Origin of the sequence: Bacillus sp. LBG-1-113, from assembly GCF_020708615.1 — a bacterium.
GTDB classification, from domain to species: Bacteria; Bacillota; Bacilli; order Bacillales; family Bacillaceae; genus Bacillus; species Bacillus mojavensis.
The window spans coordinates 172,889-228,840 of record NZ_JAJFDG010000005.1; the positions used below are offsets into that span (position 1 = coordinate 172,889).

62 protein-coding genes, 1 pseudogene and 2 riboswitches (2 of these 65 running past the window's edge) are annotated in these 55,952 nt (G+C 44.8%); of the genes and pseudogenes, 17 read left to right on the forward strand and 46 right to left on the reverse strand.

The window, feature by feature from the left end:
• The 3 genes from frlB to LJF29_RS14135 form a co-directional block, all read right to left on the reverse strand.
• On the reverse strand, positions 1 to 777 hold the 5' portion of the coding sequence (gene frlB / locus LJF29_RS14125) for a fructosamine deglycase FrlB (RefSeq protein ID WP_229149145.1). 210 nt of this gene lie to the left of the window's left edge; 777 of the gene's 987 nt are visible here — the first part of the coding sequence; it begins with the start codon at positions 775 to 777; its stop codon lies beyond the left edge, outside the window.
• Between the two features lie 214 nt (positions 778 to 991).
• Positions 992 to 1,366: a nucleotide excision repair endonuclease gene (locus LJF29_RS14130; protein ID WP_041521064.1), complete on the reverse strand. Its 375-nt coding sequence runs from the start codon at positions 1,364 to 1,366 to the stop codon at positions 992 to 994.
• 102 nt (positions 1,367 to 1,468) lie between these two features.
• Positions 1,469 to 2,587 (reverse strand): NAD(P)/FAD-dependent oxidoreductase, encoded by a 1,119-nt coding sequence (locus LJF29_RS14135; protein WP_229149146.1) that lies wholly within the window; start codon positions 2,585 to 2,587, stop codon positions 1,469 to 1,471.
• A gap of 158 nt (positions 2,588 to 2,745) precedes the next feature.
• Between LJF29_RS14135 and LJF29_RS14140 the strand changes: the two genes are divergently transcribed.
• Both LJF29_RS14140 and LJF29_RS14145 read left to right on the forward strand, forming a co-directional pair.
• The gene (locus LJF29_RS14140) at positions 2,746 to 2,895 is read left to right on the forward strand and encodes a spore protein (RefSeq protein ID WP_168748691.1); all 150 of its coding nucleotides are present in this window, start codon (positions 2,746 to 2,748) and stop codon (positions 2,893 to 2,895) included.
• Complete coding sequence (locus LJF29_RS14145; protein WP_168748692.1) at positions 2,895 to 3,170, forward strand: hypothetical protein; 276 nt, start codon at positions 2,895 to 2,897, stop codon at positions 3,168 to 3,170. The genes LJF29_RS14140 and LJF29_RS14145 overlap by 1 nt, the downstream gene beginning before the upstream one ends.
• A gap of 97 nt (positions 3,171 to 3,267) precedes the next feature.
• Here the strand turns inward: LJF29_RS14145 and sufB are convergent, their stop codons facing one another.
• The 19 genes from sufB to LJF29_RS14240 form a co-directional block, all read right to left on the reverse strand.
• Positions 3,268 to 4,665 (reverse strand): Fe-S cluster assembly protein SufB, encoded by a 1,398-nt coding sequence (sufB, locus tag LJF29_RS14150; RefSeq protein WP_003228608.1) that lies wholly within the window; start codon positions 4,663 to 4,665, stop codon positions 3,268 to 3,270.
• 20 nt (positions 4,666 to 4,685) lie between these two features.
• Positions 4,686 to 5,129, reverse strand: a complete 444-nt coding sequence (gene sufU / locus LJF29_RS14155) for a Fe-S cluster assembly sulfur transfer protein SufU (protein ID WP_003222809.1) — start codon at positions 5,127 to 5,129, stop codon at positions 4,686 to 4,688.
• Positions 5,119 to 6,339 carry a cysteine desulfurase SufS gene (gene sufS, locus LJF29_RS14160; protein WP_010331786.1) on the reverse strand — a complete coding sequence of 407 codons (1,221 nt, stop codon included), beginning with the start codon at positions 6,337 to 6,339 and terminating at the stop codon, positions 5,119 to 5,121. The genes sufU and sufS overlap by 11 nt, the downstream gene beginning before the upstream one ends.
• A complete protein-coding gene (sufD, locus tag LJF29_RS14165) occupies positions 6,339 to 7,652 on the reverse strand; it encodes a Fe-S cluster assembly protein SufD (RefSeq protein ID WP_229149147.1) in 1,314 nt (437 codons plus the stop codon). The genes sufS and sufD overlap by 1 nt, the downstream gene beginning before the upstream one ends.
• A gap of 17 nt (positions 7,653 to 7,669) precedes the next feature.
• Entirely contained in the window at positions 7,670 to 8,455 is a 786-nt protein-coding gene (sufC, locus tag LJF29_RS14170) for a Fe-S cluster assembly ATPase SufC (RefSeq protein ID WP_010331788.1), read from the reverse strand.
• Between the two features lie 177 nt (positions 8,456 to 8,632).
• Positions 8,633 to 8,785 carry a hypothetical protein gene (locus tag LJF29_RS14175; protein WP_010331789.1) on the reverse strand — a complete coding sequence of 51 codons (153 nt, stop codon included), beginning with the start codon at positions 8,783 to 8,785 and terminating at the stop codon, positions 8,633 to 8,635.
• A 192-nt stretch (positions 8,786 to 8,977) separates the two neighbouring features.
• A complete protein-coding gene (locus LJF29_RS14180; protein WP_019715649.1) occupies positions 8,978 to 9,355 on the reverse strand; it encodes a carboxymuconolactone decarboxylase family protein in 378 nt (125 codons plus the stop codon).
• Between the two features lie 84 nt (positions 9,356 to 9,439).
• A complete protein-coding gene (gene metQ, locus LJF29_RS14185) occupies positions 9,440 to 10,261 on the reverse strand; it encodes a methionine ABC transporter substrate-binding lipoprotein MetQ (protein ID WP_010331791.1) in 822 nt (273 codons plus the stop codon).
• A gap of 13 nt (positions 10,262 to 10,274) precedes the next feature.
• Positions 10,275 to 10,943 (reverse strand): methionine ABC transporter permease MetP, encoded by a 669-nt coding sequence (metP, locus tag LJF29_RS14190; RefSeq protein ID WP_010331792.1) that lies wholly within the window; start codon positions 10,941 to 10,943, stop codon positions 10,275 to 10,277.
• Positions 10,936 to 11,961, reverse strand: coding sequence for a methionine ABC transporter ATP-binding protein MetN (metN, locus tag LJF29_RS14195; RefSeq protein WP_010331793.1), 1,026 nt, complete (start codon positions 11,959 to 11,961; stop codon positions 10,936 to 10,938). Before metN ends, metP begins: the two co-directional genes overlap by 8 nt.
• Before the next feature lie 105 nt (positions 11,962 to 12,066).
• Positions 12,067 to 12,173: riboswitch (SAM riboswitch) on the reverse strand.
• A 114-nt stretch (positions 12,174 to 12,287) separates the two neighbouring features.
• The gene (locus LJF29_RS14200) at positions 12,288 to 12,632 is read right to left on the reverse strand and encodes an SCP2 sterol-binding domain-containing protein (RefSeq protein WP_229149148.1); all 345 of its coding nucleotides are present in this window, start codon (positions 12,630 to 12,632) and stop codon (positions 12,288 to 12,290) included.
• Positions 12,633 to 12,739: 107 nt separating this feature from the next.
• The gene (locus LJF29_RS14205) at positions 12,740 to 13,060 is read right to left on the reverse strand and encodes a thioredoxin family protein (RefSeq protein WP_168748696.1); all 321 of its coding nucleotides are present in this window, start codon (positions 13,058 to 13,060) and stop codon (positions 12,740 to 12,742) included.
• 11 nt (positions 13,061 to 13,071) lie between these two features.
• Complete coding sequence (locus tag LJF29_RS14210) at positions 13,072 to 13,425, reverse strand: toprim domain-containing protein (protein WP_010331797.1); 354 nt, start codon at positions 13,423 to 13,425, stop codon at positions 13,072 to 13,074.
• Between the two features lie 77 nt (positions 13,426 to 13,502).
• Positions 13,503 to 13,739, reverse strand: coding sequence for a YusG family protein (locus tag LJF29_RS14215; protein ID WP_010331799.1), 237 nt, complete (start codon positions 13,737 to 13,739; stop codon positions 13,503 to 13,505).
• A gap of 55 nt (positions 13,740 to 13,794) precedes the next feature.
• Positions 13,795 to 14,178, reverse strand: coding sequence for a glycine cleavage system protein GcvH (gene gcvH, locus LJF29_RS14220; RefSeq protein ID WP_010331800.1), 384 nt, complete (start codon positions 14,176 to 14,178; stop codon positions 13,795 to 13,797).
• A gap of 66 nt (positions 14,179 to 14,244) precedes the next feature.
• On the reverse strand, positions 14,245 to 14,601 hold the full coding sequence (locus LJF29_RS14225; protein WP_101864083.1) for an arsenate reductase family protein: 357 nt from the start codon (positions 14,599 to 14,601) through the stop codon (positions 14,245 to 14,247).
• A gap of 111 nt (positions 14,602 to 14,712) precedes the next feature.
• Entirely contained in the window at positions 14,713 to 16,497 is a 1,785-nt protein-coding gene (fadE, locus tag LJF29_RS14230; RefSeq protein WP_229149149.1) for an acyl-CoA dehydrogenase FadE, read from the reverse strand.
• 14 nt (positions 16,498 to 16,511) lie between these two features.
• A complete protein-coding gene (locus tag LJF29_RS14235; protein ID WP_229149151.1) occupies positions 16,512 to 17,687 on the reverse strand; it encodes an acetyl-CoA C-acetyltransferase in 1,176 nt (391 codons plus the stop codon).
• Positions 17,688 to 17,697: 10 nt separating this feature from the next.
• Positions 17,698 to 20,067, reverse strand: a complete 2,370-nt coding sequence (locus tag LJF29_RS14240; RefSeq protein ID WP_229149152.1) for a 3-hydroxyacyl-CoA dehydrogenase/enoyl-CoA hydratase family protein — start codon at positions 20,065 to 20,067, stop codon at positions 17,698 to 17,700.
• Positions 20,068 to 20,242: 175 nt separating this feature from the next.
• Between LJF29_RS14240 and LJF29_RS14245 the strand changes: the two genes are divergently transcribed.
• The gene (locus LJF29_RS14245) at positions 20,243 to 20,386 is read left to right on the forward strand and encodes a YuzL family protein (protein ID WP_010331806.1); all 144 of its coding nucleotides are present in this window, start codon (positions 20,243 to 20,245) and stop codon (positions 20,384 to 20,386) included.
• Positions 20,387 to 20,414: 28 nt separating this feature from the next.
• On the opposite strand, the gene LJF29_RS14250 is transcribed toward LJF29_RS14245, so the two are convergent.
• Positions 20,415 to 21,323, reverse strand: a complete 909-nt coding sequence (locus tag LJF29_RS14250) for a proline dehydrogenase family protein (protein WP_229149154.1) — start codon at positions 21,321 to 21,323, stop codon at positions 20,415 to 20,417.
• A gap of 98 nt (positions 21,324 to 21,421) precedes the next feature.
• Here LJF29_RS14250 and LJF29_RS14255 point away from each other — a divergent pair, with 98 nt between their 5' ends.
• The 4 genes from LJF29_RS14255 to mdtP all read left to right on the forward strand — a co-directional run bounded on the left by LJF29_RS14255 (position 21,422) and on the right by mdtP (position 24,269).
• Positions 21,422 to 21,667 carry a hypothetical protein gene (locus tag LJF29_RS14255; protein WP_010331808.1) on the forward strand — a complete coding sequence of 82 codons (246 nt, stop codon included), beginning with the start codon at positions 21,422 to 21,424 and terminating at the stop codon, positions 21,665 to 21,667.
• Positions 21,668 to 21,679: 12 nt separating this feature from the next.
• On the forward strand, positions 21,680 to 22,012 hold the full coding sequence (locus LJF29_RS14260; protein ID WP_010331809.1) for a spore coat protein: 333 nt from the start codon (positions 21,680 to 21,682) through the stop codon (positions 22,010 to 22,012).
• A gap of 171 nt (positions 22,013 to 22,183) precedes the next feature.
• Positions 22,184 to 22,630, forward strand: coding sequence for a MarR family transcriptional regulator (locus LJF29_RS14265; RefSeq protein ID WP_010331810.1), 447 nt, complete (start codon positions 22,184 to 22,186; stop codon positions 22,628 to 22,630).
• Positions 22,631 to 22,646: 16 nt separating this feature from the next.
• On the forward strand, positions 22,647 to 24,269 hold the full coding sequence (gene mdtP / locus LJF29_RS14270; protein WP_229149155.1) for a multidrug efflux MFS transporter MdtP: 1,623 nt from the start codon (positions 22,647 to 22,649) through the stop codon (positions 24,267 to 24,269).
• A 34-nt stretch (positions 24,270 to 24,303) separates the two neighbouring features.
• Here mdtP and LJF29_RS14275 read toward each other — a convergent pair whose 3' ends face one another.
• On the reverse strand, positions 24,304 to 24,687 hold the full coding sequence (locus LJF29_RS14275) for a tautomerase family protein (RefSeq protein ID WP_229149156.1): 384 nt from the start codon (positions 24,685 to 24,687) through the stop codon (positions 24,304 to 24,306).
• Between the two features lie 20 nt (positions 24,688 to 24,707).
• Entirely contained in the window at positions 24,708 to 25,448 is a 741-nt protein-coding gene (locus tag LJF29_RS14280) for an SDR family NAD(P)-dependent oxidoreductase (RefSeq protein ID WP_229149157.1), read from the reverse strand.
• Between the two features lie 141 nt (positions 25,449 to 25,589).
• Between LJF29_RS14280 and LJF29_RS14285 the strand changes: the two genes are divergently transcribed.
• Entirely contained in the window at positions 25,590 to 26,456 is an 867-nt protein-coding gene (locus LJF29_RS14285) for a LysR family transcriptional regulator (RefSeq protein WP_229149158.1), read from the forward strand.
• A 45-nt stretch (positions 26,457 to 26,501) separates the two neighbouring features.
• Here the strand turns inward: LJF29_RS14285 and LJF29_RS14290 are convergent.
• The 4 genes and pseudogenes from LJF29_RS14290 to LJF29_RS14305 form a co-directional block, all read right to left on the reverse strand.
• A pseudogene (locus LJF29_RS14290) lies at positions 26,502 to 26,790 on the reverse strand (YusU family protein).
• 27 nt (positions 26,791 to 26,817) lie between these two features.
• A complete protein-coding gene (locus tag LJF29_RS14295) occupies positions 26,818 to 27,645 on the reverse strand; it encodes an ABC transporter ATP-binding protein (protein ID WP_081638363.1) in 828 nt (275 codons plus the stop codon).
• Between the two features lie 215 nt (positions 27,646 to 27,860).
• On the reverse strand, positions 27,861 to 28,298 hold the full coding sequence (locus LJF29_RS14300) for a YusW family protein (RefSeq protein WP_010331818.1): 438 nt from the start codon (positions 28,296 to 28,298) through the stop codon (positions 27,861 to 27,863).
• A 109-nt stretch (positions 28,299 to 28,407) separates the two neighbouring features.
• The gene (locus LJF29_RS14305; RefSeq protein ID WP_229149159.1) at positions 28,408 to 30,192 is read right to left on the reverse strand and encodes a M3 family oligoendopeptidase; all 1,785 of its coding nucleotides are present in this window, start codon (positions 30,190 to 30,192) and stop codon (positions 28,408 to 28,410) included.
• A 135-nt stretch (positions 30,193 to 30,327) separates the two neighbouring features.
• Here LJF29_RS14305 and LJF29_RS14310 point away from each other — a divergent pair, with 135 nt between their 5' ends.
• Both LJF29_RS14310 and mrgA read left to right on the forward strand, forming a co-directional pair.
• Positions 30,328 to 31,182 (forward strand): oxidoreductase, encoded by an 855-nt coding sequence (locus tag LJF29_RS14310; protein ID WP_229149160.1) that lies wholly within the window; start codon positions 30,328 to 30,330, stop codon positions 31,180 to 31,182.
• A gap of 77 nt (positions 31,183 to 31,259) precedes the next feature.
• Positions 31,260 to 31,721 carry a Dps family protein gene (gene mrgA, locus LJF29_RS14315; protein WP_229149162.1) on the forward strand — a complete coding sequence of 154 codons (462 nt, stop codon included), beginning with the start codon at positions 31,260 to 31,262 and terminating at the stop codon, positions 31,719 to 31,721.
• Positions 31,722 to 31,762: 41 nt separating this feature from the next.
• Here the strand turns inward: mrgA and LJF29_RS14320 are convergent, their stop codons facing one another.
• On the reverse strand, positions 31,763 to 33,139 hold the full coding sequence (locus LJF29_RS14320; RefSeq protein ID WP_229149163.1) for a S1C family serine protease: 1,377 nt from the start codon (positions 33,137 to 33,139) through the stop codon (positions 31,763 to 31,765).
• A 274-nt stretch (positions 33,140 to 33,413) separates the two neighbouring features.
• Here LJF29_RS14320 and cssR point away from each other — a divergent pair, with 274 nt between their 5' ends.
• Positions 33,414 to 34,091, forward strand: coding sequence for a secretion stress-responsive two-component system response regulator CssR (cssR, locus tag LJF29_RS14325; RefSeq protein ID WP_168748709.1), 678 nt, complete (start codon positions 33,414 to 33,416; stop codon positions 34,089 to 34,091).
• A complete protein-coding gene (cssS, locus tag LJF29_RS14330) occupies positions 34,088 to 35,443 on the forward strand; it encodes a secretion stress-responsive two-component system sensor histidine kinase CssS (protein WP_229149164.1) in 1,356 nt (451 codons plus the stop codon). The genes cssR and cssS overlap by 4 nt, the downstream gene beginning before the upstream one ends.
• 27 nt (positions 35,444 to 35,470) lie before the next feature.
• Here cssS and spxO read toward each other — a convergent pair whose 3' ends face one another.
• Positions 35,471 to 35,635, reverse strand: coding sequence for an anti-adapter protein SpxO (spxO, locus tag LJF29_RS14335; protein ID WP_003221681.1), 165 nt, complete (start codon positions 35,633 to 35,635; stop codon positions 35,471 to 35,473).
• Between the two features lie 168 nt (positions 35,636 to 35,803).
• Between spxO and LJF29_RS14340 the strand changes: the two genes are divergently transcribed.
• The gene (locus LJF29_RS14340; RefSeq protein WP_168748710.1) at positions 35,804 to 36,679 is read left to right on the forward strand and encodes a TetR/AcrR family transcriptional regulator; all 876 of its coding nucleotides are present in this window, start codon (positions 35,804 to 35,806) and stop codon (positions 36,677 to 36,679) included.
• 37 nt (positions 36,680 to 36,716) lie between these two features.
• On the opposite strand, the gene fumC is transcribed toward LJF29_RS14340, so the two are convergent.
• Positions 36,717 to 38,105, reverse strand: coding sequence for a class II fumarate hydratase (gene fumC, locus LJF29_RS14345; protein WP_010331827.1), 1,389 nt, complete (start codon positions 38,103 to 38,105; stop codon positions 36,717 to 36,719).
• Positions 38,106 to 38,171: 66 nt separating this feature from the next.
• Positions 38,172 to 38,357: a YvzF family protein gene (locus LJF29_RS14350; RefSeq protein ID WP_010331829.1), complete on the reverse strand. Its 186-nt coding sequence runs from the start codon at positions 38,355 to 38,357 to the stop codon at positions 38,172 to 38,174.
• Positions 38,358 to 38,474: 117 nt separating this feature from the next.
• On the opposite strand from LJF29_RS14350, the gene LJF29_RS14355 reads away from it, so the two are divergent.
• The 3 genes from LJF29_RS14355 to LJF29_RS14365 are packed head-to-tail and all read left to right on the forward strand — an operon-like array spanning position 38,475 to position 42,101.
• Complete coding sequence (locus tag LJF29_RS14355; protein ID WP_229149166.1) at positions 38,475 to 39,923, forward strand: spore germination protein; 1,449 nt, start codon at positions 38,475 to 38,477, stop codon at positions 39,921 to 39,923.
• A complete protein-coding gene (locus LJF29_RS14360; RefSeq protein WP_010331831.1) occupies positions 39,892 to 40,989 on the forward strand; it encodes a spore germination protein in 1,098 nt (365 codons plus the stop codon). Before LJF29_RS14355 ends, LJF29_RS14360 begins: the two co-directional genes overlap by 32 nt.
• Complete coding sequence (locus LJF29_RS14365; RefSeq protein WP_229149167.1) at positions 40,986 to 42,101, forward strand: Ger(x)C family spore germination protein; 1,116 nt, start codon at positions 40,986 to 40,988, stop codon at positions 42,099 to 42,101. Before LJF29_RS14360 ends, LJF29_RS14365 begins: the two co-directional genes overlap by 4 nt.
• Before the next feature lie 7 nt (positions 42,102 to 42,108).
• Here LJF29_RS14365 and liaR read toward each other — a convergent pair whose 3' ends face one another.
• The 11 genes from liaR to LJF29_RS14420 form a co-directional block, all read right to left on the reverse strand.
• Positions 42,109 to 42,744 (reverse strand): two-component system response regulator LiaR, encoded by a 636-nt coding sequence (gene liaR / locus LJF29_RS14370; RefSeq protein ID WP_168748715.1) that lies wholly within the window; start codon positions 42,742 to 42,744, stop codon positions 42,109 to 42,111.
• Complete coding sequence (gene liaS / locus LJF29_RS14375; protein ID WP_168748716.1) at positions 42,722 to 43,804, reverse strand: two-component system sensor histidine kinase LiaS; 1,083 nt, start codon at positions 43,802 to 43,804, stop codon at positions 42,722 to 42,724. Before liaS ends, liaR begins: the two co-directional genes overlap by 23 nt.
• On the reverse strand, positions 43,801 to 44,529 hold the full coding sequence (gene liaF, locus LJF29_RS14380; RefSeq protein ID WP_229149168.1) for a cell wall-active antibiotics response protein LiaF: 729 nt from the start codon (positions 44,527 to 44,529) through the stop codon (positions 43,801 to 43,803). The genes liaS and liaF overlap by 4 nt, the downstream gene beginning before the upstream one ends.
• Before the next feature lie 34 nt (positions 44,530 to 44,563).
• Positions 44,564 to 45,436 (reverse strand): DUF4097 domain-containing protein, encoded by an 873-nt coding sequence (locus LJF29_RS14385; RefSeq protein WP_229149170.1) that lies wholly within the window; start codon positions 45,434 to 45,436, stop codon positions 44,564 to 44,566.
• Positions 45,437 to 45,535: 99 nt separating this feature from the next.
• On the reverse strand, positions 45,536 to 46,216 hold the full coding sequence (gene liaH / locus LJF29_RS14390; RefSeq protein ID WP_229149171.1) for a stress responsive protein LiaH: 681 nt from the start codon (positions 46,214 to 46,216) through the stop codon (positions 45,536 to 45,538).
• Positions 46,217 to 46,242: 26 nt separating this feature from the next.
• Positions 46,243 to 46,623 (reverse strand): cell envelope stress-induced membrane anchor protein LiaI, encoded by a 381-nt coding sequence (liaI, locus tag LJF29_RS14395; protein WP_010331839.1) that lies wholly within the window; start codon positions 46,621 to 46,623, stop codon positions 46,243 to 46,245.
• Positions 46,624 to 46,785: 162 nt separating this feature from the next.
• The gene (locus LJF29_RS14400) at positions 46,786 to 48,054 is read right to left on the reverse strand and encodes an MFS transporter (RefSeq protein WP_010331840.1); all 1,269 of its coding nucleotides are present in this window, start codon (positions 48,052 to 48,054) and stop codon (positions 46,786 to 46,788) included.
• A 175-nt stretch (positions 48,055 to 48,229) separates the two neighbouring features.
• Positions 48,230 to 48,811 (reverse strand): cob(I)yrinic acid a,c-diamide adenosyltransferase, encoded by a 582-nt coding sequence (locus LJF29_RS14405; protein WP_217827975.1) that lies wholly within the window; start codon positions 48,809 to 48,811, stop codon positions 48,230 to 48,232.
• 22 nt (positions 48,812 to 48,833) lie between these two features.
• The gene (locus LJF29_RS14410) at positions 48,834 to 50,174 is read right to left on the reverse strand and encodes an ATP-binding cassette domain-containing protein (RefSeq protein WP_229149210.1); all 1,341 of its coding nucleotides are present in this window, start codon (positions 50,172 to 50,174) and stop codon (positions 48,834 to 48,836) included.
• Positions 50,174 to 51,235: a FecCD family ABC transporter permease gene (locus LJF29_RS14415; RefSeq protein WP_229149173.1), complete on the reverse strand. Its 1,062-nt coding sequence runs from the start codon at positions 51,233 to 51,235 to the stop codon at positions 50,174 to 50,176. Before LJF29_RS14415 ends, LJF29_RS14410 begins: the two co-directional genes overlap by 1 nt.
• Entirely contained in the window at positions 51,198 to 52,151 is a 954-nt protein-coding gene (locus LJF29_RS14420) for an ABC transporter substrate-binding protein (protein WP_229149176.1), read from the reverse strand. The genes LJF29_RS14415 and LJF29_RS14420 overlap by 38 nt, the downstream gene beginning before the upstream one ends.
• 101 nt (positions 52,152 to 52,252) lie before the next feature.
• Positions 52,253 to 52,392: riboswitch (cobalamin riboswitch) on the reverse strand.
• A gap of 154 nt (positions 52,393 to 52,546) precedes the next feature.
• Here LJF29_RS14420 and LJF29_RS14425 point away from each other — a divergent pair.
• Complete coding sequence (locus LJF29_RS14425; RefSeq protein ID WP_229149178.1) at positions 52,547 to 53,338, forward strand: SDR family NAD(P)-dependent oxidoreductase; 792 nt, start codon at positions 52,547 to 52,549, stop codon at positions 53,336 to 53,338.
• A gap of 34 nt (positions 53,339 to 53,372) precedes the next feature.
• Here LJF29_RS14425 and LJF29_RS14430 read toward each other — a convergent pair whose 3' ends face one another.
• Together LJF29_RS14430 and LJF29_RS14435 are read right to left on the reverse strand one after the other, a co-directional pair.
• Positions 53,373 to 54,251, reverse strand: a complete 879-nt coding sequence (locus LJF29_RS14430) for an SMP-30/gluconolactonase/LRE family protein (RefSeq protein ID WP_010331847.1) — start codon at positions 54,249 to 54,251, stop codon at positions 53,373 to 53,375.
• 69 nt (positions 54,252 to 54,320) lie between these two features.
• On the reverse strand, positions 54,321 to 55,952 hold the 3' portion of the coding sequence (locus LJF29_RS14435) for a sensor histidine kinase (protein ID WP_010331848.1). It continues 111 nt past the right edge of the window; the window shows 1,632 of its 1,743 coding nt (coding positions 112–1,743); the start codon falls outside the window, past its right edge — the gene reads right to left on this strand; its stop codon occupies positions 54,321 to 54,323.

A 55,952-nucleotide genomic window follows, 5' to 3' on the forward strand; every position in this document is an offset into this window, starting at 1 on the left:
CTCTTCAAGAGGCCTTGTTTCATCTAAACCGAGCAGGATGATAAACGGCACGGATTCATCAATAATTTCGAACGGTCCGTGAAAATATTCTCCGGCATGAATGGCGTGGGAATGAATCCATTGCATTTCCATGAGAATGCAGATGCTGTAGGAGTAAGCGACACCGTAGTTTGCACCGCTTGCCATTGTATAAATGATGCTTTCTTTTTCATGTGTTTTTGCAAATTGCTGTGCGTTGTCAGCTTCCTGCTTAAGGGCTTCATCATACACAGCCTGCAATTGATCTAAACCTTCAATTGCTTGTTCAAATGTCGTATTGTTTTCTAATGCCTGCAAAGTGCCGAAAACGATTTGATATAGAACGCCATAGTTCGTATTGATCGCCTGCGCCTCATCACCCCAGTCATACTGGGCGACATATTGCGCTTCCTGTGCTAAAGGAGACTCCGGCTTATACGTCATTGCAATCGTAAGCGCGCCTTTGCTTCTCGCAAATGCAGCGGCTTTTACCGTTTCCGGGGTATTTCCCGAGTGCGAGCACAAAATGACAAGAGACTTTTCACCAAGCTGCACAGGGTTTCGCTGAATAAATTCATTAGAGCTGTAAAGGTCAGAGCTGATTGATTTTGACTCCCTGTCAAACACATATTTACTCGGATACATAATGGCCGAAGACCCTCCGCATGCGACAAAGAATACATGGTCGATGGTTTTTCCTTTCAAATCCTGCAAGAAAGCTTGAACCTTACGATTAACTTTTGCTGTGACCTGACTCAAATCCTTCACTCCTCGTTTTTATTATATAACGTTATATAACATTATATATTGTTATATTAAAGTCCGGAGATAAGAATGTCAATATTATTTTCTGAAATTTCTCATTAATTTACTCGAATAATAGACGAATATCTATCTGCGGAAAAATGCCCAAATGAAAAGCCAGAACTTAATATAAGCTCTGGCCTCGCTGTTCAATCCGCAGACTGACTTCTTATTTAAAAAATACCTTGTCTATATTATACTTCGAGTGCTGTGTATTGATGATATAGGTTTCATAAATTTCTCTTTCCATTGGATCTTCGACTACACATACTTCAATTTTATAAACTTCGTCCCTGTGATGTTTAATCGGTGAGACAGTGTCTTCAAAATGTTTCTTAATTCTCTGTCTTAACTTTCTGGCTTTACCGACAAATAGCAGTTCGTCATGAATGTTATAAAACATGAAGATGCCGCCTTTATCCCTTGGTATCTGGTGAAAGTCGATGAATCCGTAAATCGCCTTTATTTTCGGCTCGTTATCATTAGCTGACTGCTGTCGTTCAGTGATGGTGACATTCGGTGCGGGTATATCAATTTTTATCAAAATCAGTTCACGTCCTCTTTTTCATTAAAGATAAATGCTAACACAGACAGGAAAGAAAAGCTAGAACAGCTTTACTATATTTGTTTGTCATGCCTTTCATTATTATGCAAGCGCACAGGCAAGATCATAAGGGCTAAGGTCTATTTCTGTCTGCTTTCCGAGAACTAGCTTTGCGAGCTCTGAACCGAGAAACGGTCCCATCGTTAACCCCGACGCGCCTAAACCGTTAGCGGCGTAAAGTCCTTGAACATTCGGCACGGCACCCACCACTGGCAGAAACCCCGGTGTAAACGGTCTGAAGCCCACTCTTGTTTCAATGGCAGCGGCGTCAGCAAGTCCCGGAGCCGCGGCTAGCGCTTTGCTCAATACTTCGTGCTGGCCTCCGGCCGTCACACGCAGATCATCAAGTCCGGCATCGTTTTCGTGCGTGGCGCCAGCTACAATTCTGCCGTTATCAAACGAAAGAATGTACTGATCGTTCGGCGGCATCACAACCGGCCAAGATCCTGTATCCGTTTCCGTCATTTCAAAATGCATAATCTGCGCTTTCTGAAAGGACACTTGAAAATGAATGCCAAGAGGCTTCATGACTTCATTGGCCCATGCCCCCGCCGTCACAATCACCGCGTCAGCCGCAAACTGCTGTGTGTCTGTTTGCACGCCGGTAACCGTGCTGTTTTCAAAAAGCAAGGACGCATTTCCTTTGATGATCTTTGCGCCTCGTTTCTCTGCAGCGCTTAAAAGCGACCGGCACAGCGCTCTTCCATTCACCCGGGCGGCACCGCTGATATGAACCGATTCATAACCATTAGCTAAAATCGGAAACAGTTTTTTCGTTTCACTTGCAGACAAGCGGGTAATGTCTCCGATTTCCGGCGCATCCTCCCGTCTCTTATATGCCCTTTCCTCCATCTTATCGAGCTTTGACGGATCAGTATGAATGCTGATCGCACCGACACGTTTATATCCTGTATCCGTTTCTCCGTCCTCTTCCAACTGATTGATTAAATCCGCATAGTATCGCGCACCGCCCTTAGCAAGCTGATACCAATCCTGATTGCGTCGCTGCGAAAGCCAAGGGCAGACGATCCCTGCCGCCGCGTCTGTCGCTTGTCCCGGCTCATTCCGGTCAATCACCGTAACCCGGGCTCCTGATTTTGCGAGATGATAAGCCGTCGATGCACCTAGTATGCCTGCGCCGACGATGATGTAAGACTTCATATGGAAACACCTTTTCTTTTATAATATCTATTCATTTTACCAAATAGAGTGCTTTCCTTCGACCTTTAGCCCCAATATGGAAAAACCGCGAAGTTCGTCCAATCTCTTCACTCTCCTATCGAATATCCTGTCACTATCAATAGAGAAAGGATGATACCATGAGCGAAAATCGTCATGAAAATGAAGAAAACACAGACCGCAATACAGCAGTTGCAAAAGTCCAAAACAGCGGCAATTCAAATGTTGTGGTCAACGTGAATACTGATCAGGACCAGGCACAGGCGCAGTCACAAGACGGGGAAGAGTAATGAACGAAAATATCATTCCTATCAACAGACATGCTGCGGAAATGCCCAAAAATGGCTCTGTTATTGAAAACAGCGGCAATTCGGAAGTCCATATTGATATTCACATTGACACAATGCCGATTGCCTTTGCCGTTTTATGCTCTGCATTAGCCGCAAAGCAGATGACAAAAGATGAATTCGACACAGCCTATGCTCAATTATTAGAGATGAACAGCAATTATACCAACAGAACATCTGTGATGAAAGTTGTTAACCCCGAGACAACAGAAAGCTGAGAAAGAACAATACCGTGCGAGCCCCCTCGGCCCACGGTTTTCTTCTGCATATAAAAAGGACGCGTCTGAAAACCAGTCGCGTCCTTTTTTATTAACATTAACCGATTGAACCTTCCATTTCGAACTTAATCAAACGGTTCATTTCAACTGCGTATTCCATTGGAAGCTCTTTTGTGAATGGCTCGATGAAGCCCATTACGATCATTTCAGTCGCTTCTTCTTCGGAAATACCGCGGCTCATCAAGTAGAAGAGCTGCTCTTCAGATACTTTAGACACTTTCGCTTCGTGCTCTAATGAAATGTTATCATTTAAGATTTCATTGTAAGGAATTGTGTCTGAAGTAGATTTGTTATCCATAATGAGCGTATCGCACTCGATGTTGGAACGGGCGCCTTCCGCTTTGCGTCCGAAGTGGACGATTCCGCGGTACGTTACTTTTCCGCCTTGTTTTGAAATCGATTTTGATACGATTGTGGATGATGTGTTTGGTGCAAGGTGAATCATTTTCGCACCCGCATCCTGATGCTGGCCTTTACCCGCAAGAGCGATAGAAAGCGTCATACCGCGCGCGCCTTCGCCTTTTAGGATACAAGCAGGATATTTCATTGTCAGTTTAGAACCGATGTTGCCGTCGATCCATTCCATCGTTGCGTTTTCTTCACATACTGTACGCTTCGTTACTAGGTTGTAAACGTTGTTCGCCCAGTTTTGGATCGTTGTATAACGGCAGTAGCCGCCTTTTTTAACGATAATCTCAACAACCGCACTGTGAAGTGAGTTTGTTGTGTAAACAGGCGCAGTACATCCCTCAACGTAATGCACGCTTGCTTCTTCGTCAACGATGATCAGCGTACGTTCGAACTGACCCATGTTTTCAGAGTTGATACGGAAGTAAGCTTGAAGCGGTGTTTCAACCTTTACGCCTTTTGGCACGTAGATGAAAGATCCGCCGGACCAAACAGCTGAGTTCAGGGCCGCAAACTTGTTATCAGTCGGCGGAATCACTTTTGCCCAGTGCTCACGGAAAATGTCTTCATTTTCTTTCAGCGCGCTGTCTGTGTCTTTAAAGACGATGCCTTGCGCTTCAAGATCTTCCTTCATGTTGTGGTATACAACCTCAGATTCGTACTGAGCAGAAACACCCGCAAGGTATTTTTGTTCAGCTTCAGGAATCCCGAGCTTGTCGAATGTTTGCTTAATTTCTTCAGGAACTTCATCCCAAGAACGCTCTGACCGCTCAGACGGTTTTACGTAGTACGTAATTTCGTCAAAGTTCAGTGAGTTTAGATCTCCGCCCCATTGTGGCATTGGCATGTTGTAGAAATGTTCAAGTGATTTCAAGCGGAAATCAAGCATCCATTGAGGCTCTTCTTTCATGCGAGAAATTTCTTCTACGATTTCTTTTGTCAATCCGCGCTCTGAACGGAAAATGGAAACGTCCTTGTCGTGAAAACCATATTTGTATTCACCAATATCAGGCATTTTTTTAGCCATCCATTTTCACTCCAATCCTTTTAATTGCCGCCCTCTTCTTTAGCGACTCCTTTTTCAAGTGCCTTCCATGACAGGGTTGCACATTTAATACGGGCCGGGAATTTTGAAACGCCTTGAAGGGCTTCAATATCACCCAAATCTATAGAATCATCGTATTCTTTCCCTTGCATCATATCTGAGAAAATCTTAGACATGGAAAGGGCTGTTTCAATATCTTTCCCTTTAATCGCCTGAGTCATCATCGAAGCGGATGCCATTGAAATGGAACAGCCTTCCCCTTCAAATTTCGCATCTTCCACGATGTCTCCGTCAAGCTTCATTGTCAGTCTGATACGGTCGCCGCATGTCGGATTGTTCATATCTACGACGATGCTGTCATTCAAAACCCCTTTGTTGCGCGGGTTTTTGTAATGATCCATAATCACTTGTCTGTACAATGTATCTAAGTTTGCATTAAAAGACATTTGTAAAATACTCCTTTGTCTTTTGAAGAGCTTCCACAAGCTTATCAATCTCTTCCTCTGTATTATACAGATAAAAGCTTGCTCTCGCAGTAGCAGTTACATCCAGCCATTTCATCAGCGGCTGGGCGCAATGGTGACCGGCTCTGACAGCGATCCCTTCCGCATCAAGTACGGTTGCCACATCGTGCGGATGAACATCATCAAGGTTAAATGTGATCAGCCCGGCACGCTCTTCCGGTCCGTAAACCGTCACGCCGTCAAGCTGACGGAAGCGTTCAAGCGCATAAGCTGCAAGCTTGTGCTCGTGGCGGGAAATCTCATCAAGGCCGATTTCTTCAAGAAAATCAATGGCGGCACCAAGACCGATTGCTCCAGCAATAATCGGAGTACCCGCTTCGAATTTCCACGGAAGCTCTTTCCAAGTTGATTCATAAAGCCCGACAAAGTCGATCATTTCACCGCCGAATTCGGCAGGCTCCATGTTTTCCAGCAGGGCTCTCTTTCCGTACAGCACACCTACTCCGGTAGGGCCGCACATTTTGTGGGAAGAAAGTGCAAAGAAGTCGCAATCGAGATCCTGCACGTCAATTTTCATGTGAGGCGCGCTTTGTGCACCGTCCACCACAATGACTGCCCCATTGTCATGAGCGATTTTCGCCATTTCTTTTATCGGGTTGACCGTGCCGAGAACGTTAGACACATGAGATACCGCAACAATCTTTGTATTGCTTGTGACCGTTGCTCTGACATCATCTAATGAAATCGTGCCGTCTTCCTGCAGCGGAATATATTTTAATGTGGCGCCAGTCGCTTTGACAGCCTGCTGCCACGGAATGATATTCGCATGATGCTCCATATAGGTGATGACCACTTCATCACCCGGTTTGAGGTTGGCGCGTGCATAGCTTAGCGCCACCATGTTCAGTGATGTGGTCGTGCCTTTTGTGAAAATAATCTCAGCCATTGACTTCGCGTTAATAAACTTGCGGACTTTTTCACGCGCTCCTTCATAACCGTCTGTCGCTCTGGTTCCAAGTGTATGGACGCCCCGGTGAACATTGGAATTGTATTGGTTATAATACTTATCCAGTGTTTCAATGACAGCACGCGGCTTCTGGGAAGTCGCCGCGCTGTCGAGATAAACGAGATCATGTCCGTTCACTTGCTGATGAAGGATCGGGAACTGTTCACGAATATCTGTGATATTCATTACTTCACTTTCCTTTCGATAACAGAAACCAATTGTTTCTTAACGCCTTCAATCGGAAGTTCGTTAACTACCGGCGCAAGGAATCCGTAGATGACTAAGCGTTCTGCTTCTTCTTTCGAAATACCGCGGCTCATCAGGTAGTAAAGCTGAATAGGGTCCACACGGCCGACAGATGCCGCATGTCCTGCCGTTACATCGTCTTCGTCAATTAAAAGAATAGGGTTTGCGTCTCCGCGCGCTTTTTCGCTGAGCATCAGCACACGGGATTCCTGTTCCGCATTCGCTTTAGAAGCGCCATGTTCGATTTTGCCGATTCCGTTAAAGATAGAAGAAGCGGAATCCTTCATCACACCGTGCTTCAAGATATATCCTTCAGAAGCTTTACCGAAATGAATGATTTGTGTCGTAAAGTTTTCTGTTTGCTCTCCTCTTCCGACAACAACCGTTTTCGTGTCGCCGTAAGTGCCGTCACCGTAAAGATTTGTTGTGTTTTCGGAAATGGTGTCGCCATCGTTCATGAGGCCGAGAGCCCACTCGATTTTGCTGTCGCGTCCGCGCGCAGCACCGCGGCGGTTGACATAAGTTGTCACGCCGGAAGACAGAGTATCCACCGCACCGTATGTCACACTGGCATTATCACCTGTGATAACCTCACTGATAATATTGAATACAGCATCTTTCGGGTTGACCGTGCTGATGTAGTTTTCTACATACGTTACTGAGCTATGGTCTTCCGCCACAATCAATATGTGGTTGAATAGAGCTGTATCGTTGCTCTCGTGGACATAAACAGCCTGAACCGGCGTCTCCACCTGAACATTTTTCGGAACATATAGGAATGCCCCTCCGTTCACAAGAGCTGCGTGAAGTGCGGTTAATTTATGCTCATCAACCTTCACGCCGTCTTTCATAAAATATTTCTCCACTAAGTCGCTGTGCTCGCGTGCAGCAGTCAAAATATCAGTAAAGATGACGCCTTTGTCTTTCAATTCCTGAGAAAGAGAAAGGAATGCAGGCGTCTGATCACGCTGAACATATAACGTTTTATCTTCGTTTTCAACATCGATCAGCGCTTTTGCTTCATCAGTCAAATCCTCTAATGAAGAAAGCGGCTCATTATCAACTGTATGCTTCGCGAAGTTCGTGAAGTTCCAGTTTGTGATTTTTGTTTTGTCAGGCTTCGGCATCGGCAGATCCTCAGCTTGTTCAAGAGCCTGTAAGCGCAGGTTTTTCAGCCAGGCAGGTTCTTGATGCTTTTCGGAAAAGCTTTTGAGATACTCCTGATCTACGGATAGTTTTGTATCTAGTGTCATATTAATCCCCCTAACGCTTACGCTTCTTGGCCTACAGTTTCGTCTTCAATGCCAAGTTCTTTTTTGATCCAGTCATAACCTTCTGCTTCAAGACGCTGTGCAAGCTCTGCACCGCCGGATTTTACAACGCGGCCTTGCATCATAACGTGAACCACATCAGGAGTGATGTAGTTTAACAGACGCTGATAGTGAGTGATCATCAGGCAGCCAAAGCTTTCGCTGCGCATTTTGTTGATCCCTTTTGATACAACTTTCAGAGCGTCAATATCAAGACCTGAGTCGATTTCATCAAGGATGGCGATTTTCGGTTCAATCATCATCAGCTGAAGGATTTCGTTGCGTTTTTTCTCCCCGCCTGAGAAGCCTTCGTTGAGGTAGCGCTGAGCCATTTCAGGGTCCATTTCTAAGAATTCCATGTTTTCGTCCATTTTGCGGATGAATTTCATAAGAGAAATTTCATCGCCTTCTTCTCTGCGCGCGTTGATCGCAGAACGAAGGAAGTCGGCATTTGTCACACCGCTGATTTCACTTGGGTACTGCATTGCAAGGAACAAACCTGCCTGCGCACGCTCGTCCACTTCCATCTCCAGTACATCTTTGCCGTCAAGCGTGATGCTGCCTTTTGTTACTTCATATTTAGGATGCCCCATAATGGCAGCTGACAGAGTTGATTTACCAGTACCGTTCGGTCCCATTACCGCGTGGAACTCTCCGCCTTTTATTTCAAGGTTTACACCTTTTAAGATCTCTTTCCCTTCGATTTCAACGTGAAGATCTTTGATCGTTAATGTTGAAGCAGCCATATCTATACCTCCAAAAATATATAATCATTATTCTCATTTTATTCTCATTCTAATTTTATAACAAATGAAAAGTAAATACAACTTTTTATCGTGCCTTGCACATTTCTCAAGTTTAACAAAGTTCAGCACTTTATTAAAGCAATTGAAAAAGAAAAAGAGTGGATTCCCACCCTTTTTTTAAAGACCGATTTTCTCATTAAGCTCAGCAGAATACCGCTTGCATTTTTTATATTCAAGCTCTCTCTGCCGCTCAACTTCCATTCTTGTATCCAGCCGGCGTCCGTATTCCTCGTATCCGATTCCATGAGACAGCTGCATCGCTTTTTCCATTTCTGACGTATAATCGAGGTCCAGTCTGTCCTGGCTGCTGCAAATAATGAATCAATCCCTTCATTTATTTACTGCTATTGTATCAGCTCCAAGACCGATGCTGCAAAATGGATATGGCTTGATATAACATCGGATGAGACGAAAGGACCCTTTGAGTTAAAATGAGAATCGTTTTTCGGAATATTCCTTCTTCTAATGCGTAGTGCTTCCAAATTCCTCTATGCACTGCTGGACAACTGTCACACCTTGGCTTAGAGCAGCTCCGCCTCCGAACGCCGCTGCCACACTGACTGCTTCGAGAATGTTTTCTTCTGTCGCTCCCTCATCAAGACAGCCTTTTGTGTGATAGATCATGCAATATTCATCCTGAGCATTGATGGCGATTCCGAGGGCGATCAGCTGTTTTTCTCTTTCAGTCAGAGAATTGCCGGCAAAGCATTGTTCAGTAAACTCGTTAAACTTTCTTCCCATTAGCGGCATCTTTTGTTCAAATGTGCCTAAACCTAATTTATACTGTTTTAGCGCGTCCTGCATGCTTCCTCTGTCTTGATTCAAAGAAAATCCCTCCATCTGTTTAACATTCCTTTTTATTATGAACAGCTTTTAGGAAAATACCCGAAAAAAACCCCGGATTTCTCATCCGGGGTTTCAATCTTATTCAGAGACTGGGAGAACAGCTCCGTCATATTTCTTCTCGATGAAGTCTTTAATCTTTTTAGAGTGAAGAACTTCCATCAGCGCTTTGATTTTTGCAGAATCCTCTTCGCCATCTCTCACTGCAATGATATTGGCGTAAGGGTTATCTTTTGTTGATTCCACTTCAATCGCGTCTTTTTTAGGATTTAATTTATTTTGGATCGCGTAGTTCACATTGATGAAGGCCGCGTCTCCTTCTTTGTTTTCATATGCTTTTGCCGTTAATTCAGGCGCTACTTTTTTAAACTGAAGGTGTTTCGGGTTTTTCTTAATGTCTTTCAGTGTTGCATCGACTGTCTCCACTTTGGAGTCAAGTGTAATTAATCCTGCATTCTCAAGCATTGCAAGCATACGGCCTTGTTCAGCAACGTTATTTGTCAGGATAATTGTCGCACCGTCGGGAAGCTCTTTTAATGATTTATATTTTTTAGAATAAATACCGAATGGCTCTAAGTGAATCGCACCGGCATTCACAAGTTTATAATCTTTGTTTTCTTTCATTTCTTGCTCAAGGTAAGGAATGTGCTGGAAGAAGTTTGCATCCACTTCTTTATCAGCTAAGGCTTTGTTGTACATTTTGTAATCACTTAGCACTTTCACTTTCAGTGTGTAGCCTTTTTCTTTTAACAATGGTTCAGCTTCTTTTAAAATTTCTGCATGCGGTGTTTTTGTAGCTGCAACAACAATTTCTTTCTTGCCGGATTCAGCGTTATTAGAACCGCAGGCAGCCATAACTCCTGCAAATACAAGTAGTAATGCACCCAAAAATAGCTTTTTCAATGTAAATCCTCCCTTATCGTTTGTCTATTATATTTGTTATGACATCACCGATCATTTGAATAATGAAAACGATGATTAAAATAAATACAGTAGCAACGAAGGTAACATCAGTATTATTAGACTGATATCCTTCTACATATGCAAGGTTTCCAAGTCCTCCTGAACCGATGGCGCCCGCAATGGCCGTTGAGCCGATCAAAGCAATGGCCGTAACCGTGATCCCAGAAATAAGGGCCGGCATGGATTCCGGGAGCAGCACTTTGAAAATAATGGTTGATGTTTTGGCTCCCATTGATTTCGCAGCTTCGATGACGCCCTTATCCACCTCACGCAGCGCAATTTCAGCGAGCCGCGCGTAAAACGGGGCTGAGCCGATGACTAACGCCGGCAGTGCCGCGTTCGGCCCTAAGATGGTGCCGACTAAAAACTTCGTAAAACCTAGTAATAAAATAATTAAAATGAGGAACGGAATAGACCTGAATACATTGACAATAGCCGCAATTACAGTGTTGACCGCTTTGTTCTGCCAGAGGCTCCCTTTGCTTGTAAGAAAGAGCAGCAGGCCGAGGATCACCCCGATGACAAAGGCAAAAACCAAGGAGATCAGCGTCATATAAAGCGTTTCGTATGTCGCGTTCCATAATTCAGTTACATCAACGTTCGGGAAGTATTTTTCAAACATTCGTGATCACCTCTGCTTTCACCTGTTTGTCATTAATAAACCGGATCACGTTTTGCACTTCTTCCTCGTCACCGTCAATATGGATAAACAATGAACCGTATGCCCCGTCCTTCGTCTGCGAGATTTTCCCCTGCAGAATATTTACGCTGACATTGAAGTTTCTGATCATCTCTGTAATCAGAGGCTGTTCAGCTGAATCACCGACAAATGTGAGCTGAACCGTTGTTCCTGACGCTTTTTCGTCAAGAAGATGCTGAAGTGTTTCTTTTGTTTCTTCAGGCTCAGTCACCTGCTGAACAAACCGTTTTGTCATGTCTTCCTTTGGATTCTTGAAGACATCGAGAACTTCTCCTTCTTCAACAACCTTTCCGTTTTCCATAACAGCGACTCTGTTGCAGATTTTGCGGATGACGTGCATTTCGTGTGTGATCAGCACAATCGTCAATCCGAGTCTTTCATTAATATCGGACAAAAGATCCAAGATTGAATCGGTTGTTTGCGGATCTAAAGCTGATGTCGCTTCATCACAAAGGAGAACCTTCGGATTGTTTGCGAGCGCTCTGGCGATTCCGACCCTCTGCTTTTGTCCGCCGCTCAGCTGAGACGGGTAAGATTTCTCTTTTCCTTCTAAACCTACCAGTTTAATCAGTTCATTGGCACGCTTGATCCTCTCGCTTTTTTTCACCCCGGCAATTTCTAAAGGAAACATGATGTTATCTCTGACAGTTCGCGACCAGAGCAAATTGAAGTGCTGGAAAATCATACTGATGTCATGGCGCGCTTTTCTTAAATCGCGTCCGTTTACTTCATTAATCTTCGTTCCCGCCACTTCCACGATTCCTGAGCTTGGTTTCTCAAGTCCGTTCAGCAGACGGATTAAGGAACTTTTACCAGCTCCGCTATATCCTATAATTCCAAAAATCTCACCTTTTTTAATGGAAAGCGAGACATTTTGGACAGCATTGACATCTCCATGTTTCGACTTATACACTTTTGAAACATCCTGAAGATTGATCAAAGCAATCACCTGCCTTAACACTATTCTAAGAAATCTTCCGGTTTTTTCTGCAAAAGAAAAGCCTTTCTGCACACTTGAGCAGAAAGGCTTATATAAAACGCCTTTCTCTCATCTTTCAAAGCTTAACGCTTCGTGTGAATTGGCACCATTTCAACAATGTTGATGGTTGCCGGGCTTCATAGGGCACTTCCCTCCACCTCTCTTGATAAGAGAAATATATAGTCTTTTTCGTCCGGAAATTCTTAATGTAGAATAGCATGGCGAATCATAAAATGTCAATAAAATAAATGATGTAAACTTTTACTATTATAATAATTTGCTATTTTTTAATTCTTTAGAATCCTCTGAAAAAAACCGTTTGTCAGCCAAAGAATGGCTTCCAGCTTTAACAGCGCTCTGAATGAACCCTTTACCTTTAGGCTTCCGCTCTGGATCAGGTGCTGAAGGGAAATGTCTCCATGCAAAAGATGAATGATTTCTGTTTGGTTTCCATAAAAGGTCAGGTTGGACGTTTGGGGCGGAGAAATTTTTGTCATTTCTCCCTGTTCGTTTATTGAGACGGTTAAGGCTTCTGTTTCTCCTTGGAAGGTAATGAGCAATGTCGAAGCGTTCAAAAGGGGTTTTAAAAACAGATGCTGGACATCATCTTCTAAAACTTCCGCTTTCTCCATTTGTACAACCTCCTATTTGTTGGTCATACATACACATTTCTCTCTTCGGCGCAAGAACCCCTTTATAAAACGAACGACAAATTCATTGGAATGTGCCGAGAAAAATGTCATAAATGAGATGCAGAAGATGATTTTTGTTTGATCAGCTCATATAAATAAGAAACGGAATGAAACGCATACCCTCTTTCAATTACTTTTCCGTCCTTAAACAGCAGAAAACAAGGGACGCTTTCAATTTGATATGCTTTAGCAAACGCCGGAGAATAGTTGAGATTATTTTTGTAGAAGGCGACAGACGGGAGCATGTCTTCGACGACCGTCAGCATTTTGCTTGCCAGCTGGCAGGTACCGCAAAACGGAGTATATAAATATAGGAGATACACATCATCAGTAATGTGTTCAAGCTCTTGCTCTTGGAGTTCTTTCACGTTATAACACCTCAGGTCTTTCTTTCAAGAAAATTCGTATGGACATTCAGATTCGCGCTCAGTAATACAGATGCTATATGGTGTCTGGGCGCCGCCTCCACTTCCTTATAGGCTCTGTCGATATATAAATGGTAGGCTTCATTAAATTCCCTTTTCAGCTGTTTTCTCAATTTCTCGCCTGATTCATCAGCATCAACCAAAATATAGACGTCCTTCTCGTAAAGCTCGTCTGCCAATTCCTCCAGCTTCAGCTGGCTGATTGTTCCGTTTGTGCAGATTATGCGCACTGGCTCATTCAGGACGCTTTCGATCTTTTCTTTATCTGATTTCCCTTCAACAATCATGACTTTTTCCAGTTCGTCCATGTTCATCTGCTTCACCTGCCGCGTCGAATTTGAAACGTTCAGATTGTAAAAGAAGGCAGTGAAATTCACCGCCAACATTAACACCAGCCGCTTTCGTAGTCACAATCAACATATTTCTGATCGTCTCCTGAAACCACGTCGGCTGTTTTATAAAATTTTTCATTTTCATAGGTAAAGCCGGACTTTAGCTCATATTCATTCATGCCTGTCATTTGGCCGATCATCTCATCTTCATGATATAACGAGAGCCGGCCATTTTGAAAGCGGCCTGTCACATCATTGGTGACATCGAGCTTTTGTTTGCTGAAAGCCATATTGGACACCTCCCATAGCGTTAGCGTATCCAATTGCCTGCTCAGCTATCCAGTTTTAGTCTTGTTGTGTCATCTCTTCGTATTGCTCTGCTGTCATTAGTTTTTCAATTTCAGACGCGTCAGACGGTTCAACGACGATCATCCATGCTTTTTCATACGGAGATTCGTTGACGAATTCCGGGCTGTCATCAAGATCCTCGTTAACTTCCACTACAGTTCCGTTAATCGGTGCGTAAAGCTCAGATACCGTTTTTACGGATTCTACACTTCCGAAAGGCTCGTCCGCTTTGATTTCAGCGCCGACTTCAGGAAGCTCAACAAACACGATGTCACCGAGCTCGGACTGGGCAAAATGGGTAATGCCGATTTTGGCTTTTTCTCCTTCAACTTTTACCCACTCGTGTTCTTCTGAGTAACGCAAATCTTTAGGTATGCTCAATTGAATCCCTCCATTTTTTACAGCACTATAATAAGAAGATACCACACTTTTCAAAAAAAATTTACATTATGACCAGTTTTCTTCAAATTGATCTTCTTTAAAGCCAACTGTCACTTTTTCGCCGTCTGTTGTGAGTGGGCGCTTAATCAGCATTCCGTCTGAAGCCAGCAGTTCAAGCTGTTCGTCCTCTGACATGTGATACAGCTTTTCCTTCAGATTCAGTTCACGGTATTTCATGCCGCTTGTGTTGAAAAATTTCTTTACATCCAGCCCGCTTTTTTCATAAAGCGATTTTAGCTCCTCTTTGCTTGGAGGCTGCTCTGCAATATGTATTTCGTTGATTTCTTTTCCATGCTCTTCAAGCCATTTTTTCGCTTTGCGGCACGTTCCGCATTTAGGGTACCAGTAAAAAGTTAACGACATCTTCTTCCCCCTCAATAAAATAATCGAGGTTATTTTAACACAGTTTGTTTTAAAAACCTAAAACAGTGCTTCATAAAAAAAGAGCTCCGGATGTGCGGAGCTCCTTGGGACTCAGACAATATATTTTTCAGCCTCGAACACACCCGCTGCCGCTTCACGTTTTTTCCGAATGACATTTTTAGGCGTCACGCGTGTCAGCTTGCGGAGGGCCGAGAGCATCATACGGAGAGAATCTCCTTCTTCCATTGCAAGTAAAGATTCTTTCGCATGGGCTTCGATTTCATTGAAGGCTTCTTGAACGAAAATTTCTGTGTACAGCAGCTTTTGCGCTGCTTTATCGCTTCCTTGCACGGCAATCGCCTTTTCCGTTCTGAGCACCGCTGATTCCATTGCATATACATTGCTGACAATATCAGCAACGTTTACGAGGATTTCTTGTTCGCGATCGATCGCTTTTCCGTATTTTTGCGCAGCAAGACCCGCGGCGAACAGGGCGATTTTTTTTGCTTGCTTGACGATATATTTCTCTTGCTCTAATACGCCAGTGCCGGGCTCCTCAGGCATGAGCATCATGAGTTCTTCTTGAAGCGCCTGTGCTTTTTTAAAAAGAGGCAGCTCGCCTTTCATTGCTTTCTTCAGGAAGGTGCTTGGCACGATTAACCGGTTAATTTCATTGGTACCTTCGAAAATCCGGTTGATCCTGGAATCCCGATAGGCTCTTTCCACTTCATATTCCTGCATAAATCCGTAGCCGCCGTGGATTTGCACACCTTCATCAACAATATAATCAAGCGTTTCAGAGCCAAACACTTTGTTGAGAGAGCATTCAATGGCGTATTCGGCAATGGACTTTGCTATTTGCCTTCCATCCTTTTGGTCTTCAGCTGTGAACTGGCTCATATTGTCTTCAAACAGCCCGACGGTTCTGTACACGGAGCTTTCCATTGCGTACAGCCTTGATGCCATCGTCGCGATTTTTTCCTGTGTCAGCGAAAAGCCTGCGATCGGCGTTTTAAATTGGCGGCGCTGATTTGCGTAAGCGGCGGACAGCTCGATCACCCGTTTTGACGCGCCGATCGTTCCTACTGCCAGCTTGTAGCGGCCGATATTTAAAATATTAAAGGCGATAACATGCCCTTTGCCGATTTCTCCAAGAAGGTTTTCCTTCGGCACCTCAGCCTGATCTAAAATGAGGGTTCTCGTCGATGAACCTTTAATTCCCATTTTCTTTTCTTCAGGTCCGGTTGATACGCCAGGAAAATCTTTTTCTACAATAAAAGCGGAGAACTTTTCGCCATCCACTTTTGCGTAAACGACAAAGACATCGGCAAAGGCTGAGTTGGTAATCCACTGTTTCTCCCCGGTTAATACATAATGCGTTCCTGCTTCATTCAGCACCGCGGTCGTTTTTGCGCCTAACGCATCAGATCCGGAACCTGGCTCAGTCAGTGCGTACGCAGCGATCTTTTCCCCTGAAGCCAAATCAGGGAGATATTTTTTCTTTTGCTCTTCCGTTCCAAAGAAGACGATCGGCAAGGAACCGATACCGACATGCGCACCGTAAGAAAGTGAAAAGCTTCCCGCCCGCGAAAATTTTTCAGTGATCAGCGCCGAGCTGATTTTATCAAGACCCAGCCCGCCGTATTCCTCAGGAACATCGGCACCGAGAAGGCCGAGTTCTCCCGCTTTCTTCAAAAGCCGGACGGAATGTTCAAATTGATGGTTCTCAATGTCATCTATATGCGGCAGAACGTCCTGCTCAATGTAATCCTCCGTTGTTTTCGCAATCATTTTATGCTCGTCGGTGAAATCCTCCGGTGTATACATCTGATCATATGTGACTTCCTCTATTAAGAAGCCGCCGCCTTTTTGTACTTCAGCCGTTTTTCTCGTCATTTGTTTTTCCCCCTTTAGCATAGTTCAAATACGCCGGCTGCTCCCATCCCGCCGCCGATACACATTGTGACGACTCCAAATTGCTCGTTTCTCCGTTTCATTTCGTGAATCAGTGAGAGTGTAAGCTTTGTGCCCGTACATCCAAGCGGGTGCCCGAGTGCGATAGCGCCTCCATTGACATTCACTTTCTCCTCATCAATCCCCAGCTCCCTGATGACTTGGATGGCTTGTGATGCAAACGCTTCGTTCAATTCGAACAGCCCGATATCCTGCAGTTGAAGCCCGGCAAGCTTCAGTGCACGCGGAATGGCTTCGACGGGTCCGATGCCCATGACTTCCGGCGGCACCCCGCCAACGGCAAAGGAACGGAATTTGACAAGCGGCGCCAAACCCAGCGCATCCGCTTTTTCGCGATCCATCAGCATGACAGCCGCCGCCCCGTCACTAGTTTGCGAGGAATTTCCGGCAGTGACTGTTCCGTCAACGGAAAAGGCCGGGCGCAATGCGGCTAAAATATCTGCGGTCGTTTGCGGGCGTACACCTTCATCCTGAGAAAAAACAGTATGTTTTTCCTGAGGCTTATGGTTTTCGCCGATTTCTGTCACTCTGACTTCGACTGGGACAATTTCATCTTTAAATTTCCCCTCTGCAAGAGCTTTGGCAGCTTTCTGGTGACTGCGCACTGCAAAAGCATCCTGATCTTCACGGGAAACGCCGTATTTTTTCGCAACCTGTTCTGCTGTGTGTCCCATGCTCATGTAATACTCCGGCGCTTTTTCGGCCAATGTGAGGTTCGGACGGGTCACATGCCCCATCATCGGAACCTGTGACATGGATTCTGCTCCGCCTGCAATGGCTGTATCGTAAGCGCCAAGCATAATTTTTTCTGCCGCATATGCGATGGACTGAAGACCTGAGGAACAGTAGCGGTTGACTGTAATCGCCGGCACCGTATATGGCAGACCCGCAAGCGCGCCGATATTTCTCGCCATATTGAGCCCCTGTTCCGCTTCAGGTGTCGCACAGCCTATAATTAAATCGTCAATATTGCCCTCGTAGCCGCCTGCTCGTTTCAGCGTTTCTTTCACGCAAATGGCTCCCAAATCATCCGGGCGAACGGTGGCCAATGATCCTTTTTTCGCTTTCCCAACCGGTGTTCTTGCTCCTGCCACAATGACTGCCTCTTTCATAAACTCCCTCCTAGTTCCGTAAAGGTTTGCCTTTCACCAGCATATGCTGCATTCTCGCCTGAGATTTCGCCTCGCCTGCCAGACTTAAAAACGCTTCTCTCTCAATTTCTAATAAATACTCTTCATCCACCTCTGTACCGAACGGCACTTTTCCGCCGGCAATCACAAAAGCGAGTTTTTTTGCAATTTTCATATCGTGCTCAGATAGGTAGCCGGACAGCTTCATTTGCTCTGCACCGAGCAGAAGCGCGGCATAGCCTGTTTCCCCCGCCACCTTGACCTTTTCTTTTACAGGCGGCCGCCAGCTGGTATCGTATAAAGAGGCGGCTAGCTGCTTTGCATCGTACAGGAGGTGATCCTGGTTAGTGCTGATACGGTCAGCCTCTTTTAAAATATTCAGTTCCCGTGCCTCTTGGGCGGAAGTTGACACCTTAGCCATTGCAATCGTTTCAAAAGTTTTTATGGCCGCATTCATCGGATCAAGACCGCGGCGAAGATGATTGATGTACAGTTCTTTATTGCCCCCTCCGCCAGGGATAAGGCCGACTCCTGATTCCACAAGTCCCATATAGGCTTCGCTTGCCGCTTGTATCCGTGCAGCAGGGAGACACACTTCCGTCCCTCCGCCGAGCGTCATGCCAAATGGAGCGGCAACAACAGGTTTCGTGCTGTATTTGATGTTCATCATTGTCTCTTGAAAACGCCGTATCACCAAATCAACTTCCATAAAGTTGTCATCCTGCACTTCCATTAAGATCATGGCAAGATTGGCGCCCACGCAGAAATTTTTTCCTTGATTGCCGATGACAAGCCCTTTGTAATTCCGCTCTGTTTCTTCCAATGCTTTGTTGATCATTTGAATGATGTCAAGCCCGATGGCATTGCTTTTCGAGTGAAATTCCAGAAGCGCTACATCGTCACCAAGATCGATCAAGCTCGCTCCGCTGTTTTTCGCAATGACGCCGTTTGTTTCTTTAACTGACTGTAAATGGATGCGTTTCTTGTTTTCTTTTACGGCCCTGTATTCGCCGCTTTCGTAATAAAGCACTGTTCCGTTTTCTCTGATGTAGAAAGTTTCATTCCCTTTGTCCAGCATATCTTTTATCCAGCCAGGAATCTCCGCTCCAAGCTGTTCAAGCTTTTCCGCCGACTGTCTGAGACCGATTGCGTCCCAGATTTCGAATGGCCCCAGTTCCCAGCCGAATCCCCATTTCATGGCTTGGTCAATTGCATGAATATCGTCGGCGATTTCTCCGAGCAGCTGGGCTGAGTAAAGCAGTGTTTGCGACGTGATATTCCACAGCAGCCGGCCAGCCCTGTCTTCCGAGTAAATAAGCGCTTTCATTTTGGTTTTTGTCCCTTTAGCCTGTTTTGCCGCTTCAAGAGCCGGCGTTTTCATCTTTGTCCGTTCTCCGTAAGTAAGCGTCATCGGGTCAAGCTCATAAATCGTTTTTCCTTCTTTTTTATAAAAGCCTTGACCGGATTTGCTTCCGATCCAGCCTTTTTGCAGCATGTCGTTCATGAAGTCAGGCAGGCGAAATGCTTCTTTTTCGTCTCCCTCTGCTTTGTCATACACGTTTCGGGCGACGTGGGCAAAAGTATCGAGGCCGACAACATCCAGCGTTCTGAAGGTTGCGCTTTTCGGTCTTCCGATCAGCGGGCCTGTGATGGAATCGACTTCTCCGACCTGATAGCCGCCTTTCAGCATTTCTTGAACCGTAATGAGAAGTCCGTACGTCCCGATTCGGTTTGCGATAAAATTTGGTGTGTCCTTAGCTGTGACCACACCTTTGCCGAGGACATTTTCACCGAAGGATGTCATAAACGCCAGGATGTCAGGATCAGTTTCCTTAATCGGAATGATCTCCAGCAGCTTTAAATATCGCGCCGGGTTAAAAAAATGCGTTCCGAGAAAATGAGCTTTAAAATCATCAGACCTGCCTTCAGCCATCGCCTGCACTGAGATGCCGGACGTGTTGCTCGAGACGATGCTGCCCGGTTTCCGATGCTCATCCACGAGAGAGAAAATCTTCTTTTTGACCTCAAGATTTTCGACAACGACCTCAATAATCCAATCAGCTTCCTTCAGCTTCTCGACATCATCTTCTAGATTGCCGGGAGTAATATAAGCGGTGTTTTGTGCTGACGTAAGAGGGGCGGGCTTTTGTTTCAGCAGCTTTTTCACCGCAGATCTGCTCAGCCTGCTGCGCACCTCCGGACTTTCCTTGGTCAGCCCCTTTTTCTCCTCTTCCTTCGTTAAATCGTTCGGCACAATATCAAGCAGCAGGACCGGAATTCCGATGTTAGCCAAATGCGCAGCAATACCGGAACCCATAACCCCCGATCCTAAAACGGCTGCTTTTTGAATGTGTTTGTGCATGAGACATCCCCCTTGAGCGTTGAATGAATAATCATTCATTTTTTGGTCAAAAAAAATGGAAACCCGTTTCTTCTTTCATCATAAAAGATTTTTGTTTCGACTTCAATAGCTAATTTGTTATTTTTTTGTATGAATCAGATAGAAGACGGGAAACTTAAACCCGGAGGTGAAGGGAATGGTGAGAGAGAAAAAGAACCCGTCTTCAGCAGCAGTAAGCGCGGCGAGCGTAAAAGGAGATGCCGGTCCGACACAGCATTACGGCGGCGGAAAACGGACAAGCCAAAATCAGCAGTATAAGAAACATAACATGGAACAATAACAATGCAGCCCGCGTCCCGCGGCTGCTTTCACTTTTTGAAAATCCCTTTTAACACAAAAGCCGCATTAGCGGGTCTTTCGGCGATTCTTCTCATAAAGTAACTAAACCAATCGGTTCCATACGGGACATACACACGCATCTTGTACCCTTCCTTCACGAGTTCCTTCTGCCGCTCCGGCCTGATGCCATAAAGCATTTGAAACTCAAATTGGGACAACGGGATATGATGCTCGGCAACGAGTTTCTTCGTAAACGCAATGATGTCATCATCGTGTGTAGCGACGGCAGTATAGTTCCCGCTCAGCAGATGCAGTTTAACCAAGCTCTGGAAGTGAAGATCTGTTCCTTTTTTATCAGGGAACGCAACAGCCGCAGATTCCTTGTAAGCGCCTTTGACGAGTCTGAGATTCGGCTTTAGGTCATGCAGCTTACGGATATCTTCTGCCGCCCGGTAAAGATACGCCTGTATCACCGTACCCAGCATGTCAAATTCCTGCTTGCACTGGCTGTAGATGGCAAGTGTCTGTTCATAATGTGAGTAGTCCTCCATATCGATCGTCACAGCCACGCCATTTTCCTTCGCATCAGATAAAATGTCACGCAAATGTGAAACCGCCAGCTCTTCTGAAATATCGAGCCCTAATGACGTCAGCTTAAGGGAAAGCTCGGAATCTAACCGGTGTTCGGCAATCGCTTGAATGGCCTTCTTGCATTCTGCCGCGACTCGACTTGCTTCTTTATGTGTAGCCGCATACTCGCCTAAATAATCAATGGTTGTGCACAAACCGGATTGATTCAGCTTTTTAATGGTCCGAACAGCCGATTCAATCGTGTCCCCCGCGACAAATCTCCGCGCCCCCAGCCGTGAACCGTATGCTTTGGCAAGTTTGGTGAGCGTTTTATTTTGAGATAAGAATAAAAACATATGTCTCAACATCCAATTCCTCCTGACGATACAGCCTTCTTCAAAACACCTGTATATAACTCCCATACTGAAGGAAACATAAAACGAATAGAACGCAAAGGAGGATTACAATGAACAATCAGCAGCAATCTCAAATGCCGCCCTCTGTCATTTCAACAAAGGATCATTTGTATCTGAATGACATGCTGAACTGGAATCTGCTCGCGATGAAAAAAGCGCATTTTATGGCGCAGCAGTGCCAGGATCAAACATTAAAACAAGAACTAGACCGCGTCGGACATATGCATCACGATCACTATCAAAGAATATTAAAGCACCTGCAGCCAGGCCAGCAGCAGTCCGGCTACATCCAATAAGGAGGCGCCAAAATGAATCAGCAAAATCAGAAAATCAGCAACCCGCAAACACCTGTGCCGACTACCTCAGAAATGAATGACAGAGATTTCGTCAATGAGCTTTTGACAACAGAAAAATACATGACCACTGCGTATTGCACTGCTCTGCACGAGTTCAGCCATGAATCTCTCTATCAGGATATTCAAACCATTTTTGATGAGTCACAAAAAGCGCAAAGAAAACTGTATGATCTCATGTTCCAATATGGGTGGTATGCTGTAGAAGCAGAGGACGCCCAAAAGCTGCAGCAATCCTATCAAAAGTTCCAGCAGACCATTCAGCAGCAGTCTCCTTATCAGCAATAAAGTTTATCAATCAGATCAGCAAAAGGGTACGATGTGCTTTACTGGCATCTATCCTTTTTTTGTGTGTAAAATCAGTTGACTTTTTATTAACACTTACTTATATTTAATAAGCATTAACTATTTTAATGCATTAAATATAAACAATAGTTATATTAAAGAGGAGAAATGAAGATGAAGAGTGCGGATCAGTTAATGTCTGATATTCAATTATCGCTTCAGACGCTCTTTCAAAAGATACAGCCTGAAATGCTGGATAGCATGGAGAAACAGGGGGTTACCCCCGCGCAGCTGTTTGTGCTCGCGAGCTTAAAAAAGAATGGCAGCCTTAAAATTTCTGAAATTGCCGAACGGATGGAGGTCAAGCCAAGCGCGGTTACGTTAATGGCAGACCGCCTTGAACAAAAAAATCTGATCGTCAGAAAACACAATACACAAGACAGGCGAGTCATTAATATCAGCCTTACCGATGAAGGAGACAGAAAGTTCGAGGACGTTTTGGCGGGCAGAAAAGCCATAATGGCACGATACCTTTCCTACCTGACAGATGAAGAAATGATGCAGGCAGCACATATTACGAAAAAGCTGGCACAAGCTGCTGCCGAAACCAATGAAAAGTAAATTAGGAAAAGAGGAAATGGATGAAATGAGTAATGAAGGAAAACAATCAAAACGGACTTTATTAATAACCGGCTTAATCATTGCCATGTTTTTCTCAGCCCTTGACGGCACCATTGTCGGAACTGCCATGCCGAAAATCGTCGGAGATCTTGGCGGTCTAAGCATGATGACCTGGCTGACTACAGCGTATTTGTTAACATCAACAACGGTCGTGCCGATCGCCGGTAAATTAGCCGACTTATTGGGGCGCCGGATCGTCTATGTATCAGGTTTGCTTATTTTTATGGCTGCTTCAGCTCTGTGCGGAATGGCCAACAATATGACAGAATTGATTATTTTCCGCGGTTTGCAGGGAATTGGCGGAGGTATTATGATGCCGATGGCCATGATTGTCATTGGTGACTTATTTACAGGAAAACAGCGTGCCAAATTCCAAGGGGTCTTTGGTGCCATTTACGGGCTTGCTTCTGTTATCGGTCCGCAAATCGGCGGCTGGATCGTTGATTCATTAAACTGGAAATGGGTTTTCTATATTAACCTTCCTGTTGGAATTATCGCCGTTATTTTTATTGCCAGAGGATTGCAGGGCCGTAAACAGACTGGTCCGATCAACTTTGATATCGCCGGTATTTTTACAATGATTGTCGGGGTTGTCAGCCTTCTTCTTGCCCTAAGCTTCGGCGGAAAAGATTACGCTTGGGGTTCATGGCAGATTCTCGGCTTGTTCGCTCTCGCATTGATGGGTATTGTGAGTTTTATTATTGTTGAGTCGAAAGCGAAAGAACCGATCCTTCCTATGTATCTATTTAAAAATAGAACATTTACGTTTTTGAACCTGATCGGCTTTTTTATGAGTATCGGAATGTTTGGCGCAATTACGTTTGTTCCTTTCTTTATGCAGGGAATTGTCGGTGTAAGCGCGTCTGAATCAGGGACGATTATGACACCAATGATGATCTCAATGATTATCACAAGCATTATCGGCGGCCAGCTTGTTTACAAAATAGGAATTAAACCGCAAATCATAACAGGCATGCTGATTATGGCTGGCGGATTCCTTCTGTTAACCACATTGGATCTAGATACGAGCAAACTTATCGCTACATCCTATATGGCCATTATTGGTCTTGGAATGGGTCTTGTTATGCCGATTCTGACGCTGGCTTTACAGGAAAGCTTTTCGAAAGAGGAGCTTGGGGTCGTCACCTCTTCCAGCCAATTCTTCCGTTCTATCGGGGGCACATTCGGTATTACCATGCTGGGCGCTATAATGAACGCCCGATCCGGAAGCTTGCTGACTGATAAACTGGTTCCATATTTAGACTCGCTTCCGGCACAGGCAAACGCCTTTGCTTCTCAATTAAAGGGCATGATTGACACAAATCCGCAAGGGCTGCTGCAATCACTGTTCAGCCCGGACGCAATCAAACAAATTCCTGCGGCTTTCTCATCCCATGTCGTGCCGATTTTAAAAACATCATTAATGGATTCACTCCACAGTGTTTTTTATGCAGGCCTCATCTTTATCGCAGTCGGAGCTGTATTTACCTTATTCTTAAGACCTATTAAGCTTTCGAATAAGAACACGGATGAACAAAAGGAAAAAGCGGCTCAAGCCGTTGAATCCCCTTCTCATTAATAGAGCAACCCGCGGACATAACCGCGGGGCTTTTTTATTCGATCATCTGAGCCCTTCCATCCCCAAAGGACCAATCTTCATCCTGATTTCCAGCCAGAATGATAAACACATCTTCTTTTCTAACACCGAGCTCCGAATGAATCCGGCTTGCCACTGAATGGTAAAACGATTTCTTCTGTTCTGTTGTTCTTGAATCTTTCAATGTAAAATGGATGTAAATCAGTTCATCTGTGCGCTCTACTTGTAAATAACACGGATCATAAAAAAATTCGCTTTTTTGGTATTGCCGGATCACTTGAAAGTAATCATCTGCCGGCACATTGATTTCTTCGATCATAGACTGGTGAATGGCTCTGCTTAGTTTTTGAAGCCATTCTTTGCTTCTCCCCGCTCGTAAATGAATCTGTACAAATGGCATCTCTCAAGCCGCTCCTTTCTTTACATCGTCTGGCCGCTGTCAATCGTGATGATTTGTCCTGTCAGGGATTCCTGTTCAAGCACGGAACAAATCAGCTGTGCCACATCACCCGCTTCAGCAATTCGCTGCAACAGCAAAGTACCGCTCATGTTTTTCATTTTTTCTTCACGCCCTGCCCACCATCTTGTCGCGACAGCTCCGGGTGCGACACCGCACACTCTGATTTCTGGCGCCAAAGCGTGTGCCAATGATTTTGTCAGGCCGTGCACCGCTGCTTTTGACACAGCGTAAGGCATAGAAGAGCCCGCCCCGGTTGCCCCCGCGATACTGCCAATATTAACGATTGCCCCAGCCTTGCTTTTTTTCATGAAAGGAGCCGCTGCTCTCGCGCAAAAAAACATTCCTTTGACATTGACCGCATATAACTTGTCCCATACGTCCTCTGTCGCGGCATCAAGATCATCCATTGGAATATGCTGTGTAATGCTTGCATTGTTGATTAAAACGTCAATCGTGCCGTATTGCTTTCCTATTGATTGAACCATGTCCTGCACTTCACTGTTTTTGGACACATCGGCTTGGATAGCAACGGCCTGCCCGCCCTCTCTTTTGATGATGTCTGCTGTTTCCTCAGCCTCAGCACGAGAGCGTGAATAATTCACCGCAACAATCGCTCCCCGTTTCGCTAATTCAATGCATGCTGCTCTTCCTATTCCCGTGCCGCCCCCAGTGACGAGAGCTATCTTGTTCTTAAGATCCATTGCCGCCACTCCTTGTTGTTTGTATATATTTTGAAATATAACTACTGATCCTATTGTAATGCAGGTTTGGTGTTCCGTATAATGATTGGTAAAGATACTTGCTATCATTTAGATTGATAGCAAAAGAGCGGGGGATTCAACATGGAAAGCGGAGATCTACGTGTGTTTCAAATGGTAGCCCGTGAAGGCTCAATTACGAAAGCCGCACTGCAGCTTGGCTACGTGCAATCAAATGTGACGGCCAGAATTCAGCAATTGGAAGCTGAGCTCGGCACCACCCTTTTTTTGCGCCATAATCGAGGCATGACACTCTCTTCCAGCGGAAAGCTTCTGTTGGATTATACGAATAAAATTATCGGGCTGCTGGATGAGGCGTCCAAAGCGCTCTCTTCCTCAACTGAGCCGAGCGGACAGCTGATGATCGGTTCCACTCAGACATCCGCCGCCGTCAGGCTTCCCAAACTGCTTGCTTCGTATTATGAAGAGTATCCAAACGTACAGCTGTCTTTAATAACAGGGCATACACAATTTTTAATTGATAAAGTTCTTCGGTATGAACTCGATGGCGCGTTTATCGGCTGTGAATGCAATCATCCTGAGCTCCAGTCCTTTCCCGCATTTGAGGAGGAGCCCGTAGTCGTGTCCGCTGCATCTGTGTCCTGTGCAGAAGAAGCGATCACAAAGCCGATTCTCGTTTACAGCACAGGCTGTTCGTACCGAGATACCCTTGAAAAATGGCTGCACTCTGCCGGCGTCACACAGCCGGTTATTATGGAGTTCGGCACACTTGAAGCGATTATAGGCGGGGTGACAGCGGGCCTTGGCATCTCCTTGCTCCCGCGGACTGTTGTACAAAAACACGAGTCTGAAGGTTCGATCCGATTGTACACGCTCCCTGAACCTCTCAGACAGATGAAAACAGAGTTTATTCTCCGTAAGGATTCGTTTATCAGCAGCGCGCTGCGCACCTTTATGGCTTCCTTCGCACCAAATGAAACCGCAACATAACAAAAAGCAGTCTGCCGATTATTAGCGGCAGACTGCTTTTTTAGCCTATTCTTTGTTTCGGTGCTCTTCATTTAACTGTTTGATATGCTGTATGATGTCTTTAATGCCCTGCTTTGCGTCAGGATATGTCGTATTCCAATGCTTGGCGAGCGGAGGCATGCTTTTGGCGATATGCGTGTACACAATCCACTGCTTCACTTCTTCTTTTAATTCATGATTTGACTCCCCAAGGAGAAGCTCGGTATATTTTTCAAGCAATCCATCCAGCTGTTCTTGCAGTTTTTGTTCCATTCATACATCTTCCTTTCGAGAAAACAGCAAGGAGCTTTCTCATTGGTGAAAGCTCCTTTAGCCGTGTTATTTATCCATGTGATGTGAAAGCCGCTTCCCGGACAATGCATCTGCCCCGGCCATGAGGAATGCAAAGAGGCGTTCCGAACAGCGGGTCCTGTGTGACCTGACAGTTCATAGAAAACACATTTTGCACCAGATCACAAGTAATGACCTCTTCTGGACGGCCTTCAGCGTAAATCTGCTTATCTTTAATAGCCACAAGGTGATGTGCGTAGCGGCACGCTAAATTCAAATCATGGAGCACCATGACGATCGTCCGCTGTTCCTTCTCATTCAGCTCAAACAGCAAATCAAGAATTTCAATTTGATGCGTCATATCCAAATACGTTGTCGGTTCGTCCAGAAGTATAATATCCGTTTCCTGGGCCAGCGTCATCGCTATCCAAGCCCGCTGGCGCTGCCCGCCTGATAAGGAATCGACGGCGCGGTCAGCCATATCCTCCAGCTTTGTGGCTTTAAGCGCTCTCTCTACAGCTGCCTCATCCTCTTTTGACCACTGTTTCAGCCAATTTTGATAAGGATACCTTCCCTGCTTTACAAGCTGATGCACCGTCAGTCCCTCCGGAGCAGAAGGCCCCTGCGGCAGGATGGCAAGCTCCTTTGCGACTTCCTTTGTCGGAAGCTTGGCGATCGCTCTTCCTTCCAATAGCACAGAACCGCCTCTCGGCTTCATCAGCCGCGCCAACGAACGTAAAAGTGTCGATTTTCCGCAGCCATTGCTGCCGATAAATACGGTAATTTCACCTTTTGGAATCGTTAAATTCAGTTCATCAATAATAACGGCATCCCCGTACCCTAAGCTCAGCGTTTCTGTAGAAATTGCACTCATACCCATAACCGCTCCTTTTTGCTGGCTTTTTAGCAGCACTATGTATTGCACGTTTTATATAGACATGCATGTAAGTAAATTGTCATCAATGCAAGTGATACAATATTCAGTCTCTGATATGGTCATATATCCATCATTGTAGCAGAAAACAGTGACTTTGAAAATCATTTTCAATTAGTTTTCTGGTCAAAAATGGCGGTTATGGTTTTTTCAGCACATGATTATTTTTTAATTTCTCTGACAGTGCCGTTCTTAAGCTTCACTTTTAAGTCGAAATGATCATAGTGGCTGTCAAGGTTAAAAGCCGCCAGCACACTGTGAATCACTTCTTTCTCAGCCATTTGATCTGTCACGGACAGCTCGCTTAGAATCATTTTCATCTCATCCAGCGCTTCTTCTCCCTCTTGATTGATGCCAGAGAGCTTATCTTGTATTTCTGCCGTTTCATGAGTTCCGTTTTTTTCGTATATCCCTTCATAGCGGTTATGCTCACCGTCACCGTAGCTGACGCGAAGCGAGAAATTGCTGTAAGGAACGGATTTCATATGAGTAACTGCCGTATTTTCTCCTTCTGCTAGCTGCTGTTCTTCATTGAGACGGCAGCCCGCAATCAGAACAACTGCGAGACAAACGGCCCCGGCCGCTCTGATCAAATGCATAATGGTTCCCCCCTGTAGAATTCCATTTCTTTTAGGTATGTCCAAGGAATGGAATCCTCATTCAGAGAAGAGAACAGAAAAAGCCGGGCTTCAGCGCCCGGCTTTCCTTTTATGATTCAGTCATTTGCAAAAAGGCTTCGGCGTCCTGCACGGCCAGCTTGATGGCATTTTCCCAAAAGTCTCTCTTCGTGATGTCTGCGCCTAAATGCTTCATCGCTAAATCTTCTACGGTCATGGATGCCGTATCACGCAATAGCGCTATATATTTCTCTTCAAACGTGTTTTTTTCTTCAAGCGCCAGAGCGTAAATGCCGAGAGAAAACAGATAGCCGAACGTATAAGGGTAATTGTAAAACGGCACTCTCGTAATATGAAAGTGGAGCTTTGACGCCCAGAATAGCGGATGATACTCGTCTAAAGCGCCGCAGAACGCTTCTTTTTGCGCCTCTTCCATCAGCTCATTTAAACGGTCCGCCGGCACAATTCCCCGTTTTCGTTCTTCGTAAAACCTCGTTTCAAATAAAAATCTCGCGTGGATATTCATAAAGAAAGCAACGCTTCTTTGCACTTTATCCTCCAAAAGCACAAGCTTTTCTTCCTTTGTTTCCGCCTGATTGACAGTCGCGTCTGCCACAATCATTTCCGCAAAAGTTGACGCAGTTTCCGCTACATTCATAGCATAGGATCGATTTAACGGCCTTACATTGAGCATCGCTTCCTGATGAAAGGCATGCCCGAGTTCATGGGCAAGCGTTGAGACGTTCGAGGCACTGCCGGAAAACGTCATGAAGATACGGGATTCCCCGCTGTCAGGAAAGCTTGTGCAAAAGCCGCCGACTCTTTTCCCGCTTCTGTCCTCGGCTTCAATCCAGCGGTCACGGAACGCCTTTTCTGTAAAGGCGGACAACTTTCGTCCAAACGTGGAAAATTGGCTGATGATTAAGTTTGCGGCTTCATCGTATGAGTATTCCTTACCGGCAGACCCAATCGGTGCATCAACGTCGTACCAATTGAGCTTTTCGAGACCAAGCATGGATGCTTTCCGGTTGAGAAACTGAACGAACGGCTGCTTATTTTCAATAATGACCTGCCACATCGTATCCAGCGTTTCTTTTTTCATCCGGTTGATTTGCAGCGGCTCCTTCAGAACATCCTGCCATCCCCGCGCTTTGTAGGTTTCCAGCCGGAATCCCGCCAAATGATTCAGCGTGCTGCTGAAAATATCCTGTTCCCGCTCCCATGCATGATTGATGCGTTCAAAAACGGTTTTCCTGACAGTACGGTCCTGATGAGACATCATGTTTTCCGCCTGTCCGACAGATAATTGTTTTTCCTCAAACGGAATGGTCATTTTTCCGACAACGATATGATATAAATCATCCCAGGCATGATAGCCGTCAACCGCAAGGCTTCCAATCAGTTTTTCTTTGTCTGGGCTGAGCTTTTCGGCAACCCGTTCTCTTCTTTCATTTAATATGTATGATACCTCTCGCAGCCCGGTTGTTTTGAGCAATTCTTCCCACACGCCTTGATCAATCTCCACAAGTTTATGATCCAATGTGACAAGGGAGGACTGAAAATCTGCGACTAACTGATGCATGAATGATTTATGCTCATTCGCCTTCTGATCGCTAATGTTCTGTGCCTGAAGACACGAGACAAAAGCACCGGCCTGCTGCAGCTTGACCGAATTTTGTTCAAATGCATCGAGCAATGCGGTCAGCCTTCCAGCATCAGCCGGCGTTTCTGGCGGCTCAAAAGCATCCGTCATGTCTTGAAATGCACGCAGGCTTTGTGACAGCTTTTCAATATATCTCTTGAATTCTTCTGACTGGCTCCCGCCTTTAAAAAACGAATCCAGATCCCATGTTTTGTCTACCCCTTGCAATCCCATGACTCAAAACCCCTTTCCTCATTTGATTTTATTATAGAACAATTCTGAATTATTGTATAAAAATTCTTTTTATAGGCGTCATTCTCTGTGCATCATTGTACAATAGCTGTAGCGCCAAACAGGAGGATAAGGAAAATGAATAAAAGAATAGCTATCGTAACAGGAGCGTCAAGCGGTTTTGGTCTGCTGGCGGCAGTCAAACTGGCTCAGTCATTTTTCGTCATTGCCACAGCAAGGCAGCCCGAGAAAGCGGAACAGCTGCGCGGTTTAGCAGCAAAACATCATGTAGCTGACTCCATTCATATCACCGCTCTCGATGTCACTGATGAACACTCGATCGAAGCGTTTGGAAAAACCATAAGTGCGTATGCCCCAATTGATGTACTCGTTAATAACGCGGGTACAGCTTACGGGGGATTTATCGAGGATGTGCCGATGGAGCATTTCAGAAAGCAATTTGAAACGAATGTTTTCGGATTGATCAATGTCACAAAAACCGTCCTGCCTTACATAAGAAAGCATAGCGGGGCAAAGATTATAAACGTAAGCAGTATCAGCGGTTTGACCGGATTTCCGGCACTGTCGCCTTACGCCGCTTCCAAGTATGCATTAGAAGGATTTTCTGAAAGTCTGCGCTTGGAGCTGCTTCCTTTCGGCATTGAAACCGCTCTGATCGAGCCAGGCTCATACAAGACATCGATCTGGACAACATCTTTATCGAATCACATGACTGTGCCGGCTGACGATTCAGCCTATCATCAATACTATAAACAGATCCTTTCTTATGTTGAAAAAAATGCCGCTGAAAGCGGAGACCCCCAAGAGGTCGCCGACCTCATTTATCAATTAGCGATGAAACAGCGCGTAAAGAAATTGCGTTATCCGATCGGAAAAGGCGTCAAGCTCACCCTGCTATTCCGTGCACTTTTTCCTTGGTCCGCTTGGGAATCTATCTTGAAGAAAATACTATTCACCCGGCCTAAATTATAATTATTATAATTTAGTATTGATTTTTAATTAATATGTGGTATAATTAAATTAACAGATCACAAGGAGGACGTAATATTATGAAAACCGAAAATGCAAAAACAAACCTGACATTAGTTGAGAATTCAATGAACACCCAATTATCAAACTGGTTTCTTCTATACTCCAAGCTGCACCGTTTTCATTGGTATGTAAAAGGGCCTCACTTCTTTACATTGCATGAAAAATTTGAAGAACTGTATGACCACGCGGCGGAAACTGTAGATACGATTGCTGAGCGCCTGCTGGCTATCGGAGGACAGCCTGTTGCCACTTTGAAAGAATACACTGAGCAAGCATCCATCACAGACGGCGGAAACGAAACGTCAGCTTCAGAAATGGTCCAAGCTTTGGTGAACGACTATAAACAAATCACCAGCGAGTCTAAATTCGTCATCGGCCTTGCGGAAGAAAATCAAGACAATGCGACAGCAGACTTGTTTGTCGGACTTATAGAAGAAGTCGAAAAACAAGTGTGGATGCTTTCCTCTTATTTAAGCTAAAAAAAAGCTGAACCCTCTTCGGGTTCAGCTTTTTTTGCCAGTTAGCTGCTGAGGCTCTCTGTCTTCTTGGTCAGTGTCACATTCAGGTTTTTCGTTTTTCCGTTGCGTATCACTTGAATTGTTGTTTTATCTCCGACTTTTAAATCTTTATAAAGAATTTGACGGATATCCGCACTGCTTTGGATATCTTTGCCGTTTAATTTGACAATCACATCTTCAGATTTCATTCCTGCTTTAGCCGCCGGTGAATTTGATTGAACTTCCTTGACGTAGACACCTTTGCTCAATTGATCCCCAAACAGGCCGAGTGTATTTTCCTGGTACGTTTCAGGAACTTGTGACATATCAATCATCTGCACGCCTAAGAATGGACGGTCCACTTTTCCGTTTTCAAGAAGCTGGTCAACAATTGGCTCTACATCGTTGCTTGGAATCGCAAAACCGAGTGACTCAACCCCGCTTTCACTCACTTTCAGACTGTTGATACCAATCACTTGGCCGTTTGAATTGATTAACGGGCCGCCGCTGTTCCCCGGATTGATTGCGGCGTCTGTTTGCAATACATTCATTTCAACGGTACCTTGAGTCGTATCGACATCAATCGTCCGGTTAAGTCCGCTAATGATCCCTTGTGTCACTGTTCCAGAGAACTGCTGGCCGAGCGGATTACCGATGGCGATGACTTTTTCACCTGTGCGCAGCTTCGAAGAATCACCGAAGCTCGCCACTTTTTTGACGTTCTTGCTGTTGATTTCCAAAACAGCCAAATCCGTAATTGCATCGCTTCCCACAAGCTTTGCTGTCTCCGTTTTACCATTGTACAGGGTAACAGTCAGCTTATTCGCTCCTTCCACTACGTGGTTGTTTGTAATGATATATGCTTTGTTATTGTCTTTTTTGAAAATAACCCCTGACCCTGTTCCGCTTTCACTTTCTGAACCGGAGCTGCCTTCTGTGCCGAATGTGTTATTATGAGAGGTTTGGATATTTGAGATTCCGACAATCGTCGGCTCTAAGTCCTCTACCATATCAGCTACGTTGGTCGCGTTTGTCACAGGTGTCGTTGTAAAATTGTCGGATTCCACCTGTTTATTTGCGGAAGCCGTCTCGGTCGTCTGATTATGGTCAGACGGCAAATAAGGCGCGATGCCGAGCATCAGTCCGCCGCCGATGATCCCGCCTAAAATTGGGCTCAGCCATGCCGCTCTCCGCTTCTTCTCTTTTTTTACAGCTGTTTCTTTCTTTTCCATTTCTAAAGCGGAAGCTGTTTCTTTTCGTCCCGCTTCATAAGAATGAGGCTGATCAAGCAATTTTTGTTCAGGATGCTCAATCAGCTTCCGGTTATCTGTATTCATGTTTTCTGTATGTGAAGGTTCCGTTTGTTGTTCCCCGTTTTGGTCATCACGTCGGTAATCCATATGCATACACTCCTTATTCGGTTTTTCGTTTATCGTTACATATTCATCGCATGTACAAGTTCAATTGTCCCAATAATGAGGAGAAAAGCAAAGCACCAAAATAGAATATGTTTGATCATCCTGCATCTTCCCCGCTCTTTTTTTCCTTTCTTCCCTTATACACATCATAAACAAACATTGTGGGATAAAAATGAAAAGAATATGTGAAATTATGAAAATTGCCTGCCGTATGTTAAAACTAGTTTATAATGACGTTGAAAGGATGTGAAGGGCCTTGTCATATACCATTTATCTAGTTGAAGATGAGGATAATCTGAATGAATTGCTGACGAAGTATTTAGAGAATGAGGGCTGGAACATTACATCTTTTACGAAAGGCGAAGACGCCAGAAAAAAAATGACGCCGTCTCCCCACCTCTGGATTCTCGATATCATGCTGCCGGATACTGACGGCTATACATTAATAAAAGAAATTAAAGAGAAAGACCCTGACGTGCCGGTCATTTTTATTTCCGCACGAGACGCCGATATTGACAGAGTGCTTGGGTTAGAGCTTGGAAGCAATGACTATATTTCAAAACCATTTCTCCCGCGGGAACTGATTATACGTGTGCAAAAGCTGTTGCAGCTTGTCTATAAGGAAGCGCCGTCCGCACAAAAGAACGAAACTGTCGTCTCCTCCTATCGGGTCGCAGAAGACGCCCGAGAGGTTTATGATGAAAACGGCAATTTGATTAATTTAACGTCGAAGGAATTTGATCTCCTCCTCTTATTTATCCATCATAAAGGACATCCATATTCCCGTGAGGATATTCTCGTCAAGGTATGGGGACATGATTACTTTGGAACTGACCGCGTTGTTGACGATCTTGTCCGGAGGCTGCGTAAAAAGATGCCTGAGCTCAAAGTGGAGACCATTTACGGGTTTGGCTACAGGATGATGACATCATGAAAAACAAGCCTCTCTCGTTTCAAATATGGGCTGTCATCTCCGGCATCCTGTTAGCCATATCGATTTTATTGCTTGTTTTATTTTCAAACACGCTGCGTGATTTTTTCACCAATGAGACGTACACCACCATTGAAAATGAACAGCATGTTCTGACCGAGTACCGTCTGCCTGGTTCACTCGAAAGGCGCTATTACAGCGAGGAAGCCACGGCGCCGACGACCGTGCGCTCTGTTCAGCACGTGCTTCTGCCCGAAAATGAAGCGGCTTCATCAGACAAGGATTTACGAATCCTGTCGTCTGATTTTATTCATAAGGTATACCAGCTGGCTGATAAACAGGAAGCCAAAAAGAAACGATACAGCGCTGAAATTAATGGCGAAAAAGTGTTTTTTGTCATTAAGAAGGGACTTTCCGTAAACGGGCAATCCGCCATGATGCTGTCCTATGCACTTGATTCTTATCGGGACGATCTGGCCTTCACTCTGTTCAAACAGCTGCTGTTTATTATAGCGGTTGTCATTTTATTGAGCTGGATTCCGGCGATTTGGCTTGCGAAATATTTATCAAGGCCTCTCGTTTCGTTTGAAAAGCATGTCAAACGGATTTCAGAACAGGATTGGGATGATCCTGTCATAGTGGATCGGAAAGATGAAATCGGCAAATTGGGGCATACCATCGAAGAAATGCGCCAAAAGCTTGTGCAAAAGGATGAAACAGAAAGAACCCTTTTACAAAATATTTCACACGATTTAAAAACGCCGGTTATGGTGATCAGGGGATACACCCAGTCCATTAAAGACGGGATTTTTCCTAAAGGAGATCTTGAAAATACAGTAGATGTCATTGAAGGTGAAGCCCTTAAGCTGGAGAAAAAAATAAAAGATTTATTATATTTAACAAAGCTCGATTATTTATCTAAGCAAAAAATACAACATGAAACATTCAGTATTATGGAAGTGACAGAAGAAGTCATTGAAAGACTGAAATGGGCGCGAAAAGAATTATCATGGGGAATTGATGTAGATGAAGACATTCTTATGCCGGGTGATCCCGAGCAATGGAACAAGCTTCTGGAGAACATACTGGAAAATCAAATCCGTTATGCTGCAACAAAGATTGAAATCATCATGAAACAGGATGATCAGAATATCTTTATCACCATTAAAAATGACGGACCGCATATTGAAGATGAGATGCTTTCCAGCCTCTATGAGCCTTTTAATAAAGGGAAGAAAGGCGAATTCGGCATTGGTCTCAGCATCGTAAAACGTATTTTAACTCTTCATAAGGCGTCTATCTCAATTGAAAATGACAAAACGGGTGTAACATACCGCATAGCAGTGCCAAAATAGACTGTAGATATTTTTGCAGTCTATTTTTTATGTGAAAGAATAGCCGTTAAAATCTCTGTAATTTGTTTTGAGCGGCTGTTTGCATTGATGAACCCATTTTTTCTCTGACAACGTCTGCTTCGGATATTTGACTTTTTCCACTTTAATACCTCTGTTTCGCAAGCGGCTGATCATTTCGTCCAATTCTCTCATTTCAGATTCACCCTTTCGCTTGAGCTTTGACCGTTCGGTCATCTCAATCTATAATATAAATAATACATGATAAAAAAACAAGTTACAATAAGGTTAAATTTATAACGTACGGTATGACTATATGGTCATATCCTATGTAGGCCTCGAGCTCCGAAAGGGTGGAACCATTTGAAGGAAAAAGAGAAGCTGATTATTGAAACAGCCATTAAACTGTTTGCCCAAAAAGGATATAACGCAACATCAGTTCAAGAAATTGCCAAAGCATGCAAGATTTCAAAAGGCGCTTTTTATATTTATTTTCCTTCTAAAGAAGCGCTGCTTTTATCTATGCTGAATTTCTATTATGATAAAACATTTACCCGTATTTTAAATATTAAAACGAAAGGCGACAGCCCTAGAACAGCTTACCGCAAGCAGCTTACCGTGTTCTATGAAAACATCCTTGAACACAAAGACTTTATTACAATGCAAATGAAGGAAGGTTCTCTGCCTTACACGGATGAAGTAGAGCAATGCGCAAAAAAAATCCGCCAGACTTCCCTTCAATTTCACATTGACAGTCTGTTAAACATATACGGAGAAAAAGCTGAACCATATACAGCGGAGCTTTGTTTTCTAATAGAAGGAATCAGCCAGATTTACCTAGAATGCATGATTTTGCTCGGTTATACTGTGAAGCCGGATCAATTAGCAGATATCGTTATTAACCGCATTGATGATATGGTTAAAGGCATGTCTGAACGAAACGATGAGCCTTTCATCACATTAGAAGAAGCAAGCTCTTTATTCGGGCCCCTGTCTCACGGACGGCCTGACCCGCTGACTGAATCGATTGTGAAAAGCCTTCGTGAGAAAATAAAAAGCTTGAACACAAACTCCTCCCTTGAATTATCGGAGAGCTTGGACATACTTGAAGCAGAAATGAAGAAAAAAACACCGAAGCTGGTGATCATAAAAGGAATGATCCATAACCTGATGGAGTCGGAAGCTCTCGCAGAAGATGCCGAGCAGCTTACATTTCTCTTGAAACATCAATATATTTAGAAGAACGGCTGCTTCACAAGCAGCCGTTTTTTCTCTATTACGCCTTTGGTTTTACCATATCTTCCGGTTTCACCATTTCGTTAAATTGTTCTTCTGTCAGCAATTCAAGCTTCAAAGCCGCTTCTTTCAGCGTCAATCCCTCTTTATGGGCAAGCTTGGCAATTTTTGCGGCGTTTTCATATCCGATATGCGGATTCAGCGCCGTAACCAGCATTAAGGAATTCGACAAGTTTTCCTGAATCGTTTCTTTATTTGGCTCGATACCGACAGCACACTTATCATGGAAGGAGTTCATTCCGTCACTCAGCAGCTGCACGGATTGCAGGAAGTTGTAAATGATCACAGGTTTAAATACGTTTAGTTCAAAGTTCCCCTGACTTGCGGCAAAGCCGATTGTCGCATCGTTCCCCATAATTTGCGCTGCGATCATCGTCAGTGCTTCACTTTGTGTCGGGTTCACTTTTCCAGGCATAATGGAGCTGCCAGGCTCATTTTCAGGAATGACAATCTCCCCGATGCCGCAGCGAGGTCCGCTCGCAAGCCATCTGACATCGTTTGCGATTTTCATTAAATCAGCGGCAAGAGCTTTTAAGGCGCCGTGTGCATATGTGATTTCGTCATGGCTTGTCAGCGCGTGGAATTTATTCGACGAGCTGTTAAACGTTTGACCTGTCAGTTTCGTGATCTCCTCTGAAACAAGCTCTCCAAATTCAGGGTGAGCATTGATTCCTGTTCCGACAGCTGTACCTCCGATTGCAAGCGCACGCATTTTGTCTGTCGCTTCTAAAATCATTTCCTTCGAGCGATCGAGCATGTGCACCCATCCGCTGATTTCCTGTCCAAGCGTCAGAGGTGTGGCATCCTGAAGATGCGTACGTCCGATTTTTACAATATCATTGTATGCTTTCGCTTTTTCGTCTAACGTATTGCGAAGCTGATCAAGCGCAGGCACAAGCTGTTCATAGACAGATAAAACGGCAGCAACGTGCATCGCTGTCGGGAATGTATCGTTTGAGCTTTGGCTGCGGTTAACGTCATCATTTGGATGAATTGTTTGATCAGAGTTCTTTTCTTTTAATAACGCGGTCGCGCGATTGGCCACCACTTCGTTCATGTTCATGTTGCTTTGTGTTCCGCTTCCGGTCTGCCATACAACAAGCGGGAAGTTATCATCATATTTGCCTTTGAGCACATCATCACAAACTGCTGCAATGGCTTCCGCTTTTTCCGCATCTAGGTTGCCTAAGCGTTTATTAGCGATCGCCGTGCTGCGTTTCAATATTGCAAACGCCTTCACAACACGCATCGGCATTTTTTCAGAACCAATCTTGAAGTTCTCCTTGCTTCGCTGTGTTTGGGCGCCCCAAAATTTATCAGCAGGAACTTTTACTTCTCCCATGGTGTCTCTTTCAATTCTGTAGTCCATTTTATGTATCCCTCCATAACGGTTGCTTCAATAGATCAAATTCGCCAGTGATATAAAAAATCCTTTTTATTTTTCGATCTTGGCAGATTTTAATTTTAATTCAAGATATACGCGGGAGTCCTTTGAATATTTGTACTTCGGATTCGTTCGCCCGTACTCCCTTGATGTATAAGAGACATCGTAATGCTTTTCAAATGATTTAATGAGCTGTTCTATTTCTTCTTGTTTTCCTGCAAGTCTTACCTGTGCCACTTCATATCCTCCGCTTTCATAAAAAAACTTCTGCCATAAAATACTGTAACACAGTATATCATTTTTTTAACAGGAAAAGATAACCTCTACTAAGGTTTTGGACAAGAGGTGACCTCGTTGGAACAAACAGAGTTTAAGGAATATATACACGATAATTTAGCATTGGTGCTTCCAAAATTAAAAGAAAACGATGATCTGGTGAAAAACAAAAAAATGCTGGCAAACGGACTTGTTTTTTACTTTCTCTACTTTAGTGAATTGAATGACCAGCAGAAGGTTTTAGAATCGATTAAAACCTTAATGAAGGATGAGGAGACGCTGACGCTTGACCAGGTCAAAAATCGTCTCGACCAAATTGACGCAAGGCCTGTAGAAACGGCCGAAAAAACGGTTAAGGAAATTCTCAGCGGCAATTGCGCGGTGTTTGTGAATGGCCTTAACAAAGCCTATATTCTGTCCACAGAAAAGAAACAAACAAGAAGCCTGACAGAGCCGACAACTGAAAAAGTGGTTCGCGGACCAAAGGTTGCGTTTGTGGAGGACATCGATACAAATCTTGCGCTAATCAGACAAAGAACCTCTCATCCGAAACTCATTACCAAAAAAATCATGATCGGCGAAAACAAGCTGAAGCCGGCGGCGATGATGTACATTGAAGGCAAAGCAAAAAAGTCCGTTGTGAAAGAGGTAAAAGCGCGGCTTAACAATATCAAACTGGAGGATATCCAGGACAGCGGAACACTTGAAGAACTTATTGAAGATAATAAATACTCGCCATTTCCGCAAATTCAAAATACGGAAAGGCCCGATAAAGTTTCGTCCGCCCTGTTCAACGGCCGGGTTGCGATTTTGGTGGACAGTTCCCCATTTGTGCTTTTGGTGCCGGTTTCTCTCGGTGTACTGATGCAATCTCCGGATGATTACTACGAACGCTGGATCTCGGCATCCCTCATCCGGTCGCTGCGTTTTGCTTCTATATTCATCACCTTGTTTTTGTCATCGATTTATATCGCGCTCGTGTCATTTCATCAAGGGCTGCTGCCGACCGCGCTCGCCGTCACGATTTCGGCAAACAGGGAAAACGTGCCGTTTCCTCCGATATTTGAAGCCTTGCTGATGGAAGTGACGATCGAGCTGCTCAGAGAAGCCGGGCTGCGTCTTCCCAACCCGCTTGGCCAGACGATCGGCCTCGTTGGGGGCGTAGTCATCGGACAAGCAGCGGTAGAAGCGAATCTCGTCAGTTCGATTATGGTCATTGTTGTCAGTGTCATTGCCCTTGCATCCTTTACCGTTCCCCAATACGGAATGGGGCTGTCTTTCCGGGTGCTGCGTTTTGTTTCGATGCTTTCCGCCGCAATACTCGGGCTGTACGGGATTATTTTATTTATGCTGGTCATTTATACGCACCTAACGAGACAAACGAGCTTTGGATCTCCGTATTTTTCGCCAAATGGATTTTTCAGCCTGAAAAATACAGAGGATTCCATTATCCGTCTCCCAATTAAAAACAAACCAAAAGAGGCGAATAATCCAAATGAGCCAAAAACAGACTCCACTCAAACTTAATACCTTTCAAGGTATTTCTGTTGTTGCAAATACAATGCTCGGTGCCGGTCTTTTAACATTGCCCCGAGCGCTGACCACTAAGGGTAATACTCCCGACGGCTGGATCGTGTTGATATTAGAAGGTGTCATTTTCATTTTTTTCATTTATTTAAACACGCTCATTCAGAAAAAACATCAATATCCCTCACTGTTTGAGTATTTGCGGGAAGGCCTTGGGAAATGGATTGGCAGCATCATGGGGCTTTTGATCTCCTGCTATTTTATCGGAGTGGCCAGTTTTGAAACCAGGGCGATGGCTGAAATGGTGAAGTTTTTCCTTCTGGAGAAAACGCCAATTCAAATCATTATTTTAACGTTTATCTGCTGCGGCATTTATTTAATCGTTGGGGGGCTAAGTGATGTTTCGCGGCTGTTTCCCTTTTATTTAACGATTACGATTATTATATTGCTGATAGTGTTTGGGATCAGTTTTAAAATTTTTGACATCAATAATTTGCGCCCTGTTTTAGGTGAGGGCTTGGGGCCCATTGCGAACTCCCTCACAGTCGTTTCCATCTCTTTTTTAGGAATGGAAGTGATGCTGTTTCTTCCTGAACATATGAAGAAAAAGAAATACACATTCAGATACGCGGCTATTGGCTTTATGATTCCGATTATATTATATATCCTGACATATATTATCGTTGTCGGGGCTTTGACAGCTCCTGAGGTGAAATCGCTGATCTGGCCGACCATTTCTCTCTTTCAATCCTTTGAGCTTAAAGGCATATTCATTGAACGGTTTGAATCGTTTTTACTGGTCGTCTGGATTATTCAGTTTTTCACAACGTTTGTCGTTTACGGGTATTTTGCCGCTAACGGACTGAAGAAGACGTTTGGATTATCGACTAAAAAAAGCATGGTTCTCATTGGCGCGGCTGTCTATTACTTTTCTCTATGGCCGGATGACTCTAATCAGGTCATGATGTATAGCGATTATCTCGGATACATTTTCGTCTGCCTGTTTTTACTTCCCTTCATTCTCTTTTTCATCGTAGCTGTCAAAAGGAGGATTACAGCAAAATGAAAATCCGGATTTTAAGTATTTTCATATGCGCCCTCTTACTGTCCGGATGCTGGGACAGCAAGAATATCGAAGAATTAAGCCTGGTGATCGGAGTAGGCTTAGACAAGCCGGATGATCATAATTTACAACTGACACAGCAAATTCTTGTGCCGAAAAAAATCAGTTCAAAGGAAGGCTCTTCATCTGATCCGACACAGATTGCTGTCACAAAGGGTGAAACGGTCCATCAAATGATGAGAACATCAGCATTAAAGCACAATCCTACGTTTTCCCAGCATTTACGTCTCATTTTATTTTCCAAGGGCGTGCTTGAAGATATTCGAATGGACTCGATCATTAATCAATTTGTCAGAGACAATGGGACAAGGCGAAGTTCGTATGTGTTTGTCACCGACGGACGCACGAAGGACATATTTAAAATGAATGATGAAAGCGAGCCCGCATCCAATGTGATTTATGATCTGACAGAGAATGACAAGGTAACCATCAGAATGATGGAGCCTGTTACATTGGGGGAGATTTCAGAACACTTGACCTCTGACGATTCGTTCCTCATTCCCCATGTCGGTGAGGAAGACGGCAAACTCGCAATAAACGGAGCTGCTATCATAAAAGATAAGTTATGGAGCAGAAATTTAACACCGGGTGAAGTCCAAAATATTAACTTATTTACCGGCGCGGTCAAAGGCGGCGTCATTGATTTGAAACGTAATGGCTACCTTTTTTCTTATGAAGTGTATTCCAGCAATCGAAAGATCAAGACAGCCTACAAGGACGGAAAGTTTATATTCACCGTCACACGTAATATTGAAGGGCGTTTATCCGAGGATTGGAATCCTAATGAAGATTCGTTTAAGGATTCATATATCAAAGAAATTGAAAAAACAGTCGAAAAACGATTAGAAGAAACAGTAACAGCATTTATTAAGGGCACGCTGCAGAAAGAGATCAAAACAGACGTGACCGGACTGGGTAACGAAGTCAGAATCCATTATCCTCAGAAATGGAAGAAGATTTCAAAAAAATGGGATGATCATTTCAGCAATGCGGAAATAAAATATCATGTCAATGTGGTCGTCAGAGACTTCGGAACGAAGGGCGCGTCTAAATAACCGACGCCTATTTCACGAGGTGATTGCGGTGTGCGTAGACGGCTGCCTGTGTCCGGTCGCTGACATCCAGCTTTGATAAAATATTGGTGATGTGGGTTTTGACTGTTTTGATCGTGATAAACAGCTCCTCGCCTATCTCTTTATTTGTTTTTCCTTCTGCAATCAGACAGAGAATTTCAAGCTCCCGTTTCGTGAGGGATTCATGCGGGAGCGCGTTTTCACCTGAGTGGCGCAGCCGGGATAATACTTTCCCCGCCACTTTTGATTCAAGCTTTGGCTCTCCCTTGCTTGCGGCACGGATCGCATCAGCGATTTCGGCCGCTTTTGACGTTTTTAATAAGTAGCTGAGCGCTCCCGCTTCAATGACCGGATACACTTTGTCATCATCAATGAAGCTTGTGAGCACAATAATTTTCGGATCGGAAAGCTTCTGGCAAATTTGCTTTGTCGCTTCAATGCCGTCCATGCCTTCCATGACAAGATCCATTAAGATCACATCAGGCTGTAATTCAACAGCAAGCTGTACACCCTCGCTGCCATCAGACGCTTCGCCGATGACATCTATATCGGGCTGCGCCTCCAAAAAAGCGGCGAGTCCCATTCTGACCATTTCATGGTCATCAATCAACAATACTCGAATCACGTTCGTTCTCTCCTTTTTCTTCCGGGAAAATCGGGACCTTTACTTCAATTTGTGTGCCTTTTCCTTCAACCGAAATCACCTCGGCGACTCCGCCGATTTCGCTTGCACGTTCTTTCATCGAATTCAAGCCGTAGGATGACGCTTTTACCTGCTCCATCTTGAATCCTTTTCCGTTATCAATGACCTTCAGCCGCAGCTGATTGTTTTTTGCGCCGAGAATCACGGATACTTTTGAGGCTTTTGAGTGCCTGAATACATTGGAAAGAGCCTCCTGTACGATCCTGAATAAATGATCCTCTACGCCTTTGGAAATCGGCGTATCCTGTATGTCCCATTCGATATCAAGCGGCTGTTTTTTCCGAAACTCGTCCAAAAGCTCCGTAAGACCCTCCTTCAGCCCCTTCCCTTCGAGCGTCACAGGTCTTAAATGGAGCAGCAGCGCCCTCATTTCATTTTGGGCTTCTCCCGCCATGTGCTCTACCATCTTGATCCGTTTCACCGTTTTATCATCCGTATCTTTTACGTGTTCTAATACAGCGGAGGTCATCATCGATATCGCAAAGAGCTGCTGGCTGACAGCATCGTGCAGATCTCTGGCCAATCGCTGGCGTTCTTCTGTGATGACTGATTTTTTCATTTGCACCTGCCATTCAGCCCGTTCATTTGAAAGCTTTTGCAGGGAAGCTACTTGAAGTTCAACCCGCTTCGCCATTTCATTCAGCTGGTCGGCTGCAAGCCCGATTTCATCGTCACCGAGCGGCGGTATACGATAAGCGAAGTTGCCATTTTCAAATGTTAAAATCGATTCAATCAATGTATCGACCCTTGTTTTCAGCCGGTTGCCGTACATGTACCCTGACGCAAAGCCGATCGTAAGGCTGATCAGCACCAAAATCAGGATAAACGGAATGCCGAACCAGCTTGACGACAGCAACACAAACGGATCAAGCCGATAGTAAACCATCATAAAAGAAATCAAGCAGACAAATAGAAGCAGACTGATTCCCGTTGTCATGCGAATGGCACGCCATTGGAGACTGGCAAGCAGTTTTTTTCTCATACGTATTTCACATCCACATCACCGATAAATAGGGAGACGGATACTTTCACCCGGCGTTTGGACTCGCTGAAATCAGAAGACGCGGCGTATACCTTTGTGCTTAATCCGCTTTTCTTCGAGCCGATCAGATTAATGTCGCCGATAAAAACGGACGAGCTGACAGCCACTTCAAGGTCTGATGGAACATAAATATCAACGTTTCCGATCACTCCGCTGATGACAATGGTGCTCTCTCCCTCCGGAATCATCGCTTTTGACAAGTCGATTTTCACATCGCCGATAAAACCCGATACAGTTAAATCATTCAGATCAAACGGCTGCTTCATCATCAGAAGTTCGCCGATAAAAAAGCTTCGCATGTCAGGATGTTTCACATCTTTTGGGGGCTCGGACTGTTTTTCTTTTTCCGTTAAATCGGCAGGTTTCTCATTCGGTTCAAAAATAGGCTTTCCTTTCACAAGCCGGTAGCCGGCGTAAATTAAAAATGCGGCAAACGCGTAGCCAAATAAGTTAAAGGTGATGCTGAACAGATTTTTCAAAAATAAGAAAGCGGCAAAGATGTACATGACGGACCCAAGCCAGTCACGGGAGTATTTTTTCAAAAAATAACCGGCAATCAGAAAAAAGAGCGGCCAAAACAGCAGATCGCCTACTCCGATAATTTGCAAAAACATGCTGATGCCAAATAAAGCAATGATAAGTCCAAGAAGCTGTTTTTTTGTCATTCTGGTTGTTCCGCCTCCTTTCTTCTGCCAGATGCTACCGTATCGCTACATCCCCGCTGCCTGTTTTAATATCGACTAGATGCTGTCCGCTTCCTTGTGAGCCTGTGATTTGTTGATGATCTTTATGTGTTGTATCAGCAAATGGGTACGCCGAACTGACGCTTCCGCTCTCTGAAGCAGCATTGACTTTGAAACTGCCGTTTTCGGGAAGCTCCAGATTCACATCACCGCTCGTCAATGTGACAGCTGAAGAGCCCGCTGCCTTTTTTAAATCCGCGTCAACGTTTCCTGATGTCATCCGTACATCAAGTGAGCCTGAAACACCATCCAAGTTTGCGTCGCCTGAAGTTAAGCGGATGCCGGCCGTTTTAGCGTCTGTATTTGATATCGACACATCTCCGGAAGAGCCCTTCACCTCCAGCTCCTGAAGGCGGATACCCGTTACGGTCATATTCCCGCTTGCAGATGCTGCGTTCAGCTTAGAAAGCGTGAGATGTTTATTACCGTCTACAGACACGTCGCCGCTTGAGGTTCTCACAGCCAAACCGCCTTTGTACGTGTATGGAATGCGGACGACAAGGGCAGATCGATGAAATCCGTTCAAAAATTGAAATTCTTTTTCCTTTGCCGTCAGCTCCAGCTTTCTTCTCTTTTCAGCCACAAACAATTTCCCCGAGTCACCTGAGATGGTTGCTGATATGTCATTACGCTCTTCCGCTATGATCTTCACATTCTTGTTATCCGATTCAATGATTACGCTTTCGATCTCATGCGGTGAAGCACTGGCTGAATCAGCTTCAGTTCCGTTTATGAATGAAAGACCTTCAGCAAACACGTCTTTGATAACAACCGCAGAAAAAATAAGAATACCGGCAATGATCAGCAGTTTGCCCAGCATTTTTTTCATTTGTTTTCATCCTTCTCATTTATTCTATTATAAAGGAAAAGCCTGTGAATGAATACGTGCGGAAGGGAAGGACTTGACGAAAACCCTTCCCTGTCCTGTTTATTCATTTGCTGCATGTGAGGTTTGATCTGATTTTTTCAAAGAGAGTTCCCGCATCTTTTCGATTTCAGCTTCTACTTCGTCTGCAAATTCACTTTGGCTCGTTTCTGTGCCGGCTTCCGCTGACTTCGAATAATCGGCACGGATTTCCAATTCCTCAATTCGGTTTTCTATCCGGAGAAATTCCCGATACGCGCTTTCACTGTCAATTTTGTCGAATGTCGCGTTCATATGCTCTTTTGCTTTTGCAGCGTTTGCCCGGGCAATCAGCGCCTGTTTTTTATCCTTTACGTCCTGTAGCCTTGTTTCAAGTGTGGCAAGCTGTTCTTTCAGCTCAGCCAGCTGGCTGCTTGCCTGTTCATAGGAAGCTTTGTGCTCTGCTGCCTTTCCCTCTAAATACTTCATTTCTGTCAGCGCTTTTTTCGCAAGCTCTTCTTCATCGGCATCAAAAGCGAACTGAGCTTGATTCTTACGCTTTCCAGCCACATCATTTGCTTCTTCATATTTTTTCTTAAATTGATAGGCGATCGTATGCTGTTTGACGATCGTTTGTTTTGCTTTTGCAATATCGCTTTCCATATCACGAACGTACTGATTCAGCATCACCTTAGGGTTCTCCAGTTTATCCAAGCCTTCATGAACTGACGCAACAAACATATCTCTCATTCTTTTTAATACCATACCGTTATTCCTCCTCATATCATGTGTTATTTTTTCTTTAAGAAATTTTCCCATTCGTCATCAAAATGAGACTGGTAGCCGGCAGAAGCTGGTTCAGGGTCAAAGCTTGACATATCGCTTTCCGCGGATCCGTTTTTCATCAGTTTCCAGCCGTAATACACCATAGCAGCCGCGAGTGCAATGCCGACGAGAAACGGAAGTGAGCAAATGAGCATCATCGCCCCGATTCCGCCCAAGATGATACCTGTGATGGTTTTGCCTGCTGCGAATCTTTTGATTCCCGCGTATGTCAGCAATCCTCCGATCGCAAGCGGAATGATAAAGCCGAAACTGCCGCCCCCAAAAAAGACGGAGATTCCAAATACAATTAATAAGAATCCGCCTATCGTTTTCTTGTTGATCTTCATGCAGATCCTCCTTTCGTTTTCCTTGTCTTCATCTTATACAAAACACAAGATGAGCAAAACGAATCAGAGATTGATTTTTGGATAAGACCAGAGTCGTAGACAGCACCGGACCCAGCGGCATAAAAAAAAGCCATGCACGAGGCATGGCATCTTCAAAAACCTTTACATATGAACACTTGCTTCCCTTTCTTTTACCAAATCGGATTGTTCTGCTTTGGCCAGCTTTGTAAACAGAAGAATTCCGATCCCCGCGATAATTTCCACAACTCCCCCGGCTGCGATCACATTTCCTGAACCAAAAGCAGTTGCGGCATATCCGCAAATGACAGCGCCGGCCGGAATTGAAATATTTGAGATCATATGTATGACGGCATAAACTTGCGGCTGGTCCTCACTATCGACAGATGTCTGTATAATCGTATACTCAGGAACATTGATCGCACTGACTGCAGCGCCAAATGTAAAAGCGGCGAAAAAGACGAGCGGCAAAAAGGTATTCATTCCGGTAATAAAGAAAGCGAATCCTTCAATAATGCCTGCGGTTACGAAAAGCAGTCCGTACTTGTTTACTTTTACTTTTGTCAGTACAAACCCCAATAAAAACGCGCCTATTGCGGTGGTGGCTTTTAATAGCGAATACACAATCGGCTGTCCGTTTAAATCCTCCGCAACATATACAGCGGAGAGCGCTTCCCAAGGGGCTGCCGCGAAATTCATAAAGATACAATAGATAGCAAGCGGATATAAGATTTGGTGTTTTCTGACTAGGACAAAACCGCGTTTCAGTCTGCCAAAATATGTACCTCTCTGTGCAACGGCCGCTGATTCCGATTTTGTTTCAACAGCAGTGTATTTAATAAAGAGAACAAGAAAACCAGAAATAAGATAAAGTACGAGAGCCATAAGCATTGTATAAGAAGGACTGATAAACGTAAGGAGAGCGCCGCATAGTGTCACAGCTCCAAGACGGACTATTTGGGCGGACGACTGCAGCACAGCATTTGCTTTTTGAATGCCTTTTTCATCTACAATTTGCGGGATTAAAGCAATTGAAGCAGGATTATAGGCAGCGCCAGTAGCTGAATGCACAATCATAAGAGTCATAACAAACCACAGCGGAGAGAATCCGCCGAAATGGCAGAGCGGAATGATTAAAACAACCGCGGCTCTTGTCAGGTCTGAAAAGTACATCCAGAATTTCAATGTATTCTGCTTCATGAAAGGACCCGTCACAGGTGCTAAAACAGCTTCCGGCAAAAAGGTGACAGCAATCAATAAAGCAGTTCCGATCGCACCTTCACCGTCAAAAATTAAAAACCATAATATCGAATTAAATGCGAACATATCGCCGGAAATCTTGACTATTCTAGAGAAGAAAAGGAAGTTGAAATTTCTCTTCCAGACGCTATCACTTTCAATGAATCTCACCATCAATCAGAGCCCCCCACTGCCTATTTTTTACATCAATTTGTTACAATATCTCATTTTTCCATTTTTCAGTCAATAATTCATAAGGTTCATTTTTTGTCGTAAAAAGGGAAATTGACAAAATGAAAAAATAAAAAGCCGGCATGTATTGAAAATGCCAGCTTTCATTCATGTTTTTTTATGATCCGCTGCTGTTTCGATCGCGAAACACAATAGCGCTTCTTTCATACTCCACGTCGTCAATACCGCTTCTCACATTGACAACCCGTGCTGCGGCAAAGAAATAGTCGGACAATCGATTGAGATAACGGAGCACCATTTCATGGATCTCTTCCGTTTTCATCAGCGCCACCACTTGGCGTTCCGCCCGCCTTGTAATGGTGCGTGCCACATGGAGAAGCGAAGCGGCCTTTGATCCGCCCGGAAGAATAAATCTCTTTAGTTCAGGTGCCTCTTCTGTATAGGCGTCGATGCGCATTTCTAAAAAGGAGACGGATTCTTCCTTCAACTTATAGTCTCTTTTTTCTGTGATGATTGCCAGATCGCCCCCGCAGTCAAAGAGCTCGTGCTGAATGTTGAGCAGCTCGGCCGTTAGATCCTCAAAGCCACGCTTTCCGGAGAGCTCAGCCAAGGCCAGCCCGACAAAACTGTTCAGCTCATCAATCGTGCCGTAGCTTTCTACTCGGAGGCTGTCCTTATCTGTTCTGCCTCCGATTAAACTCGTTTGCCCGTTATCGCCTGTTTTTGTATATAGTTTCATCATATCTGTCTCCTTTACAGACTTATTCAAGCAGGCCCGCAGCCTCTCGCACACATTCAGCTGTCCCAGACCGAATCAATTGGTTCAGCCGTTTTTCTATGTTATCTTCTGAAGATGTCTCTTTAGTTTGTGTCGCTGCAACGAGGATTTCTCCAGGTTCATTTTGTTCACCGCCCAGCACTTTCATGCGCGCGGCTTCCGCTCCCATGACAGCCCTGACGAAGAATTGGTCTGTCGCAAAGCCGTTGATCAAAATCCAGATCGAAAAGCCAGACATGACACAAATACAAACGGACAGCTCTTCGTCTTCAAACGTACGGCACACAAGCCGGTCAAGTCTGCCGGAGGAGGCCATCGCACAGGTTTCCTGCGGATAAAAGCCGTTTTCAGATAAATAGGCTGTAAGCCCTTCTTTTTGATCTGACTGGGCAGGCAGCCGTTTATGGAGAAACGTCCGGTTCCAAGAAAAGCCTGAACCGATAGGAGCCGAAGACAGCGTCCGGAGCGGGATTTCCGTTTGCAAAAGGATCTCGTCGCGCCGCACTTGCAGCAAAGCTTCAAATGGAATCGCCGGCAGCTTTGGGGCGGCCTCTTCAGGCTGAATCGCAATAAGCGGTCTAGGCAATTGATGATGGAGTAAGGCGCTGACTTTCGTGTTATACAACGCCTTTATGTGCTCTTCTGTGATGGCGGTTTCCGGTTTTTGCTTAGGCCCGGCTGTTCCGTTTTTTATAAAGACGATTTCATCACAGTACAGGCTAGCGGTATTCAGATCGTGAAAAACACTGACAGCAGCCAGCCCATTTACTCTCGTCAGGCGCTTGATAAGATCGAGCAGTTCTTTTTGATAGGCCAAATCCAGAAAATTAGTCGGTTCGTCTAAAAATAAAATGCGCGGCTGCTGCGCCAGTGCTTGAGCCAAATAAACCCGCTGCTGTTCACCCCCGCTTAGATCACGAATCGATTTGTCAGCGAAAGCGAGTACCCCTGTTTGTTTCATCGCATTCTCAATGATGGCTTCATCCTCTTCAGTCTGCTGGCTGAACAGCCCTTTATGAAATGGATATCTGCCGAAGGATACGGTTTCTTTGACAGTAAAGCTAAAGGCTTGATCTGTTTTTTGCGGCAGAACTGCCATCATTTGCGCCAGTTCCTTCGGCTTATATTCAGTGAGTGGTTTGCCAGCCAGACAAACGGAGCCTTCTATTGGCGGAAGTGTTCCTGTCAGCAAGTGAAGCAGTGTTGTTTTTCCACTCCCGTTCGGTCCGAGAATGCCAAGAAATTCTCCCTTCTTCACTGTTAAACTGATATTTTTAATCAGCCGGCTGTCTCCGTAACCTCCCGACAGCCCTTCTGCCTTAATCATAAGCTTCTCCCCCCGCGATGCTGCCGAATTAAAATCAGAGCGAAAACAGGAGCTCCCGCTAAAGCTGTAATAATGCCGATCGGCAATTCAATCGGCTCAATCATTGTTCTCGATAGCAGATCGGCCAAGACGAGAAATCCCGCGCCAAGAAAGGCAGACAGCGGCAATAAATGCCGATGATCCGTTCCCCACAGCAATCTTGTGATATGCGGAATCACAAGTCCGACAAAGCCAATGGTGCCGGATACAGCCACAGCGCCGCCCGTCAGCAGTGACCCTGCAATTAAAATCATCATTTTTCTATGCTGGACGCTGACCCCGAGAAGCCTTGCTTTCTCCTCTCCATAGGTCATCACGTTGAGTTCCCTTCCGTTTATGATCAGCAGCATGATTCCTAAAAGAAAAAACGGGAGAAACAGTGCAACGTAGCTCCAGCCTCTCATCGAGACGCTGCCAAGCAGCCAATGCACTATAGGCAGTAAATTATCTCCTGTCATAGCAATGACAAAAGAAATAAATGCGCCCAAAAATGAATTGATGATGACACCGGTCAAAATGAGGGTGGAAACAGACATTGATGCATGAACGAGGCGGCTGAAGAAAAGGACCGCCGCCATCGTGACAAGTGCCGCGGCTACACTCACAACCGGCAGTGTAAAACCTCCGATTACAGGAAGCTGCAGGCTAAAGAATAGGGTCACAACCGCCCCCACTGAAGCACCGGATGAAACACCGAGCGTGTAGGGATCAGCAAGCGGATTTTTCAACAGCCCCTGAAAAGCAGCCCCAGCGATAGAAAGAGCCGCCCCCACAAGGGCGGCCAGCACAACTCTCGGCAGTCTGATATTCAACATAATATTTGTATACATTGGATCATAGGAGCCGGCAGAGCCGCCAAAGCCTTCATGCCAAAAGATATGGAAGATGGCGGGTATCGGAATTTGCAGGCTGCCGCAGGAAATCCCCAATATGATACTAGCGGCTAAAAATAAGAAACTGATGCTATAAGCAGCAAAACGATTATTCTTTAAACGTATCCGGGTAGATGCTTTCCGCAAGTTCTTCGACCCCTTCGATCAGACGCGGACCTGAACGTGTGACGAGATCAGGATCAACATCATAAACGCGATGATGTTTCACAGCATTGATTCCGCTCCAGCCATCGCGTTTTTCCACCGCATCCGCTTTTACACCGTCCGTTGTGACAATGGTGTCTGGATTCAGCTTAACGATGGCCTCGTCTGTCATTTGCACCCAGCCTTTTTGATCCGCTGCAGCGTTTTTAGCATGGATGACATTCAGCATTTCATTCATAAACGTGTCTTTTCCGGTTGTGTAAATGTCAGGATCAGGCGAAACCTCAATAAAGACCGTTTTTTCCTCGTCTTTTGAAACGGATTTCGCTTTTTCTTTAATCTCATGCAGGTCTGATTTCATGCTGTTGACCAGTTGGCCCGCTTTTTTCTCAGCTCCGGCAGCTTCACCGATCATTTCGATTGATTTGTATACCTCTGCGAATGATTGTGCATCATTGACAGTCAGCACAGGAATGCCAGCGTCTTTCAGCTGATTAATGGCATCAGCTGAGGCTGACATGGAAGATTCATGGGCGAGAACGAGATCAGGTTTAAGAGAAATGACTTTCTCAACGTTTACATTCATATCCCCAACCTTCTCAACCTGTTTGACTTCCTTTGGATATGTATCGTTTTTGGTGACGCCGACCACTTTGTCACCGAGTCCGAGAGCATATATAATTTCCGTGTTGCTCGGCATTAATGAAACAATTTTTTTCGGCTCCTTTTTGATGGTAACGTCTTCGCTTGACGCATCATCAATTGTGACAGGGAACGCTTCAGACGCGGCTGTCTTTTGCTTTGCAACGGAATCCTTCTCATCTGCCGCATTGCCGCAGCCTGAAATCATAATGGCGGTCAGCAGAAGCGCCGTCCATATTCCTGCTAATTTTTTCATACCCTTTCCTCCTAAATGAACTAAAAAAGCATCTCTACGATGGTAAAGACGCTGTAAACAACAAAAAAGCCTATTGTTTACACATCATCTGTCCTCGCAGACTTCGTGCTTATCAAACAGGCAGGTATCCTGGCTCTTGGCGCAAAGGCCAATTACAGTGGCGGGACCGCACCGGCTTTTACCGGTTTCCCTATTAAGCCGGCTATTTTCACGTACCGGCACCTGTTTGACTTTCGTATCCTTTTTCGGAGTTATTATACTATATGGCTGACAGGCTTGTATATGCAGTATGAATGACTTTTCCGCCGCTGCATGTATGGAAGCAAAATTCTCGTAAACACTAAATTTCATCTTGTATACTAAGTAGCATGATCAATAAAAAAGGAATGATTTTTATGGACTTACAGCTAAAAGACAAGCTCGTCTTAATCACAGGCTCAACTTCCGGCATCGGGAAAGCCGCGGCGAAAAGCTTTTTGCAAGAAGGTGCAGCCGTTATAGTCAATGGCCGAAAACAAGAGACAGTCGATCGCACGGTTGAAGAGCTTTCTTCCTATGGAACGGTGCATGGAGCAGCCGCCGACTTATCAAAACCGGATGAAGCAGCAGCTTTTCTGGAAAAAGTGAAGCAGATCGGTGATATAGATGTTCTTGTCAACAACCTCGGTTTCTTTGAAGTGAAGGATTTCGCCGAGGTAACGGATGAAGAATGGAATCAATATTTTGAAGTAAACGTGATGAGCGCTGTTCGGACAAGCCGTCACTTCCTTCCAAAGATGCTTGCCAAAAACAGCGGCCGCATTTTGAATATTGCAAGTGAAGCAGGCGTTAAACCGCTTCCGACTATGATTCCTTATTCAATGACCAAAACAGCGCTGATCAGCCTGTCTCGAGGAATGGCTGAAATGACGAAGGGCACAAACGTTACGGTTAATTCAGTGCTTCCGGGACCTACTTGGACAGAAGGCGTTGCGTCCTATATGGAGGGCGCCGCAAAGGCAGCCGGCCAGGATACAAATACATTTGTGAAAGACTATTTTAAAGTGAATGAGCCGACTTCACTCATTCAAAGATACGCAACAGCTGAAGAAGTCGCCAACACAATTGTATTCCTCGCATCTGATGCCGCATCTGCCATTAATGGCACGGCACAGCGTGTGGAAGGCGGAATTATCCGTTCACTTTAAATGCAAAAACGCATCCGTTTTCGGATGCGTTTTTTTATAACTCCCCAGCGAATGGAACCGGCTGATATCCGCCCGTTTCAAGTCTGGCTGAAAACAATCCGCCCGCATGAGGCTGTTCATATCTTTCTGTTTCGGTCATTTGTTCAGTAGCTGTTGTGATGTAAAGGGTTTTCATGTCTTGGCCGCCGAACGCACAGCACGTGACATATTTGGCCGGAACACTTATTGAATCAATTTCTTTTTTCTGAAAAGGATCAATGTGAACCACACGGCTTCCGCCAAACAGCGCTACCCACAGCATGCCGTTTTGATCAATTGTCATGCCATCCGGCAGCCCATCCGATTTTTCAAAACGATAGACAGTCTCGGGGTTTGAGACGTTTCCGCTTTCGGGATCGTATTGATAGCACACAATCTCCTGCGTCGGCGTGTCAATGTAGTACATCAGGTTGCGTTCGCGATCCCAATCCAAACCGTTCGAGGTTGAGACTTGATCTTTCATTTTGACAAGGCTTCCATCTGCGTCCAAACGATAAAGCGAGGCTTGTTTTTGTTCGCCTTCCATGCTCGTCGTCCCTGCCCAAAGCCTTCCGTACGGATCACATTTGGCGTCGTTAAACCGAAGGCTCTCATGCATATCCTTCGGCTGTTTGATTTTTTCAAGACTGTCATCATGAAGATGATACAGGTAAAAACCGTCTTTCATCGTCATGATCAGCTCATCCTTTGAATATTTCGCAAGCGCCGTCACAAAGGATGTAAATTTGACCGAACGATTGATTTTTTCTTTAGGATCAAAAATATGGAGCTCACTTCCTAAAATATCAACCCAATATAGTCGGCCGTTTTCTTCATCCCATAACGGGCCTTCACCGATTACTGCCCTAGTGTCTGCTTCTAATACTGCATCCATGTGTAACACCTCTTTAGCTTCATTCTATATATTGTTATTCCCGGCAAAGAGATGTCCAAACCACATGCCTTATTCTTTTTTGAAAAGGATAGTAATGACGGAGCCAATATTGATCCTGCTGTTGACGTGAATCGTTCCGTTATGCAGGTGCACCAGCTCTTTGGCAATCGCCAGTCCAAGCCCCGTCCCGGCAGCCGGATCTTTCGTATTGGTTCCCCTGTAATAACGGTTAAATAAATGGGTGATCGTCTCCTCATCCATTCCTCTCCCATTGTCTTTGACCTTCAATGAAATATGATTTTTTGTCTGTTCAAGAATCACCTGAATTGCTGTTCCTTTATCGTTGTGCTTCACAGCATTTCCGAGCAGATTTTCCAGGATGCGTCTGAACCAGGCTTCATCCAGCGCAAATTCAATATGCTCTTCTCTTGATACAAATGAGATATCATACCCTTCAGAAAACGGATTTTTCTTGAAATCCTCAATGACATTTTTAAAGAACGGAATGAGGCTTGTGAGGTTTCTCTCCATCGGCAGAGCGTCATTTTTTAGACGGTACGTTAAATTTAAGTCCTCGATGAGTTTTGACATGTATTCCGATTTCTCTCTGACCACCTGCCCCATTTCTTTCACTTCGTCAGGAGACCAGTCGTATTGCTTCGATTCTAGCATCATGCTGTAGCCGTAAATGCTGCTGAGGGGTGTTTTTAAATCATGAGACAAACCGGCGATCCATTCTTCCCGTGTCGCCTGAATTTTTTCTCGGTTTCTCTTGTCCCGTCGCAGCGTTTCCGTCAGCTGATCCATAGATTCAAATATCTCACCGAAGAAACGGTACGGCTGTTTGATTTTCCCCTTTTTGTTTTTGCTGACTGGGCGCCCTTTACGGTTTTTCGGCTCTTCAAGCTTCCCTTTCGATAGATTGACAAGCCATTTGATTGTATGAAAAATCGGCAGGCCAAACCTGAACATATACCAGGCCGTCATCCAAAAAATATAGAGAAGCAGAACGCCCATAATCAGGAACATCGCTTTAAGGACAACATTAAGAAACGATTTGTTAAACTCCTGATCGGTTACATAGACAGGGTTCGGCACCGTAGCGACCATCCATCTGTCTTTATTGAGGATCTTAACGGAAATTTCCCGTTTATAGTTCCAGGGTTTAGAGCTGTATTTGAGCAGTTCCAGCTGGTTCATCGTTTTTCTTTCACTTTTTGTACTGTTGATGCTGTCGAGAATGTTCCCATCGCTGTCCAATAAGTAAATGGCGCCTTTTTCCCGCTTAATATAGTCAACTGTACCGGACTTATATTGTGACAAAGAGTCGAGGGACGGTTCACGGCTTTCAATGGAAGTCAGCAGCTGCTCGCTCTTTGACTTCCAGCCGAACAAGAGGAGATATGATTTGTCTTCAATATTGATTGCCCAATAATTCAGCTTATAGTTATCAAGCTTCTTGCTTTTATAAATAGACAAAAGCTCCTTCTTTGTGTAGGTGCCGGGCACGTCTTTCGGCACACTGTAGGAATAATCCGTTTTTCCATTAGAATCAATGATTTGCATCCAGCCGTGCTGTTTATCAACAGATTTCTTCAGGAAATCGTCCACTTCCCATGACCCGTCTTCGTTTACATCGAGATATGCCTCAAGCGTGTCAGTCGTTGCCTTTGTCAGCCCTGAATTGGATTCCGCATCGCT

Coding starts and splice junctions, on each gene's coding strand:
- LJF29_RS14430 (WP_010331847.1), bottom strand. CDS start 54,251: ATGGATGCAGTATTAGAAGCAGACACTAGGGCAGTAATCGGTGAAGGC.
- LJF29_RS14420 (WP_229149176.1), bottom strand. CDS start 52,151: ATGAAAAAATTAGCAGGAATATGGACGGCGCTTCTGCTGACCGCCATT.
- LJF29_RS14310 (WP_229149160.1), top strand. CDS start 30,328: ATGAATAAAAGAATAGCTATCGTAACAGGAGCGTCAAGCGGTTTTGGT.
- fumC (WP_010331827.1), bottom strand. CDS start 38,105: ATGGACTACAGAATTGAAAGAGACACCATGGGAGAAGTAAAAGTTCCT.
- LJF29_RS14425 (WP_229149178.1), top strand. CDS start 52,547: ATGGACTTACAGCTAAAAGACAAGCTCGTCTTAATCACAGGCTCAACT.
- cssS (WP_229149164.1), top strand. CDS start 34,088: ATGAAAAACAAGCCTCTCTCGTTTCAAATATGGGCTGTCATCTCCGGC.
- liaS (WP_168748716.1), bottom strand. CDS start 43,804: ATGAGAAAAAAACTGCTTGCCAGTCTCCAATGGCGTGCCATTCGCATG.
- LJF29_RS14140 (WP_168748691.1), top strand. CDS start 2,746: ATGAGCGAAAATCGTCATGAAAATGAAGAAAACACAGACCGCAATACA.
- metP (WP_010331792.1), bottom strand. CDS start 10,943: ATGTTTGAAAAATACTTCCCGAACGTTGATGTAACTGAATTATGGAAC.
- LJF29_RS14175 (WP_010331789.1), bottom strand. CDS start 8,785: ATGGAAAAAGCGATGCAGCTGTCTCATGGAATCGGATACGAGGAATAC.
- LJF29_RS14400 (WP_010331840.1), bottom strand. CDS start 48,054: ATGGTGAGATTCATTGAAAGTGATAGCGTCTGGAAGAGAAATTTCAAC.
- LJF29_RS14285 (WP_229149158.1), top strand. CDS start 25,590: ATGGAAAGCGGAGATCTACGTGTGTTTCAAATGGTAGCCCGTGAAGGC.
- sufU (WP_003222809.1), bottom strand. CDS start 5,129: ATGTCTTTTAATGCAAACTTAGATACATTGTACAGACAAGTGATTATG.
- LJF29_RS14360 (WP_010331831.1), top strand. CDS start 39,892: ATGAGCCAAAAACAGACTCCACTCAAACTTAATACCTTTCAAGGTATT.
- liaI (WP_010331839.1), bottom strand. CDS start 46,623: ATGAAGATCAACAAGAAAACGATAGGCGGATTCTTATTAATTGTATTT.
- mrgA (WP_229149162.1), top strand. CDS start 31,260: ATGAAAACCGAAAATGCAAAAACAAACCTGACATTAGTTGAGAATTCA.
- sufC (WP_010331788.1), bottom strand. CDS start 8,455: ATGGCTGCTTCAACATTAACGATCAAAGATCTTCACGTTGAAATCGAA.
- LJF29_RS14300 (WP_010331818.1), bottom strand. CDS start 28,298: ATGCATTTGATCAGAGCGGCCGGGGCCGTTTGTCTCGCAGTTGTTCTG.
- LJF29_RS14305 (WP_229149159.1), bottom strand. CDS start 30,192: ATGGGATTGCAAGGGGTAGACAAAACATGGGATCTGGATTCGTTTTTT.
- LJF29_RS14235 (WP_229149151.1), bottom strand. CDS start 17,687: ATGAAAGAGGCAGTCATTGTGGCAGGAGCAAGAACACCGGTTGGGAAA.
- liaH (WP_229149171.1), bottom strand. CDS start 46,216: ATGGTATTAAAAAGAATGAGAGATATGTTTGTTGCGTCAGTTCATGAA.
- LJF29_RS14295 (WP_081638363.1), bottom strand. CDS start 27,645: ATGGGTATGAGTGCAATTTCTACAGAAACGCTGAGCTTAGGGTACGGG.
- LJF29_RS14320 (WP_229149163.1), bottom strand. CDS start 33,139: ATGGATTACCGACGTGATGACCAAAACGGGGAACAACAAACGGAACCT.
- LJF29_RS14180 (WP_019715649.1), bottom strand. CDS start 9,355: ATGGAGGGATTTTCTTTGAATCAAGACAGAGGAAGCATGCAGGACGCG.
- liaF (WP_229149168.1), bottom strand. CDS start 44,529: ATGACAAAAAAACAGCTTCTTGGACTTATCATTGCTTTATTTGGCATC.
- LJF29_RS14145 (WP_168748692.1), top strand. CDS start 2,895: ATGAACGAAAATATCATTCCTATCAACAGACATGCTGCGGAAATGCCC.
- mdtP (WP_229149155.1), top strand. CDS start 22,647: ATGGATGAAATGAGTAATGAAGGAAAACAATCAAAACGGACTTTATTA.
- LJF29_RS14240 (WP_229149152.1), bottom strand. CDS start 20,067: ATGCACAAACACATTCAAAAAGCAGCCGTTTTAGGATCGGGGGTTATG.
- sufD (WP_229149147.1), bottom strand. CDS start 7,652: ATGACACTAGATACAAAACTATCCGTAGATCAGGAGTATCTCAAAAGC.
- fadE (WP_229149149.1), bottom strand. CDS start 16,497: ATGACGAGAAAAACGGCTGAAGTACAAAAAGGCGGCGGCTTCTTAATA.
- LJF29_RS14260 (WP_010331809.1), top strand. CDS start 21,680: ATGAATCAGCAAAATCAGAAAATCAGCAACCCGCAAACACCTGTGCCG.
- LJF29_RS14210 (WP_010331797.1), bottom strand. CDS start 13,425: ATGGACGAACTGGAAAAAGTCATGATTGTTGAAGGGAAATCAGATAAA.
- LJF29_RS14255 (WP_010331808.1), top strand. CDS start 21,422: ATGAACAATCAGCAGCAATCTCAAATGCCGCCCTCTGTCATTTCAACA.
- LJF29_RS14250 (WP_229149154.1), bottom strand. CDS start 21,323: ATGTTGAGACATATGTTTTTATTCTTATCTCAAAATAAAACGCTCACC.
- LJF29_RS14215 (WP_010331799.1), bottom strand. CDS start 13,739: ATGGCTTTCAGCAAACAAAAGCTCGATGTCACCAATGATGTGACAGGC.
- LJF29_RS14275 (WP_229149156.1), bottom strand. CDS start 24,687: ATGCCATTTGTACAGATTCATTTACGAGCGGGGAGAAGCAAAGAATGG.
- LJF29_RS14405 (WP_217827975.1), bottom strand. CDS start 48,811: ATGAAACTATATACAAAAACAGGCGATAACGGGCAAACGAGTTTAATC.
- spxO (WP_003221681.1), bottom strand. CDS start 35,635: ATGAGAGAATTGGACGAAATGATCAGCCGCTTGCGAAACAGAGGTATT.
- LJF29_RS14135 (WP_229149146.1), bottom strand. CDS start 2,587: ATGAAGTCTTACATCATCGTCGGCGCAGGCATACTAGGTGCATCGACG.
- LJF29_RS14365 (WP_229149167.1), top strand. CDS start 40,986: ATGAAAATCCGGATTTTAAGTATTTTCATATGCGCCCTCTTACTGTCC.
- LJF29_RS14385 (WP_229149170.1), bottom strand. CDS start 45,436: ATGAAAAAAATGCTGGGCAAACTGCTGATCATTGCCGGTATTCTTATT.
- LJF29_RS14200 (WP_229149148.1), bottom strand. CDS start 12,632: ATGGAGAAAGCGGAAGTTTTAGAAGATGATGTCCAGCATCTGTTTTTA.
- sufB (WP_003228608.1), bottom strand. CDS start 4,665: ATGGCTAAAAAAATGCCTGATATTGGTGAATACAAATATGGTTTTCAC.
- LJF29_RS14245 (WP_010331806.1), top strand. CDS start 20,243: ATGGTGAGAGAGAAAAAGAACCCGTCTTCAGCAGCAGTAAGCGCGGCG.
- LJF29_RS14280 (WP_229149157.1), bottom strand. CDS start 25,448: ATGGATCTTAAGAACAAGATAGCTCTCGTCACTGGGGGCGGCACGGGA.
- LJF29_RS14225 (WP_101864083.1), bottom strand. CDS start 14,601: ATGTCGTTAACTTTTTACTGGTACCCTAAATGCGGAACGTGCCGCAAA.
- sufS (WP_010331786.1), bottom strand. CDS start 6,339: ATGAATATCACAGATATTCGTGAACAGTTCCCGATCCTTCATCAGCAA.
- LJF29_RS14265 (WP_010331810.1), top strand. CDS start 22,184: ATGAAGAGTGCGGATCAGTTAATGTCTGATATTCAATTATCGCTTCAG.